This is a genomic window from Cereibacter ovatus, assembly GCF_900207575.1.
Lineage (GTDB): Bacteria > Pseudomonadota > Alphaproteobacteria > Rhodobacterales > Rhodobacteraceae > Cereibacter_A > Cereibacter_A ovatus.
The window spans coordinates 56,104-111,494 of the sequence record NZ_OAOQ01000002.1 but is presented as its reverse complement, the minus strand read 5'-3'; the positions used below and the strand labels follow the sequence as shown (position 1 = coordinate 111,494).

Annotated in this window: 57 protein-coding genes and 1 tRNA gene (2 of these 58 only partly in view); 23 read left to right on the top strand and 35 right to left on the bottom strand. The window is 66.0% G+C overall.

All coding sequences use genetic code 11. The annotated features are described in order from the left end of the window. Positions 1-303, bottom strand: the 5' end (the start) of a protein-coding gene (locus tag CRO07_RS02695; protein WP_097029152.1) for a DNA topoisomerase IV subunit A. Its footprint begins 2,001 nt before the window's first position; only the first 303 of its 2,304 coding nucleotides appear in the window; its start codon is at positions 301-303; its stop codon lies beyond the left edge, outside the window. Between the two features lie 115 nt (positions 304-418). Here CRO07_RS02695 and CRO07_RS02690 point away from each other — a divergent pair, with 115 nt between their 5' ends. From CRO07_RS02690 to CRO07_RS02670, 5 genes are all read left to right on the top strand, one after another. Further along, entirely contained in the window at positions 419-1,237 is an 819-nt protein-coding gene (locus CRO07_RS02690) for an SDR family NAD(P)-dependent oxidoreductase (protein ID WP_097029151.1), read from the top strand. A gap of 63 nt (positions 1,238-1,300) precedes the next feature. Then, positions 1,301-1,507 carry a twin transmembrane helix small protein gene (locus tag CRO07_RS02685; RefSeq protein ID WP_407919617.1) on the top strand — a complete coding sequence of 69 codons (207 nt, stop codon included), beginning with the start codon at positions 1,301-1,303 and terminating at the stop codon, positions 1,505-1,507. Further along, the gene (locus tag CRO07_RS02680) at positions 1,508-2,086 is read left to right on the top strand and encodes a cob(I)yrinic acid a,c-diamide adenosyltransferase (RefSeq protein WP_097029149.1); all 579 of its coding nucleotides are present in this window, start codon (positions 1,508-1,510) and stop codon (positions 2,084-2,086) included. It abuts the gene before it with no gap. Positions 2,087-2,215: 129 nt separating this feature from the next. Next, positions 2,216-2,977 carry an electron transfer flavoprotein subunit beta/FixA family protein gene (locus tag CRO07_RS02675; protein ID WP_097029148.1) on the top strand — a complete coding sequence of 254 codons (762 nt, stop codon included), beginning with the start codon at positions 2,216-2,218 and terminating at the stop codon, positions 2,975-2,977. Then, positions 2,977-3,903, top strand: a complete 927-nt coding sequence (locus tag CRO07_RS02670; RefSeq protein ID WP_097029147.1) for an electron transfer flavoprotein subunit alpha/FixB family protein — start codon at positions 2,977-2,979, stop codon at positions 3,901-3,903. Before CRO07_RS02675 ends, CRO07_RS02670 begins: the two co-directional genes overlap by 1 nt. 316 nt (positions 3,904-4,219) lie before the next feature. Here CRO07_RS02670 and CRO07_RS02665 read toward each other — a convergent pair whose 3' ends face one another. Further along, a complete protein-coding gene (locus CRO07_RS02665) occupies positions 4,220-5,044 on the bottom strand; it encodes a DUF6473 family protein (RefSeq protein WP_097029146.1) in 825 nt (274 codons plus the stop codon). 172 nt (positions 5,045-5,216) lie between these two features. Between CRO07_RS02665 and CRO07_RS02660 the strand changes: the two genes are divergently transcribed. Then, positions 5,217-6,092, top strand: coding sequence for a 3-hydroxybutyryl-CoA dehydrogenase (locus CRO07_RS02660; protein ID WP_097029145.1), 876 nt, complete (start codon positions 5,217-5,219; stop codon positions 6,090-6,092). Positions 6,093-6,117: 25 nt separating this feature from the next. Here CRO07_RS02660 and CRO07_RS02655 read toward each other — a convergent pair whose 3' ends face one another. The 6 genes from CRO07_RS02655 to CRO07_RS02630 are packed head-to-tail and all read right to left on the bottom strand — an operon-like array spanning position 6,118 to position 10,555. Continuing rightward, positions 6,118-6,387, bottom strand: coding sequence for an HPr family phosphocarrier protein (locus tag CRO07_RS02655; RefSeq protein WP_097029144.1), 270 nt, complete (start codon positions 6,385-6,387; stop codon positions 6,118-6,120). Further along, on the bottom strand, positions 6,387-6,782 hold the full coding sequence (locus CRO07_RS02650; protein WP_097029143.1) for a PTS sugar transporter subunit IIA: 396 nt from the start codon (positions 6,780-6,782) through the stop codon (positions 6,387-6,389). Before CRO07_RS02650 ends, CRO07_RS02655 begins: the two co-directional genes overlap by 1 nt. Beyond that, entirely contained in the window at positions 6,779-7,687 is a 909-nt protein-coding gene (rapZ, locus tag CRO07_RS02645) for an RNase adapter RapZ (RefSeq protein ID WP_097029469.1), read from the bottom strand. The genes CRO07_RS02650 and rapZ overlap by 4 nt, the downstream gene beginning before the upstream one ends. 23 nt (positions 7,688-7,710) lie before the next feature. Beyond that, positions 7,711-8,139: an HPr kinase/phosphorylase gene (locus CRO07_RS02640; RefSeq protein WP_097029142.1), complete on the bottom strand. Its 429-nt coding sequence runs from the start codon at positions 8,137-8,139 to the stop codon at positions 7,711-7,713. After that, on the bottom strand, positions 8,136-9,845 hold the full coding sequence (locus CRO07_RS02635; RefSeq protein WP_097029468.1) for a sensor histidine kinase: 1,710 nt from the start codon (positions 9,843-9,845) through the stop codon (positions 8,136-8,138). Before CRO07_RS02635 ends, CRO07_RS02640 begins: the two co-directional genes overlap by 4 nt. Positions 9,846-9,853: 8 nt before the next feature. Beyond that, entirely contained in the window at positions 9,854-10,555 is a 702-nt protein-coding gene (locus CRO07_RS02630) for a response regulator transcription factor (protein WP_097029141.1), read from the bottom strand. Positions 10,556-10,896: 341 nt separating this feature from the next. Here CRO07_RS02630 and CRO07_RS02625 point away from each other — a divergent pair, with 341 nt between their 5' ends. Further along, positions 10,897-12,495: a phosphoenolpyruvate carboxykinase gene (locus CRO07_RS02625; protein WP_097029140.1), complete on the top strand. Its 1,599-nt coding sequence runs from the start codon at positions 10,897-10,899 to the stop codon at positions 12,493-12,495. Between the two features lie 223 nt (positions 12,496-12,718). Beyond that, complete coding sequence (locus tag CRO07_RS02620; RefSeq protein ID WP_097029139.1) at positions 12,719-14,386, top strand: acyl-CoA dehydrogenase family protein; 1,668 nt, start codon at positions 12,719-12,721, stop codon at positions 14,384-14,386. A gap of 65 nt (positions 14,387-14,451) precedes the next feature. On the opposite strand, the gene recO is transcribed toward CRO07_RS02620, so the two are convergent. The 11 genes from recO to folK all read right to left on the bottom strand — a co-directional run bounded on the left by recO (position 14,452) and on the right by folK (position 23,068). After that, complete coding sequence (gene recO / locus CRO07_RS02615) at positions 14,452-15,192, bottom strand: DNA repair protein RecO (RefSeq protein ID WP_097029138.1); 741 nt, start codon at positions 15,190-15,192, stop codon at positions 14,452-14,454. A gap of 33 nt (positions 15,193-15,225) precedes the next feature. Continuing rightward, positions 15,226-15,561 carry a DUF1491 family protein gene (locus CRO07_RS02610; RefSeq protein WP_097029137.1) on the bottom strand — a complete coding sequence of 112 codons (336 nt, stop codon included), beginning with the start codon at positions 15,559-15,561 and terminating at the stop codon, positions 15,226-15,228. Positions 15,562-15,591: 30 nt separating this feature from the next. After that, positions 15,592-16,506 carry a GTPase Era gene (gene era / locus CRO07_RS02605; RefSeq protein ID WP_097029136.1) on the bottom strand — a complete coding sequence of 305 codons (915 nt, stop codon included), beginning with the start codon at positions 16,504-16,506 and terminating at the stop codon, positions 15,592-15,594. Beyond that, positions 16,499-17,188, bottom strand: coding sequence for a ribonuclease III (gene rnc, locus CRO07_RS02600; protein ID WP_097029135.1), 690 nt, complete (start codon positions 17,186-17,188; stop codon positions 16,499-16,501). The genes era and rnc overlap by 8 nt, the downstream gene beginning before the upstream one ends. After that, positions 17,185-17,973, bottom strand: coding sequence for a signal peptidase I (lepB, locus tag CRO07_RS02595; protein WP_097029134.1), 789 nt, complete (start codon positions 17,971-17,973; stop codon positions 17,185-17,187). Before lepB ends, rnc begins: the two co-directional genes overlap by 4 nt. 76 nt (positions 17,974-18,049) lie before the next feature. Then, positions 18,050-18,463 (bottom strand): holo-ACP synthase, encoded by a 414-nt coding sequence (gene acpS, locus CRO07_RS02590; protein ID WP_097029467.1) that lies wholly within the window; start codon positions 18,461-18,463, stop codon positions 18,050-18,052. A gap of 1 nt (position 18,464) precedes the next feature. After that, positions 18,465-19,223, bottom strand: coding sequence for a pyridoxine 5'-phosphate synthase (locus CRO07_RS02585; RefSeq protein WP_097029133.1), 759 nt, complete (start codon positions 19,221-19,223; stop codon positions 18,465-18,467). Between the two features lie 36 nt (positions 19,224-19,259). Beyond that, positions 19,260-19,916, bottom strand: coding sequence for a DUF2062 domain-containing protein (locus tag CRO07_RS02580; RefSeq protein ID WP_097029132.1), 657 nt, complete (start codon positions 19,914-19,916; stop codon positions 19,260-19,262). Between the two features lie 19 nt (positions 19,917-19,935). Beyond that, positions 19,936-22,053 carry a RelA/SpoT family protein gene (locus tag CRO07_RS02575; protein ID WP_097029131.1) on the bottom strand — a complete coding sequence of 706 codons (2,118 nt, stop codon included), beginning with the start codon at positions 22,051-22,053 and terminating at the stop codon, positions 19,936-19,938. 28 nt (positions 22,054-22,081) lie between these two features. After that, positions 22,082-22,435, bottom strand: a complete 354-nt coding sequence (rpoZ, locus tag CRO07_RS02570) for a DNA-directed RNA polymerase subunit omega (RefSeq protein ID WP_097029130.1) — start codon at positions 22,433-22,435, stop codon at positions 22,082-22,084. Between the two features lie 36 nt (positions 22,436-22,471). Beyond that, positions 22,472-23,068 carry a 2-amino-4-hydroxy-6-hydroxymethyldihydropteridine diphosphokinase gene (gene folK / locus CRO07_RS02565; RefSeq protein ID WP_097029129.1) on the bottom strand — a complete coding sequence of 199 codons (597 nt, stop codon included), beginning with the start codon at positions 23,066-23,068 and terminating at the stop codon, positions 22,472-22,474. Between the two features lie 176 nt (positions 23,069-23,244). Between folK and CRO07_RS02560 the strand changes: the two genes are divergently transcribed. After that, on the top strand, positions 23,245-23,817 hold the full coding sequence (locus CRO07_RS02560; RefSeq protein WP_097029128.1) for a LabA-like NYN domain-containing protein: 573 nt from the start codon (positions 23,245-23,247) through the stop codon (positions 23,815-23,817). Positions 23,818-23,948: 131 nt separating this feature from the next. After that, complete coding sequence (ispH, locus tag CRO07_RS02555; protein WP_097029127.1) at positions 23,949-24,899, top strand: 4-hydroxy-3-methylbut-2-enyl diphosphate reductase; 951 nt, start codon at positions 23,949-23,951, stop codon at positions 24,897-24,899. A 111-nt stretch (positions 24,900-25,010) separates the two neighbouring features. On the opposite strand, the gene CRO07_RS02550 is transcribed toward ispH, so the two are convergent. Beyond that, complete coding sequence (locus CRO07_RS02550) at positions 25,011-26,048, bottom strand: LacI family DNA-binding transcriptional regulator (protein WP_097029126.1); 1,038 nt, start codon at positions 26,046-26,048, stop codon at positions 25,011-25,013. A 283-nt stretch (positions 26,049-26,331) separates the two neighbouring features. Between CRO07_RS02550 and CRO07_RS02545 the strand changes: the two genes are divergently transcribed. Together CRO07_RS02545 and CRO07_RS02540 are read left to right on the top strand one after the other, a co-directional pair. Further along, positions 26,332-26,407 (top strand) — tRNA-Arg (locus CRO07_RS02545). A gap of 151 nt (positions 26,408-26,558) precedes the next feature. Continuing rightward, positions 26,559-27,719, top strand: a complete 1,161-nt coding sequence (locus CRO07_RS02540; RefSeq protein ID WP_097029125.1) for a TIGR03862 family flavoprotein — start codon at positions 26,559-26,561, stop codon at positions 27,717-27,719. Here CRO07_RS02540 and CRO07_RS02535 read toward each other — a convergent pair. The 5 genes from CRO07_RS02535 to CRO07_RS02515 form a co-directional block, all read right to left on the bottom strand. Further along, the gene (locus CRO07_RS02535) at positions 27,716-28,417 is read right to left on the bottom strand and encodes a hypothetical protein (RefSeq protein ID WP_097029124.1); all 702 of its coding nucleotides are present in this window, start codon (positions 28,415-28,417) and stop codon (positions 27,716-27,718) included. The two genes, CRO07_RS02540 and CRO07_RS02535, sit on opposite strands and share 4 nt — an antisense overlap. 76 nt (positions 28,418-28,493) lie before the next feature. Next, positions 28,494-29,486: a DNA polymerase III subunit delta gene (gene holA, locus CRO07_RS02530; protein WP_097029123.1), complete on the bottom strand. Its 993-nt coding sequence runs from the start codon at positions 29,484-29,486 to the stop codon at positions 28,494-28,496. Beyond that, positions 29,483-29,971 (bottom strand): LPS assembly lipoprotein LptE, encoded by a 489-nt coding sequence (gene lptE / locus CRO07_RS02525; protein ID WP_097029122.1) that lies wholly within the window; start codon positions 29,969-29,971, stop codon positions 29,483-29,485. Before lptE ends, holA begins: the two co-directional genes overlap by 4 nt. After that, the gene (gene leuS, locus CRO07_RS02520) at positions 29,958-32,501 is read right to left on the bottom strand and encodes a leucine--tRNA ligase (RefSeq protein WP_097029121.1); all 2,544 of its coding nucleotides are present in this window, start codon (positions 32,499-32,501) and stop codon (positions 29,958-29,960) included. The genes lptE and leuS overlap by 14 nt, the downstream gene beginning before the upstream one ends. 69 nt (positions 32,502-32,570) lie before the next feature. After that, entirely contained in the window at positions 32,571-33,110 is a 540-nt protein-coding gene (locus CRO07_RS02515) for a DUF3576 domain-containing protein (protein ID WP_097029120.1), read from the bottom strand. Between the two features lie 282 nt (positions 33,111-33,392). Here CRO07_RS02515 and CRO07_RS02510 point away from each other — a divergent pair, with 282 nt between their 5' ends. The 3 genes from CRO07_RS02510 to CRO07_RS02500 all read left to right on the top strand — a co-directional run bounded on the left by CRO07_RS02510 (position 33,393) and on the right by CRO07_RS02500 (position 37,160). Further along, positions 33,393-34,397, top strand: coding sequence for a porin (locus CRO07_RS02510; RefSeq protein ID WP_097029119.1), 1,005 nt, complete (start codon positions 33,393-33,395; stop codon positions 34,395-34,397). A 125-nt stretch (positions 34,398-34,522) separates the two neighbouring features. Then, on the top strand, positions 34,523-36,508 hold the full coding sequence (locus CRO07_RS02505; RefSeq protein ID WP_097029118.1) for a tetratricopeptide repeat-containing sulfotransferase family protein: 1,986 nt from the start codon (positions 34,523-34,525) through the stop codon (positions 36,506-36,508). Then, positions 36,501-37,160: a YggS family pyridoxal phosphate-dependent enzyme gene (locus CRO07_RS02500; protein WP_097029117.1), complete on the top strand. Its 660-nt coding sequence runs from the start codon at positions 36,501-36,503 to the stop codon at positions 37,158-37,160. Before CRO07_RS02505 ends, CRO07_RS02500 begins: the two co-directional genes overlap by 8 nt. Positions 37,161-37,164: 4 nt before the next feature. Here CRO07_RS02500 and CRO07_RS02495 read toward each other — a convergent pair whose 3' ends face one another. Next, on the bottom strand, positions 37,165-37,659 hold the full coding sequence (locus tag CRO07_RS02495) for a L,D-transpeptidase family protein (protein WP_097029116.1): 495 nt from the start codon (positions 37,657-37,659) through the stop codon (positions 37,165-37,167). Next, on the bottom strand, positions 37,656-38,744 hold the full coding sequence (gene ribA, locus CRO07_RS02490) for a GTP cyclohydrolase II (protein WP_097029115.1): 1,089 nt from the start codon (positions 38,742-38,744) through the stop codon (positions 37,656-37,658). Before ribA ends, CRO07_RS02495 begins: the two co-directional genes overlap by 4 nt. Before the next feature lie 151 nt (positions 38,745-38,895). On the opposite strand from ribA, the gene CRO07_RS02485 reads away from it, so the two are divergent. The 3 genes from CRO07_RS02485 (at position 38,896) to CRO07_RS02475 (ending at position 41,414) form a co-directional block, all read left to right on the top strand. Continuing rightward, complete coding sequence (locus CRO07_RS02485) at positions 38,896-39,582, top strand: response regulator transcription factor (protein ID WP_097029114.1); 687 nt, start codon at positions 38,896-38,898, stop codon at positions 39,580-39,582. Positions 39,583-39,842: 260 nt separating this feature from the next. Beyond that, the gene (locus CRO07_RS02480) at positions 39,843-40,631 is read left to right on the top strand and encodes an exodeoxyribonuclease III (protein WP_097029113.1); all 789 of its coding nucleotides are present in this window, start codon (positions 39,843-39,845) and stop codon (positions 40,629-40,631) included. Between the two features lie 69 nt (positions 40,632-40,700). Further along, positions 40,701-41,414 (top strand): NYN domain-containing protein, encoded by a 714-nt coding sequence (locus tag CRO07_RS02475; protein WP_176504472.1) that lies wholly within the window; start codon positions 40,701-40,703, stop codon positions 41,412-41,414. Here the strand turns inward: CRO07_RS02475 and CRO07_RS02470 are convergent. Further along, the gene (locus tag CRO07_RS02470; protein WP_097029111.1) at positions 41,411-42,034 is read right to left on the bottom strand and encodes a TetR/AcrR family transcriptional regulator; all 624 of its coding nucleotides are present in this window, start codon (positions 42,032-42,034) and stop codon (positions 41,411-41,413) included. The genes CRO07_RS02475 and CRO07_RS02470 overlap by 4 nt on opposite strands. Positions 42,035-42,094: 60 nt before the next feature. After that, positions 42,095-42,235 carry a hypothetical protein gene (locus CRO07_RS18600; RefSeq protein WP_097029466.1) on the bottom strand — a complete coding sequence of 47 codons (141 nt, stop codon included), beginning with the start codon at positions 42,233-42,235 and terminating at the stop codon, positions 42,095-42,097. Positions 42,236-42,400: 165 nt separating this feature from the next. Here CRO07_RS18600 and mbfA point away from each other — a divergent pair, with 165 nt between their 5' ends. The 5 genes from mbfA (at position 42,401) to CRO07_RS02440 (ending at position 46,736) form a co-directional block, all read left to right on the top strand. Continuing rightward, complete coding sequence (mbfA, locus tag CRO07_RS02460) at positions 42,401-43,378, top strand: iron exporter MbfA (RefSeq protein ID WP_097029110.1); 978 nt, start codon at positions 42,401-42,403, stop codon at positions 43,376-43,378. Between the two features lie 205 nt (positions 43,379-43,583). Beyond that, positions 43,584-44,513, top strand: a complete 930-nt coding sequence (locus CRO07_RS02455) for an AEC family transporter (RefSeq protein WP_097029109.1) — start codon at positions 43,584-43,586, stop codon at positions 44,511-44,513. Between the two features lie 15 nt (positions 44,514-44,528). After that, entirely contained in the window at positions 44,529-45,362 is an 834-nt protein-coding gene (gene fghA, locus CRO07_RS02450; protein WP_097029108.1) for an S-formylglutathione hydrolase, read from the top strand. Beyond that, entirely contained in the window at positions 45,355-45,828 is a 474-nt protein-coding gene (locus CRO07_RS02445) for a YaiI/YqxD family protein (RefSeq protein WP_097029107.1), read from the top strand. Before fghA ends, CRO07_RS02445 begins: the two co-directional genes overlap by 8 nt. Next, positions 45,825-46,736, top strand: coding sequence for an ornithine cyclodeaminase family protein (locus tag CRO07_RS02440; RefSeq protein ID WP_097029106.1), 912 nt, complete (start codon positions 45,825-45,827; stop codon positions 46,734-46,736). Before CRO07_RS02445 ends, CRO07_RS02440 begins: the two co-directional genes overlap by 4 nt. On the opposite strand, the gene CRO07_RS02435 is transcribed toward CRO07_RS02440, so the two are convergent. The 6 genes from CRO07_RS02435 to CRO07_RS02410 all read right to left on the bottom strand — a co-directional run. Further along, a complete protein-coding gene (locus CRO07_RS02435) occupies positions 46,737-47,612 on the bottom strand; it encodes a transglutaminase family protein (protein ID WP_097029105.1) in 876 nt (291 codons plus the stop codon). It abuts the gene before it with no gap. After that, complete coding sequence (locus tag CRO07_RS02430) at positions 47,612-49,972, bottom strand: circularly permuted type 2 ATP-grasp protein (RefSeq protein WP_097029104.1); 2,361 nt, start codon at positions 49,970-49,972, stop codon at positions 47,612-47,614. The genes CRO07_RS02435 and CRO07_RS02430 overlap by 1 nt, the downstream gene beginning before the upstream one ends. Further along, entirely contained in the window at positions 49,972-53,280 is a 3,309-nt protein-coding gene (locus CRO07_RS02425; protein WP_097029103.1) for a transglutaminase family protein, read from the bottom strand. The genes CRO07_RS02430 and CRO07_RS02425 overlap by 1 nt, the downstream gene beginning before the upstream one ends. Positions 53,281-53,413: 133 nt before the next feature. Next, the gene (locus CRO07_RS02420; RefSeq protein ID WP_176504471.1) at positions 53,414-54,322 is read right to left on the bottom strand and encodes a response regulator; all 909 of its coding nucleotides are present in this window, start codon (positions 54,320-54,322) and stop codon (positions 53,414-53,416) included. A 148-nt stretch (positions 54,323-54,470) separates the two neighbouring features. Beyond that, the gene (locus CRO07_RS02415; protein ID WP_097029101.1) at positions 54,471-54,926 is read right to left on the bottom strand and encodes a response regulator; all 456 of its coding nucleotides are present in this window, start codon (positions 54,924-54,926) and stop codon (positions 54,471-54,473) included. 55 nt (positions 54,927-54,981) lie between these two features. Further along, on the bottom strand, positions 54,982-55,391 hold the 3' end of the coding sequence (locus CRO07_RS02410; protein ID WP_097029100.1) for a bifunctional metallophosphatase/5'-nucleotidase. It continues 1,159 nt past the right edge of the window; only the last 410 of its 1,569 coding nucleotides appear in the window; the start codon falls outside the window, past its right edge — the gene reads right to left on this strand; it ends in the stop codon at positions 54,982-54,984.

Below are 55,391 nucleotides of genomic sequence, written 5' to 3'. Positions count from 1 at the left end.
ATCCTGCGCAAGCCGCGCCATCGCGTCATAGATCGCGGCGTCGCCATGCGGGTGATAGTTCCCCATCACGTCGCCGGCGATCTTGGCCGACTTGCGGAACCCCCCCGTGGGCGTCAGCCGCAATTCGCGCATCGCGTAAAGGATGCGGCGATGCACGGGCTTCAGCCCGTCGCGTGCATCGGGCAGGGCGCGGTGCATGATGGTTGACAGCGCATAGGTCAGATACCGCTCGCCAATGGCGCGGCGCAGCGGCTCGGACGTTGTCATCGGCTCGTTGGCGGGATCGTCGGGCGTGTCGGTCATGGCCCGTGTCTAGTCGCGGGCGCGGCATCGGTCCAGACGGAAAGGGCGCGGTCCGTTCGCTGGCCTTTGCCGCCGATCTCGCCTAACAGCAAACCGATTGCGGGCGGAGAGACGGATGAGAAGCGTTCTGATTACCGGCAGTTCCTCGGGCATCGGGCTGGATGCGGCGCGCACCCTGAAGGCGCGCGGCTGGCGCGTCTTTGCAACCTGCCGGCAACAGGCCGATTGCGAACGCCTGCGCGCCGAAGGGCTGGAAAGCTTCCGGCTGGATTACGACGACCCCGACAGCCTTGCCGCCGCCGTGGCCGAGGCCACCGCCCGCACCGGCGGCACGCTGGACGCGCTTTACAACAACGGCGCCTTCGCCTGCCCCGGCGCGGTCGAGGATCTGCCGCGCGAGGCCCTGCGCGCCGTGTTCGAAACCAACCTGTTCGGCGTCCATGACCTGACCCGCCGCGTCATCCCGATCATGCGCCGGCAGGGGCATGGGCGGATCGTCAACTGCTCGTCCGTGCTGGGATTTGTCGGCTACCGCTGGCGCGGCGCCTATGTCGCGACCAAATTCGCGATGGAGGGGCTGACCGATGTCCTGCGGCTGGAAATGGCCGACACGCCCATTCGCATCGTGCTGCTGGAACCCGGCCCCATCGCCTCGAAGATCCGGGAAAACTCGATCCCGCATTTCGAACGCTGGATCGACTGGCGGGCCTCGGCACGGGCCGATCAATATGCCGGCCTTCTGACCCGGCTTTACGAAGGCGGCCATGACCGCTGGCAACTGCCGGCCTCGGCGGTGACGGAAAAGCTGGTGCAGGCGCTGGAAAGCCCCGACCCGCGGGCGCGCTACCGCATCACCGTACCCAGCCGGACCGCGTGGCTGCTGCGCCGCCTGCTGCCGACGCGCACGCTGGATCGTGTGCTGTCGCGCGGCTGAACAGGGGTCGCTTTTTTCGCCCGGCACGCTACATGACGACGACAAACCGAAGGGATCGCCCTGATGCCGGAGCCGCTTGTCATCGTCGCCGCCCTTGCCGTCCTTGGCGTGCTGGTGATCCTGATGATCGGGATCGGCGGCTTTGCCCGTGACGGCGAGTTCAACCGCCGCCACGGCAACCGGCTTATGCGTTGGCGCATCATCGCGCAGGCGGGGGCGGTGGCGCTGATCCTTCTTTTCGTCGCGGCACGCCAGCATGGAGCCTTCTGAATGGTTGTCCTCTCGAAGATCTACACCCGGACCGGCGATGCCGGGGAAACCGCACTGGGCAATGGCGCCCGTGTGGCCAAGCACTCGGCGCGGGTGAATGCCTATGGCACCGTGGACGAAACCAACGCCACCGTGGGCCTTGCCCGTCAGCACGCCGAAGGCGAGATGGAACTGGCGCTGGCGCGGATCTCGAATGACCTGTTCGACCTTGGCGCCGACCTGTGCCGCCCCGACATGGAGCGCGACCACGAGGCCGGCTACACCCCCCTGCGCATCCTGCCCGCGCAGATCGAACGGCTGGAGCGCGAGATCGACGCGATGAACGCCCGGCTTCAGCCGCTGCGCAGCTTCATTCTGCCGGGCGGTTCGGCGCTGGCGGCGCAGCTGCACCTGTGCCGCACCGTCTGCCGTCGGGCCGAACGCCTGACGGTCGAAATAGCCACAATGGAATCGGTCAACCCCGAGGCCGTTCGCTATCTGAACCGCCTGTCGGACTGGTTCTTTGTCGCCGGCCGCATCGCCAATGACGAAGGCCGCGCCGATGTGCTGTGGGTGCCCGGCCTGACGCGTGAGGCATAAGGACGCAGACGGACGCGGCGTCCCACGCCCTTTCCCTGTCGGTTTTGATCTGTTGTCGCTGGGCCGTTACGGCTAACAACGGCGCGGAGAGTTTGCCCGCCGGGCGGATGAGAAGGGAGATTGCCACTGATGAAGGTTCTTGTGCCTGTCAAGCGCGTGATCGACTACAACGTGAAGGTTCGCGTGAAGGCGGACGGCACGGGTGTCGATCTGGCCAACGTGAAGATGTCGATGAACCCGTTCGACGAAATCGCCGTCGAAGCGGCGATCCGTCTGCGCGAGGCCGGCACCGCGACCGAAGTCGTCGTGGTCTCGATCGGCGTGAAACAGGCGCAGGAAACGCTGCGCACCGCGCTGGCGATGGGCGCAGACCGGGCGATTCTGATCGAGGCCGCGTCGGACGTGCATCAGGACATCGAACCGCTGGCGGTGGCGAAACTGCTGAAGGGCGTCGTCGATGCCGAAGCCCCGGGTCTGGTGATCTGCGGCAAGCAGGCGATCGACAACGACATGAACGCCACCGGCCAGATGCTGTCCGCGCTGCTGGGCTGGAGTCAGGCCACCTTCGCCTCGGATCTGGCGATCGAGGGCGATCAGGCGGTGGTGACGCGCGAAGTCGATGGCGGGATGCAGACCATCAAGGTGAAGATGCCGACCATCGTCACCGTCGACCTGCGCATGAACGAGCCGCGCTATGCCAGCCTTCCCAACATCATGAAGGCCAAGAAGAAGCCGCTGGAAGAAAAGACCCCGGCGGATTACGGCGTCGATGTCGCGCCGCGGCTGACGGTGGTGAAGACCGCCGAGCCGGCGGGCCGCAAAGCCGGCGTCAAGGTGGGCTCGGTCGACGAGCTGATCGCGAAACTGAAAGACGAAGCGGGGGTGATCTGATGGCCGTTCTTCTGATTGCCGAAGTGACCGGCGCCACGCTGGGCGCGGATTCGACGGCGAAGGCGCTGACCGCCGCCAAGGCGCTGGGTGACGTGACGGTTCTGGTCGCCGGCGCCGGCGTCGATGGTGCCGCCGCCGAAGCCGCGCAGTTTGCCGGCGTGTCGAAGGTGCTGGCCGCCGACGATGCCGCCTATGGCAACGGGCTGGCCGAACCGCTGGCCGATCTGATCGTCGGCCTTGCGCCGGGCTACAGCCACATCCTGGCCCCGGCGACCTCGGCCGCCAAGAACGTGATGCCGCGCGTGGCGGCACTGCTGGACGTGATGGTGATCTCGGAGATCACGGCCGTTGTCGACGCCGACACGTTCGAACGTCCGATCTATGCCGGCAACGCGGTGCAGACGGTGAAATCCGCGGACGCGACCAAGGTCGCCACCGTGCGCACCGCCACCTTCGAGGCTGCGGCCAAGGGCGGCAGCGCCCCAGTCGAGAAGATCGGCGCGGCCGGCGACAAGGGCCTGTCGGCCTGGGTCGAAGACAAGGTTGCGGCCTCGGACCGACCGGAACTGACCTCGGCGAAGATCGTGGTCTCGGGCGGTCGCGGCGTCGGTTCCGAAGAGAACTTCGCCATGATCGAGAAGCTGGCCGACAAGCTGGGCGCCGCCGTGGGCGCCAGCCGTGCGGCAGTCGATTCGGGCTATGCGCCGAACGACTGGCAGGTGGGCCAGACCGGCAAGGTCGTGGCGCCGCAGCTTTACATCGCGGTCGGCATCTCGGGCGCGATCCAGCATCTTGCCGGGATGAAGGATTCGAAGGTCATCGTCGCGATCAACAAGGATGAAGAGGCACCGATTTTCCAGGTCGCCGACTATGGCCTTGTGGGCGATCTGTTCGCGGTCCTGCCGGAACTGACCGAAAAGCTCTGATCCGGGGGCCAGCCCCCCGAACGGAAGGGCGCCCCGGTGGGCCAGCCCCTGACGGTAAGTGTTGAAGCTCGCGGCCTCAGGCTGCGAGCTTCTTGCTTGCAGCCTTGCCGACACGGCCGAACACCGCAGGCCAGTCTCCGTTCCAGTGGCGCAGCCATTGTTCCCAAAGATATTTCCGAAACGCTCGGCACCGGTCTTCTCCATTTGGAAGTCGGTCGAACGTTGTCTCAAAGGGCAGATTGGCCGCATTGCGGCCAATCAAAGCAGGCTTTTCAGCATTGCCCGTCAGGGGCGGGCCCCGTGGGGGCGCCCTTTGTCATATCAGGCGCATCAGCGCGGGCCCCAGCGCCGCCGCGATCTCGGCGTGGATCGCCGGGCCCGGAACCTGTGCCGCCACCGGCGCATCCAGCGGCGGAAAGGTCATGCCCTCGGTCCCGCGGCTTTTCGCATCCTCGGAAATCACCACTTCCAGATACTGCGCGGCCTGGGGCCGGATTGCGGCGATCATCTCGGAATCGACCATCAGCGGATCCTGCACCGGCCCAAGTCCCCGGGCAGGCGGCGGCGGCCGGTCAGCCACCCACAACAGCAAAGTCGGCGCCACGATCCGCCCCAGAAGCGTGCGCATCCTTGCCACCCAGGCGGCCCGAAGCTCGATCGCGACCTGTTCGAACTTTTCGGGCGAGACCGCGTAAAGCGTCTGGATCATGTGGCGCGTAAAGGTGAAATCGGCAAAATCCACCTCGCGATACAGCGCCCGCAGCACCGGCGAGGCACTGACAAAGCGGTCGTTCCGCCGCGGATGGACGGAATACAGCCGGTTGGTCAGATTCGCCGCCCCGACCACCTGCACCACCACCGCCTGCGCCTTGGCGGCGATTTCCAACACGGTTGGATCGCTCATATAGACATCGACCCCGGCATTCATGCAGCCAAGGTTGACCATCCGAACCCCGGTCGCAGCCTCGACCAGATCCGGGAACGGCTGCGGCACGAACTTGCCATAAGCCTCGGTTCCGCCCAGCACGGCACAGAAGGCCGTGTCGAGACTGCGCCGCGGCCCGCGAAACAGAAGTTTCGAGCTGCCGTATCGGCATGGATAATAGTCCAGGGCCCCGTCGCCCTGATATGCGAAAGCCATCACACCCACCGTAGTCCAGTACACCCAAGGCCGACAGTGGAACCCAGTCCTTGCCAAATGGCTAAAGTCGGCATTCAAGCCGAAGTTTAGCCACTCGCCGCCGCCGGGCCGCCCTTGCGCCCGCCGCCGAGGCCCGCCATTCTCCGCCCTGGGGACAGCAGGAGAATGGACGATGGAGATCCGCAAGGTCGGCGTGGTGGGCGCGGGGCAGATGGGCAGCGGGATCGCCCATGTCTTTTCGCTTGCCGGCTATGACGTGCTGCTGAACGACATCAGCGCCGACGGGCTGAGCCGGGCGCTGTCGATCATCGATCGCAACATGGAACGGCAGGTCAGTCGCGGCAAGATCAGCGCCGAGACCAAGGCCGCGGCGCTGGCGCGCATCCACACCACGCTGACGCTGACCGATATTGCGAAAACGGATCTGGTGATCGAGGCAGCCACCGAACGCGAAACGGTGAAGCAGGCAATTTTCGAGGATCTGGTGCCGCATCTGTTGCCGCATACGATCCTGACCTCGAACACCTCGTCGATCTCGATCACGCGGCTGGCCTCGCGCACCGATCGGCCAGAGCGGTTCATGGGTTTCCACTTCATGAATCCGGTGCCGGTGATGCAACTGGTGGAGCTGATCCGTGGCATCGCCACCGACGAGCCGACCTACCGCACCCTTCTGGGCGTCGTGGAACGGCTGGGCAAGACCGCGGCATCGGCCGAGGATTTCCCCGCCTTCATCGTGAACCGCATCCTCGTTCCGATGATCAACGAGGCGGTCTATACGCTTTACGAAGGCGTGGGATCGGTGAAATCGATCGACGAGTCGCTGAAACTGGGCGCGAACCATCCGATGGGGCCGCTGGAACTGGCCGACTTCATCGGGCTGGATACCTGCCTTGCGATCATGAACGTGCTGCACGACGGGCTGGCCGACACCAAGTATCGGCCCTGCCCGCTGCTGGTGAAATATGTCGAAGCCGGTTGGCTGGGGCGCAAGACCGACCGCGGCTTCTATGACTATCGCGGCGAGGTGCCGGTGCCCACGCGGTAGGCCCGCCGCTTACGAAGCGCGAATTTCAGTAATCTTCGCCGAAGCGCGCGGCCACCAGACCGGCCAGCGCCTCGGCCAGCACCTCGGCCTCGGCGCCCATGGTTTTCACATGGATCGATGTCCCGCGCGAGGCCGCCAGCATCAGCAGCCCCATGATCGAATCGCCCGAGACCACCATCCCGTCCTTGGACACTTCGGCCTGGGCGTCGTGACGCTCGACCAGTTCGACAAACTTCGCCGAGGCGCGGGCATGAAGCCCCTTCTCGTTCACGATCAGCAACTCGCGCTCGACCATCACTCCCCGCCACCCAGATCCAGACTGTTGATATATTTGCGCCCCGCATCCAGCGCCAGCGCCACCGCCTCGGGCACGGCCAGTTCGCGCGACTTGGTCAGTTTGATCAGCATCGGCAGGTTCGCGCCGTAGATGATGCGCCGGTCACGGCCCGCGCAGGCCGGCAGAGACAGGTTCGAGGGCGAGCCGCCGAACATGTCGGTCACCACCACCACCCCCGCGCCACGATCCACCGCACTGGCCGCGGCAGTGATCTCGGCCTGTTTCGCGGCGCGGTCGTGATCGTCCTCGATGGAAATGGCGGCCATCGCCTCTTGTTTGCCCACGACATGCTCGACCGCAAGAAGATACTCTCGCGCCAGTCCGCCGTGGGCCACGATGACAATGCCGATCACGCCGTTTCACCCTGCTGCGCGGGCGGCAATGCGGCGGCCCTGCGCTCAAGCTCTCGGTGTCGTTTTGACACCGGCCAGCCGGCCTCTGCAAGAAGGTTGCCAAGACACTCGGCCACCGCGACCGAGCGGTGCTGCCCGCCGGTGCAGCCAAAACCGATGGACAGATGCGCCTTGCCCTCGGCCAGTTGCGCCGGCAACAGGAACAGCACCAGATCGCCAAGCTTCTCGAAGAAGGGTGCGAACCGCGGGTCGGTGCGGATGTAATCGGCCACCGCCGCGTCGCGCCCGTCCAGCGCCCGCAGACTTTTCTCCCAATAAGGATTCTTCAGGAATCGGCAGTCGAAGATCATGTCCACCCCACGCGGAACCCCACGTTTGTAAGAGAAGGACTGGACGGACACCGCAAGACGTGTCGCCGCACCCCGGTCGAACCAACGCGACAATTCCGCCTTCAGATCATGCGGAGACATTTCCGAGGTATCGATCAGATGGTCGGCACGCGCGCGGACCGGGGCCAACAGGTCGATTTCACGTTCGACCCCTTCGGCCGGGGTTTCGGCGGGGGCCAGCGGATGGCGGCGGCGGGTCTGATTGTAGCGGCGGATCAACTCCGAGGCGGCGCAGTCGACATAAAGCACCTCAAGCGAGATGCGCAGATCCTGCGTCAGCCGGTCGATCAACTCGACCAGCGCCCGCGCGTTGAAATCGCGGTTGCGCACGTCCAACCCCAGCGCGATCGGGCGCCCGATCGGCGGCCCCTCGACCAGCCGCGGCACAAGGGACAGCGGCAGGTTGTCGATCACCTCATAACCCATGTCTTCCAGCGCGTTGATCGCGGTCGATCGACCGGCACCGGACGGCCCGGTGACCAGCACAAGCCGGTATTCCTGCGCGGATTCTACCATCAGTTCCAAGGTTCTCATCGCGTTCAGGCGACGCGCCCCGATGTCAGACGGAGCAACAGCGCATAGGAAAAATGGCCGCCTTCCTGACCGAACACAAGGTCGACCGGCCGTCCGAGCACCTGAATGTTACGCCTTTGTGGCAAACGATCGGTTTCGCGCTGCCCCAGATCGACGGCCAGTTCCACTCGCGCTTCGTGAATCGCAGGGGCGCGCAGAATGCCAAGGCCACGCGCCTCGATCAGGCCGGCAAGGGCGGGCGGGCAGCGGGCGACAAGGGTCGCGCCCTCGCGCAGGATTTCGGTCCGGTCATCGGCGACAAGATCCGCGCCCAGCGCCATCAGCGCCAGCGCCAGCGACGACTTGCCCGCCCCCGACGGCCCAAGGATCAGCAGCGCACGCCCCCCGACCGCAACGCAACTGGCGTGAAGCAGAACCCGGTTACCCCCTGTCACACCGGCAGGCCCACGACGAAGCGTGCGCCCAGCGGTTCCGAGGTGATATCGGCACTGGAGGGGCGGATGTTTTCGGCCCAGATCACCCCGCCATGGGCCTCGACGATCTGTTTCGAAATCGCCAGACCCAGACCCGAGTGATTGCCGAACTGCCCCGCGGGCCGTTCCGAATAGAATCGCTTGAAGATCTTGCCCAGCGCCTGATCGGGAATACCGGGGCCGGTATCCTCGACCACGACCAGCACACGATTCTCGCGCCGCCGCGCCCAGATCCGCACCGCGTCGCCCTGTTCGCAGAACGAGACCGCGTTGGTGATGAGGTTCACGAACACCTGTGCCAGCCGCGCCTCGAGCCCGCGGATACGGATCGGGTCGGATGGCAGATCGGTGATGAAATCCACCCCCCGCTCGGCAGCCTGCTTTCCGAGATATTCGGTCAGGTTGCCGATGGTGCGCAGCAGGTCGAACTCTTCCTCTTCCTCTTTGACCAACTCACTGTCGAGCCGCGAGGCGTTGGAAATGTCGCTGACCAGCCGGTCAAGCCGGCGCACATCATGTTCGATCACATCCAGCAGCCTTTCGCGCTGATCCTCGCGCTTGGCCAGTCGCATGGTGCCCACGGCCGAGCGCAGCGATGCCAGCGGGTTCTTGATCTCATGCGCCACGTCAGAGGCAAACTGTTCATTGGCCTCGATCCGGTCGTAAAGTGCCGCCACCATGCCCCGGATGGCGATGGAAAGCCGTCCGATCTCGTCCGGTCGCGCGGTCAGATCCGGGATTCGCACCCGTCCCGGCGCCATATTTCGCGCGTCGCGGTCGCGCCCCAGTTCCGCCGCCGCGGCCAGATCGGCGAGCGGATTGGCGATGGTCGAGGCCAGAACAAGGCTGAGTCCGATCGACACGAACAGCGCCACCACGAACATTTGCAGGATCTGTTCGCGTTCGTGCCGCACAAGGCGGTCGATCTCGCCCGCGGCCGAGGTGATCGCCACGACACCGACGACCGCCCCATCCAGCCGGATCGGCGTCGCGACGGAAAACAGCGCCGCGCCATCGACATCGACGCCGGTATGAACCGACATCCGCCCATTCAGCGCGTCGGCATAGACCTTGCGGGCCAGATCCTCGGCATCGATTTCGGGCGGGCGTTCGTCACCGTAGGACAGCACCAGAGATACGGTGTTCCAGACCGCGTTGAGAAAATCGGTGATGAAGGTGGAACGGGTCTCATCGACGGGCTGAACCGAGGGCGCCCCCTGCGCGCTGGCCAGCACCGTGCCGCCGGTATCGAACACGAACAGCTCGACCCCCGGATCCGCCGCCAGCGCCGACAGGGTTGCCGCCACATCGACACCACCGGCACCCGGCCCGACCGCAAACCGGGCCTCGAACACATTGGCGACAAGATGAGCCTGCGAGACCAGCGCCTTCTCGCGCTGAAGCACCAGATTCTCGCGGAACGGGTTGGTGAACAGGATACCCGAGACCTGAATCACAAGCGCCAGAAGGTTGAAGAGGATGATCTTGCGCGCCAGCGGCGACCGGTTCAGCGAGAAGAAGCCCCGACGACCGCGGGTCTTTTGCAGGATCGCATCACCCTGTTCGTTCGGCGCAATCCAGTCCTCGCCCAGCAGAACATCGCCCGTGCGGGATGCGACCGGGGAAGATTCGACATCGACGCGTCCGAACTGCGGGGCGGCGGTCATCGCGCCGGTCACTCCTCGTTATAGCGGTATCCGATACCGTATAGCGTCTCGATTGCGGCGAAATCAGGGTCGGCGGTGCGCATCTTCTTGCGCAACCGCTTGATGTGGCTGTCGATGGTCCGGTCGTCGACATAGACCTGATCGTCATAGGCCACGTCCATCAGCTGATCGCGGCTTTTCACGAAGCCGGGCCGCTGGGCAAGCGCCTGAAGCAGAAGGAATTCCGTCACCGTCAGCGAGACGTCGTTGCCCTTCCAGGTCACCGCATGGCGCAGCGGGTCCATGCGAAGCTGGCCGCGTTCCAGAATACGGTTTTCTTCCTGCGCCACGACCTCGCCGCCGGCCAGCGCCTCTTGCCGGCGCAACAGCGCGCGGATCCGTTCAACCAGAAGCCGCTGCGAGAACGGCTTTTTCACATAATCGTCCGCGCCCATGCGCAGGCCCAGAACCTCGTCGATCTCGTCATCCTTCGAGGTCAGGAAAATCACCGGCATCGACGTCTTCTGCCGAAGGCGCTGAAGCAGATCCATCCCGTCCATCCGGGGCATCTTGATATCGAGAACCGCCATGTCCGGCAGCCGCTTGTTGAAGGCATCAAGCGCGGATTGGCCGTCGTTGTAGGTCTCGACCTCGAATCCCTCGGCCTCAAGTGTCATGGCCACCGATGTCAGGATGTTCCTGTCATCGTCCACGAGGGCGATCCTCGACATTCCCTAATCCCCAATTGCAGTAACTGACCAAATGCTTCGGGATGATCCGCCATCCGCCGAAGGAATCAATAGCCTTCTGCGAATCGGACGCATCCGATGAGACACCGTGACCTTCAAGGTACAAAGGAATGCCTAATTTGTCACAAGGTTCGGCACACAATTGCGCCAACCTGTCGCTGGTTGCGCTAACGCGGGCCTGTCACTCTGTTGTTGCCTGCGCCGCTCATGATATAGCATTGCGCGTCGGCACCCGTCTCCGGGTCCGGCCGGTATCCTATTGGCCCGGGATGCCGTTGGAAGACCGGACAACAGCCGCTCGGTCGGCATCGGGAGCTTGCAGTATGAATTTCGGACGCGTGAACCCAGCCCAGACGCTGGACGCACAAGGCATCACCGGACTCGGAGAGGTTCACTACAACCTGATCGAACCCGCCCTCGTCGAAGCCGCCGTGAAACGCGGCGAAGGACGGCTGGGCCGCGGCGGCGCGTTCCTCTGCTCGACCGGCGCGTTCACCGGCCGCTCGCCCAAGGACAAATTCGTGGTCCGCACGGCATCCGTCGAGGACACGATCTGGTGGGAAAACAACGCCCCCATGGCGGCCGAGGCGTTCGACCTGCTGCACGCCGACATGCTGGAGCATATGAAGGGCCGCACCTACTTTGTGCAGGATCTGTATGCCGGCGCCGACCCCGCGCTGCGCCTTGACGTGCGCATGGTGACCGAACTGGCCTGGCATGGCCTGTTCATCCGGCACATGCTGCGCCGCCCCGAGCGCGCCGAACTGGACACGTTCACGCCCGACTGGACCGTGATCAACTGCCCGTCGTTCAAGGCCGATCCGGCGCGCCACGGCTGCCGCACTGACACGGTGATCGTGCTGAACTTCGACAAGAAACTGATCCTGATCGCCAACACCGAATACGCCGGCGAGAACAAGAAATCGGTCTTCACGCTCTTGAACTACATCCTGCCCGGCAAGGGTGTGATGGCGATGCACTGCTCGGCCAACCATGCCATCGGCAACACCGACGATACCGCAGTGTTCTTCGGCCTGTCGGGCACCGGCAAGACCACGCTGTCGGCCGACCCCTCGCGCACGCTGATCGGCGATGACGAGCACGGCTGGTCGGACAAGGGCACCTTCAACTTCGAAGGTGGCTGCTATGCCAAGACCATCAACCTGAGCGCCGAAGCCGAGCCCGAGATCTACGCCACCACCTCGAAGTTCGCGACCGTGGTCGAAAACATGGTCTATGACGAGGAAACGCTGGAGCTTGACTTCAACGATGACAGCCTGACGGCGAACACCCGCTGCGCCTATCCGCTGGAATACATTTCCAACGCGTCGGACAACGGGCTGGGCGGCCATCCGAAAAACGTGATCATGCTGACCTGCGACGCCTTCGGCGTGCTGCCGCCGATCGCGCGACTGACCCCGGCGCAGGCGATGTATCACTTTCTGTCGGGCTTCACCTCGAAGGTGGCCGGCACCGAACGCGGCGTGACCGAGCCGCAGCCGACCTTCTCGACCTGCTTCGGCGCACCGTTCATGCCGCGCCGGCCCGAAGTCTATGGCAAGCTGCTGCAAGAGAAGATCGCCAAGCAGGGCGCCACCTGCTGGCTGGTCAACACCGGCTGGACCGGCGGCGCCTATGGCACCGGCAAGCGGATGCCGATCAAGGCGACCCGCGCGCTGCTGACCGCGGCGCTGGACGGCTCTTTGGCGAACGCCACCTTCCGTCGCGATCCGAACTTCGGCTTCGAGGTTCCGACCGAACTGAAGGGCGTGGATGCGACGCTGCTTGATCCGCGCTCGACCTGGGCCGATCCGGCGGCCTATGACGCGCAGGCGAAGAAGCTGGTCGAGATGTTTGCCAACAACTTCGCGCAATATGTGCCGTTCATCGATGCCGACGTGAAGGCGGCTGCGATCGGCTGACCGCCGTCGGGTGGAACGCGCCGGGGGGCTGTCTGCCCCCCGGTCCCCCCGAGGATATTTTGGCCAGAATGAAGGAAGGGGCGCTTTTGCGCCCCTTTTGCTTTTGTGGCGGCTGATTTGCAGGGTCATATTCATGCGCAGCATGTGTATCCCGTGAATTTTTGTTGCGCTGCGGGTGCGAAGTGATTAGGAGATCGCAGTCGCAGAACAGTGGAGCCACGCCATGCCGAAGGACGGATCGACCATGACCGAACAGCCGCTTCTTGCCGATCTTCTGTCGTTGACGGCCGAGGCCCTGCCCGAGGTCGAGGCACTGCTGGATTCGGCCCGTGCGACCTTGAAAGAGCGGGTCACCGTGGGCGGCAAGGTGTCCTCGGCCGCGCTGGAGCAGGACCAGTTCGCGGCGCATGCGCTGTCGTGGTTGGCCACCTATGTCGAATCGTTGCGTCAGATGCGGGCCTGGGCCGGCCGGCTTGAGGTCGAGGGCCAACTGGGCGAGATGGAGGCGCTGATCCTTCAGATCGCGTTCGGCGAATATCTGGCGCAGATCCGCGGCGGCATCCCGATGAGCCAGAACGAAATGGCGCGGGTGCAGGATATCGGGGTGGACCTGGGCCATCCGGGCGAGGCCGCCCGCACGCTGATCCGTCTGGGCAACACGGGTGCGGCCCGTTCCCGGCTGGTGGCGCTGATGCGCGACAACCATGGGCGCGCCACCTTCGGCGCGTCCGGGCTGGACGAAGAGCTGGAGATGATCCGCGACCAGTTCCGCCGTTTCGCCGATGAGCGGGTGGCGCCCCATGCCCATGGCTGGCACATGCGCGACGAGCTGATCCCGATGGAGATCATCGATTCGCTGGCAGAAATGGGCGTGTTTGGCCTGACGATCCCGGAAGAGTTCGGCGGTTTCGGCCTGTCGAAGGCGTCGATGGTGGTGGTGTCGGAAGAGTTGTCGCGCGGCTATATCGGTGTCGGCTCACTGGGCACCCGGTCAGAGATCGCGGCAGAGCTGATCCTGTGCGGCGGCACGCCCGAGCAGAAGGCGGAATGGCTGCCGAAGCTGGCCAGCGGCGAGATCCTGCCGACGGCCGTCTTTACCGAGCCCAACACAGGCTCGGATCTGGGCAGTCTGCGCACGCGGGCGGTGAAGGACGGCGACGACTGGGTGGTAAACGGCAACAAGACCTGGATCACCCATGCCGCGCGCACCCATGTGATGACGCTGCTGGCGCGCACCGATCCCGAAACGACCGATTACCGCGGCCTGTCGATGTTCCTGGCCGAAAAGATCCCGGGCACCGACGAAACTCCGTTCCCGACGCCGGGCATGACCGGCGGCGAGATCGAGGTTCTGGGCTATCGCGGCATGAAGGAATACGAGATCGGCTTTGACGGCTTCCGCGTGAAGGGCGGAAACCTTCTGGGCGGGGTCGAGGGGCAGGGCTTCAAGCAGCTGATGCAGACTTTTGAAAGCGCCCGCATCCAGACCGCGGCCCGCGCCATCGGCGTGGCCCAGAACGCGCTGGAAGTGGGGATGCAATATGCCGAGGACCGCAAGCAGTTCGGCAAGCCCTTGATCGAATTCCCGCGCGTGGCGGGCAAACTGGCGATGATGGCGGTCGAGATCATGGTGGCGCGGCAGCTGACCTATTTCTCGGCCTGGGAAAAGGATCACGGCCAGCGTTGCGATCTGGAAGCAGGGATGGCAAAGCTGCTGGGCGCCCGCGTGGCCTGGGCCTCGGCCGACAATGCGTTGCAGATCCATGGTGGCAACGGCTTTGCGCTGGAATATCAGATCAGCCGCATCCTGTGCGATGCGCGCATCCTGAACATCTTCGAGGGCGCAGCCGAGATTCAGGCGCAGGTGATTGCGCGGCGGCTGCTGGACTGATCCCGGTCAGGACCGGGCAAGGGGGCGGGCCGGCGGCCTGCCCTTTTGCATGTCCGGAACCCGTGTCATTCGCGCTTCGTGAATGACACGGGCTGCAACAGCATCTCTTGCAGCCGGGTCCGCGCCTCTGGCAGCGGTCGCCCGCCCAGCATCAGCGCCAGTTCGCGCGACAGGAAATGGCCGGTGATGGCAAGACCCCGCGCCAGATCCTCGGCGCTGGTCGGTCCCTGCCCCAGAAGCGCCAGCGGCAGCGGGAACAGGCGCCCCACCCAGTCGCCGGCGGCGGCACGGCTGACGGCGCGGCCGGTTTTCGGGCTGACATAGGCCAGATCCTCGCGCGAGCCGGTCACGGCACAGCGGGTCAGGTCCAGGCCGAAACCGATTTCTTCCAGCAGGCGCATCTCCCATCGCAGATAGGCTGCGGGCCAGTCCGGGCCTGACAGGGCATCGAAAAGCGCAATGCTGACCTGCCAGAACCCCGGATGCGGTTCACGTTCCGGCAACGCGACATGCAACAGGGCGCAGACGGCATTCAGGCCGGCAAGCCCCAGCCGGTCGCCCAGAAGCCCGGTGCGCGACCGGATCGGCTCGACCGTGAAGGCGCCCATATGGCCATCGAGCCGCGCCCTCCATGTCAGGTCCAGTTGCGCCCCCGGTTGCAGAACCGGCGCCAGCTTTCGCGAGGCGCCACCGCGGACCACGCCCATGTGACGGCCATGGGCGGCGGTGAACACCTCGATGATCGCGGCGCTTTCGCCGTGCCTGCGCACCGACAGCAGCACCCCTTCGTCGCGCCATTCCATCATCGGATTATTCCGCGCCGGGGGCTGGCCGTCCAGTCACTCGGACAGGCCCGGCTCGTCCAGCAGGGTGCGACCCTGCCGATCCTCGATCTCGATCACCCAGAGGTCGGGATCGAAGCGGCGCTGCCGACTGATCGCGGCATCCACCTCGGATTCGGGGCCGTCTGCCAGAACCACCCAGGCGCGTGCGCCCGTCATCAGGTCGAAGGACCGCTGAAAGCAGCGCGCCTGCCCGTCAAGCGTGGCGCATTTCACCAGCAGCGCGCCGGCCGTGGCGTCGCCCTTGGCGGTGACATAGGCGGGAATGTCGGCCAGCCGCAACCGCACCAGATAGGCGCGCACCCAGAAATCGGCGGACAGGCGGGCGGTCATGCCGCCGCGAGACCGGCGGGGGCCATGGCCTTAGTCGCCGTCCTTGAAATCAAGGCCCATCTCGGAATACCGCTCGGGTTCTTCCAGCCAGTTCGGGCGCACCTTCACTTGCAGGAACAGATGCACGGGCCGCTCAAGGAAGGCCGCGATCTCGGCACGCGAGGCCTGGCCGATCTGCTTGATCGTCTCGCCCTTGTTGCCCAGCACGATGCCCTTGTGGCCGTCGCGCGCGACATAGACCACCTGATCGATGCGGGTCGAGCCGTCGGGGCGATCCTCCCAGGCCTCGGTCTCGACCGTCAGCTGGTAGGGCAGTTCCTCGTGCAGGCGCAGGGTCAGCTTTTCGCGGGTGATCTCGGCCGCGATGGCGCGCATCGGCACGTCGGCAATCTGGTCTTCGGGGTAGAACCACGGGCCTTCGGGCAGAACACCCGCCAGCCACTGACGCAGCTTGTCGACGCCATAGCCCTTCTCGGCCGAGATCATGAAAGTCTCGGCAAAGGGGAAGGCGGCGTTCAACTCTTGCGCAAGGCCCAGAAGAACCTCGGCTTTCACCCGGTCGATCTTGTTGATGGCCAGCGCGACCTTCTGGCCCTGCGGGATGCGGTCGCGCATGGCGTCGATGATGGCCTTGGTGCCTTCGGTCAGGCCGCGATGCGCCTCGACCAGAAGCACGATCACATCGGCGTCGGCCGCCCCGCCCCAGGCGGCGGCGACCATCGCCCGGTCCAGCCGGCGGCGGGGCCGGAACAGGCCGGGCGTGTCGACAAAGACGATCTGGGTGGCGCCCTCCATCGCCACGCCGCGGATGCGGGCGCGGGTGGTCTGGACCTTGTGGGTGACGATCGAGACCTTGGCCCCGACCATCCGGTTGAGAAGAGTGGATTTTCCGGCGTTCGGCTCGCCGATCAGCGCCACGAAACCCGCGCGGGTGGTGTCAGTCATGTCGTGCCTCCATCCGCGCGAGAAGCGCCCGCGCCGCCGCCTGTTCCGCCACGCGCTTGGTGCCTGCCGCGGCGCGTTCGGTCTCGCCATTCTCCAGCCGGACCTCGACGGTGAACACCGGCGCATGGTCGGGGCCGGTGCGGTCCACTGCCTGATAGGCCGGCGGCGGCAGTCCGCGCGCCTGCGCCCATTCCTGAAGCGCGGTCTTGGCGTCGCGGGCATCCGCATCGACCTTGGCGATCCGGTCGCCCCACAGCCGCAAGACCACCCGCCGGGCGGATTCGAATCCCCCATCCAGATAGACCGCGGCGATCACCGCTTCCAGTGCGTCGCCCAGAAGCGCCTCTTTCCGCCGCCCGCCCGACATCATCTCGGACCGGCCCAGTTTCAGAACCTCGCCCAGCCCCAGATCGCGGGCGACATCGGCGCAGGTTTCCTTGCGCACCAAGGCATTGAAGCGGGGGGCCAACTGCCCCTCGCTGGCCTTCAGGTCGGCCCCCAGAAGCGCCTCGGCCATCACAAGACCCAGCACGCGGTCGCCCAGAAATTCCAGTCGCTGGTTGTCGGGCCGTGTGGTCGACGACAGCGAGGAATGGGTCACCGCACGCAGCAACAGCTCGGGGTCGCGAAAGTCGTGCCCGATGCGGCCCGCAAAGGCCCGGAGGTCAGCCGACAGTTTCAATCGATCGCCTTGAAGAAGCGGTCGGCGCGCCATGTCCAGAAATACAGCATCGAACGCCCGGCAGACGAGAACATGATCCGGTCGGCGCGACCGATCAGGTTTTCGGCCGGCACGAAGCCCACGCCGCCCACGGCCTGACCATAGCGGCTGTCCTGACTGTTGTCGCGGTTGTCGCCCATGAAGAAGTAATGTCCCGCCGGCACGGTGAACACATCGGTGTTGTCGCCAAAGCCGTTGGTGTCGATGTTCAGCACGTCATGGCTGCGCTCGCCCGGAAGCGTTTCGGTATAGCGGCTTTTCGCGCAGGTGCCGCCTTCCCCCACGGGGCCGTTCTCGCAGCGGGGCAGGTTGCCCATCGGGCCTTGCTGTTCGTAGATCTCTTCGAACACGCCGGCGGGTTGCTGCGCGATTTCCTCGCCGTTCAGGAACAGCACGCCGTTCTTCATCTGGATACGGTCGCCCGGCAGGCCGATCAGCCGCTTGATGAAATCCGATCCGTTCACCGGATGGCGGAACACCACCACATCGCCGCGCTCGGGTTCAGAGAAGAACAGCCGGCCGGTAAAGGGGCACATCGAGAACGGGCAGGAATATTGCGAATAGCCATAGGCCATCTTGTTGACGAACAGGAAATCCCCGATCAGCAGCGTGTCCTTCATCGACCCCGAAGGAATCCAGAACGGTTGGAAGAACAGGGTGCGGAACACGCCCGCGATCAGCAGCGCGTAGACGATGGTCTTGATCGTCTCCAGAATGCCGCCTTCGGATTTCGCCTTGCTCGCCATGAACTCTGCCTTATCTGTTTCCGGCCTTGCGCCTGGTCCCGGGTCGGGCGCTTCATGCGCGCCGAGGGGGGCCAAGTCAAGCTGACTGCGCCGCGCGGGGGCGGGCTTCGATCACCACGAAGGCCTGTGCCCAAGGGTGATCGTCGGTCAGGCTGACATGCACCACCGCCTCGTGGCCCGGGGGCGTCATCGCGGCCAGCCGCTCGGCGGCCCAGCCGGTCAGATGCATCACCGGCTGGCCCGAGCCAAGGTTGGCCACGCTCATGTCCTTCCACGAGATGCCCATCCGCAACCCGGTGCCCAGCGCCTTGGAGCAGGCCTCTTTCGCGGCCCAGCGTTTGGCATAGGTGCCGGCCACATCGGCGCGACGATCCGCCTTGGCCTGTTCCAGATCGGTGAACACCCGGTCGCGGAACCGCGCGCCGAAACGGGCGAGGGTCTGCTCGATCCGCTCGATATTGGCCAGATCGGTGCCGACACCCAGGATCATGTCAGCCGCGGGCCTCGCGCGCGGCATCCATGCGGCTGCGCATCCCTTCGATCGCGCTGCCAAGGCCGCGGAAGATCGCCTCACCGATCAGGAAATGGCCGATGTTCAGCTCCATCACCTGGGGGAAGGCGGCGATTTCGGCCACGGTGTCATAGCTGATGCCATGGCCGGCGTGAACTTCCAGACCCAGCGAATGGGCCAGCGCCGCGCCTTCGCGCAGGGCTTCCAACTCGCGTGCGGCCTCATCCCGGCGGCCTTCGGCCACAAGGTCGCAGTAATGGCCGGTATGCAGTTCCACCACCGCGGCGCCAATCTCGGCCGAGGCTTCGATCTGGCGCACGTCATGGCCGATGAACATCGAGACCCGGCAGCCTGCCTCGCGCAGTGGCGCGATATAGTCGCGCAGGCGGGGGATGTCGCCCGCCACCTCGATGCCGCCTTCGGTCGTGCGTTCCTCGCGCCGTTCGGGGACAAGGCAGACCGCGTGCGGCTTGTGGCGCAACGCGATGGCCTGCATCTCGGGCGTGGTTGCCATCTCGAAGTTCAGCGGCACGCCAAGGCCCGCCATCAGCGCCGAGATATCCTCATCCCGGATATGGCGGCGATCCTCGCGCAGATGGGCGGTGATGCCGTCCGCCCCCGCCGCCTCGGCAAGAAGGCCGGCGCGCAGCGGGTCGGGGTAGGTGGTTCCGCGCGCGTTGCGCACCGTCGCCACATGATCGATGTTCACACCCAGCCGCAGCCGACCCAAAGGTTTCATCGCCGGTTCATCCCTGCAAAGGTTTTCCGCATCACCCTAAAGGCTTCTGCGGTCCGCGTCATCCGTCTCGGCCAGCCCGCGACGGCGACGCCGCGCGCGGCGGGCCTCGGCCTTCAGCGCGCGGATCTTCTGATAGGCGCCGATGATCGGGATGGTCAGGTAATAGCAGATCATCCCCACCGCGATGCCCGGCAGGATGCCGCCGACCAGATAGGGCAGGAAAATGATCTGGAAGAAATGTGCCAGGCTGGACCAGCGCGTGGGATCGGCGGTGAAGATCGCAAGGATATTGGACCAGATCTCGGTCCCGGCGCTGGTGAAAGCGTCGAAGATCGTCAGAACGGTCAGCTTTTCCTCGATCCCCAGCATCCAATGGCCGAACTCGACCGACGAGATGGCAATCAGCGGCGTGGTGATCGGGTTGCCGATGAAGGTCGCCAGCAGCGCGGCAAGGATGTTGCCGCGCAGGATCAAGGCCAGAAATGCGGCGCCAAGGAAATGAAAGCCGAACAGCGGCGTGAACGAGATGAACACACCGGCGAACACACCGCGCGCGATGCGGTGCGGCTCGTCCGGCAGTCGGGTCAGGCGGTGCTTGACATATTGCGCCGCGCGCTTCCAGCCGCCACGGGGCCAGACGCTTTCGGTGGCGAGTTGGCGCCACGTCCTGGGAACACGCCGTTTGAAAACCAAATCGACCCTCGTGGCCCCGTCAGGGCCTTCTGCTGAGATCGCGGAACCGGGTGATCTGGGCCACATCCGTCTCCGCCTCAAGGGCGGTCATCAGGGTGTGCAGATGCTCGGCATCGCGCAGGTCCACATCCACCAGAAGGCGGTAGAAATCCGGCTTTCGGTCAGTGAACCTCAGATCCGAGATATTGGCCTTCTGCTCTCCGATCAAGGTGCATATCCGCCCGAGCACGCCGGCATCATTCGAAATGGTCAGATCCAGCGTCACCGTATGCACCGGCGCATGGCGACCGGCGTGCCAGTGCAGATCGATCCAGCGCGAGGGCTGTTCCTCGAATTCCTCCAGCGCGGGGCAGTCGATGGCGTGGATCACCACGCCCTGCCCGCGGTAGGTGATGCCCACGATCCGCTCGCCCGGAACGGGCTGGCAGCAGGGGGCGCGGCGGAACTGCTGATCTTCGGACAGGCCGACGAAGGGGCGTTTGATGTCCACTTCGGGCCCGCTGGTGCGGATCAGTTCAGGGTAAAGCGTCTCGACCACCTTGCGCGCGGTCAGCTCGGCACTGCCGAGTTGCGCCAGAAGCTCGGTCTCGTCGGGCAGACCCAGCATCTTGGCGGCAGTGCGCAGCGCCTTGTCGGTGGCTTTCTTGCCGACATGATCGAAGGCCGCCCGCACAAGTTCCTGCCCCAGCTTGACGAACCGGCCGCGGTCTTCCTCGCGCAAGCTGCGCCGGATCGCGGCCTTGGCGCGGCCGGTGGTCACGATGTCGATCCAGGAGGCCTGCGGGCGCTGACCTTCGGCGGTGATGATCTCGACCGACTGGCCGTTCTTCAGCCGCGTCCAAAGCGGCACGCGGATGCCGTCGATCTTGGCCGAAACGCAGGAATGGCCGATGCGGGTATGGATCGCATAGGCGAAATCCAAGGGCGTCGCCCCGCGCGGAAGCTGGATGACATCGCCCTTGGGCGTGAAGCAGAATACCTGATCGGTATACATTTCCAGCTTCACGTTTTCCATGAACTCGTCATGGTCGTCTTCGTCCAGCCGCTCGGTCAGGCTGGCGATCCACTTCGCCGGATCGACGGCGAAGGGGTTATGGACGCGAACACCTTCCCGATAGCTCCAGTGCGCGGCAACACCGGCCTCGGCGACCTCGTGCATCTGGCGGGTGCGGATCTGCACCTCGACCCGCTTGCCGTCGCGCCCCGAAACCGTGGTGTGGATCGAGCGGTAGCCGTTCGACTTCGGCTGGCTGATGTAGTCCTTGAACCGGCCCGGCACCGCGCGCCACCGCTGATGGATCACGCCAAGGATGCGGTAGCAATCGGCCACATCCTTGCAGATCACGCGAAAGCCGTAGATGTCCGACAGGCGGGAAAAGGCCAGATCCTTTTCCTGCATCTTGCGCCAGATCGAATAGGGCTTCTTGGCGCGGCCGTAGACGTCGGCCTCGATCTGGGCCTTTTCCAGTTCCAGACGGATGTCGGCGGTGATCTTGTGGACCACATCGCCGGTTTCGCGCTGAAGCGTGATGAAGCGGCGGATGATCGAGTTGCGCGCCTCGGGGTTCAGGACGCGGAAGGCAAGGTCTTCCAGCTCTTCGCGCATCCACTGCATGCCCATACGGCCGGCAAGGGGGGCAAAGATCTCCATCGTCTCGCGGGCCTTCTGGGCCTGCTTTTCCGGGCGCATCGACTTGATCGTGCGCATGTTGTGCAGACGGTCGGCCAGTTTGACCAGAATCACCCGCAAGTCCTTGGACATCGCCATGAACAGCTTGCGGAAGTTCTCGGCCTGCTTCGACTGCGCCGAGGACAGCTCCAGATTGGTCAGCTTGGTAACACCGTTCACCAGTTCGGCGATATCGTCACCGAACAGGCGCGCAACCTCGGTATAGGTGGATTTGGTATCCTCGATCGTGTCGTGCAGCAGCGCGGTCACGATGGTCGCATCGTCCAGCCGCTGTTCGGTCAGGATGGCGGCGACGGCAACGGGATGGGTGAAGTAGGGCTCGCCCGAATGGCGGAACTGCCCCTCATGCATCTGACGGCCGTAAGCATAGGCCCGGCGGATCAGATCGGCATTCGTGCGCGGATTATAGTTGCGAACGAGGGCGATCAGGTCTTCGACGTCGATCATGGCCCCCGCCGCGTCAATTCGAGTGCAATCAGTGCTGGCCCTGCGCTTCCATCAGCGCACGCAGCAGCTTTTCTTCCGACATGTCGTCCTGCACCGGGCGATCGATCTCGCCGCCCATCAGCAGCGCCATCTGGTCGTCTTCCGGCTCGTCCACCTCGATCTGGGTCTGGTGGCTTTCGATCATGCGTTCGCGCAGAACTTCGGCGCCCTGGGTCTCGTCTGCGATCTCGCGCAGGGCGACGACAGGGTTCTTGTCGTTGTCGCGGTCGATGGTCAGCGGCGAACCCGAAGCGATCTCGCGTGCCCGGTGGGCAGCCAGCATCACCAGTTCGAACCGGTTCGGGACCTTGTCAACGCAATCTTCAACCGTCACGCGGGCCATGGAAGTCTCCGTTTCGAACAGGGGGCATGGAGCGGCCTATGTAGACCGCGACTCGCCCCTTGACAAGCCCGGAGTCCCCGTTCCGCGATCAGGCAGGCGAACCACGGCGGCGCGATCCGCTTCGGGCAGCGCGGCCAGCATCTCGGCCACGGTCCGGCCAAGCAGCGGATGGCGCCAATCGGGCGCGATCTCGGCCAGCGGAACCAGCACGAAGGCGCGGTCCTGCATCCGGGGATGGGGCACCACCGGCACGTCCGGCGCAAGGCGGGCCTGATCCGCGGGCGGCAGCAGGCGCCATCGGGTCTGCGTCTCGGCGTCGGGGGAAACCGAATCACCCAGCGCGATCAGATCAAGGTCAAGCGTCCGGCTGCCCCAGCGTGTCAGGCGGCGTCGGCCAAAATCCGCTTCGATCCGATGCAGTTCCGCAAGGATGGACACAACATCCCGACCCGCGGGCAGATGCAGGCTGACGGCCGCATTGACGAAGTCCGGACCCGATCCGGCAGGAAAACAAGGAGTCAGATACAGGCCACTGGCACGAAAATCCCCGCAAGACACCTTTGCAAGCGCAGAAACCGCCTGCGTCACCGTGTCCGCAGATGACCCACCCTGCCCCGGCAGGTTCGCCCCCAATGCAACCAGAGCGTGCTTTCCTGTTCGCCTGTCCAATGGTATAAGTTTCTGACCACGCGCGCTTGCCGCTAGATGTATTACACTGATATCCGACCCCGTGTCGATTTTTCCTTATCGGATCCGATTTTCGAACAAGGCAGATTGGCAGGGCAAGGGTTCTCGAGGAGACAAGGATAATGTTCTACAAGGACGAACGGCTCGCGCTGTTCATAGACGGGTCAAACCTCTACGCGGCAGCGAAGGCCCTGGGGTTCGACATCGACTACAAGCTGCTGCGGCAAGAGTTCATGCGCCGCGGCAAGCTTTTGCGCGCCTTCTACTACACCGCCCTGCTGGAGAACGACGACTATTCGCCGATCCGCCCGCTGGTGGACTGGCTGCACTACAACGGCTTTTCGATGGTGACGAAGCCGGCCAAGGAATACACCGACAGCCAGGGCCGCCGGAAGGTCAAGGGCAACATGGACATCGAACTGACGGTCGACGCCATGGAACTGGCGCCGCGCGTCGATCACATCGTGCTGTTTTCGGGCGATGGCGACTTCCGGCCGCTGGTGGAAAGCCTGCAACGGCAGGGCGTGCGCGTGTCGGTCGTGTCCACGATCCGCAGCCAGCCGCCGATGATCGCAGACGAGCTTCGCCGTCAGGCCGACAATTTCATCGAACTGGACGAGTTGCGCGAAGTGATCGGCCGCCCCCCGCGCGAGCCGCGGGTGGAACGCGAGGAAATCGCCGTCGAGGCGAAATGACCCTGGCCGGCGCGTCCTTGCGGGCGCGCCGGCCAAGGATGCGGCATCCTGTGGCGGGTGCCCTGCCGGGTCTGGACCTGTACCCGCTTTGAGAATACCTCTGGGGCTGCACAGGACAGAAGAGCCGGCCGATGACAAAGCCCCACCTCACCCTTTACCTTGCCGCCCCGCGCGGCTTCTGCGCCGGCGTCGACCGCGCGATCCGGATCGTCGAAATGGCGCTGGAGAAATGGGGCGCCCCGGTCTACGTCCGGCATGAGATCGTTCACAACAAGTTCGTGGTGGACCGGCTGGCCGCGATGGGCGCCGTCTTCGTCGAGGATCTGGACGATGCGCCCGACGACCGTCCGGTGATCTTTTCGGCGCATGGCGTGCCGAAATCGGTCCCGGCCGAGGCCGAACGGCGCAACATGATCCATGTCGATGCCACCTGCCCGCTGGTCGCGCGCATTCACATGGCCGCCGAACGATTCAACGAGGCCGGCCGCCAGTTGGTGATGATCGGCCACAAGGGCCACCCCGAAACCATCGGCACCATGGGCCAGTTGCCCGAGGGCGAGGTTCTGCTGGTCGAGACGGTCGAGGATATCGCCGGCCTTGAGGTGCGCGACCCGGAAAAGCTGGCGCTGATCACCCAGACCACGCTGTCGATCGACGATACAGCCGAGGTGATTGCCGCTCTGCGTGAGAAGTTTCCCTCGATCGAGGTGCCCGCGAAGGAAGACATCTGCTACGCCACCACCAACCGGCAGGGCGCGGTCAAGGCGCTGTCGCAAAAGGTCGAGGCGCTGCTGGTGATCGGGGCGCCGAACTCGTCGAACTCGCGCCGGCTGGTCGAGGTGGGCGCCGCCTCGGGCTGCAAGGTGGCGCAACTGGTGCAGCGCGCGACCGACATCGACTGGGATGCGCTGGACGGCGCGACCGCTGTCGGCCTTGCCGCAGGGGCCTCGGCGCCCGAAGTGCTGGTGGATGAGGTGATCGCCGCCTTCCGCGAGCGGTTCAACCTGACGGTCGAGACGGTCGAGACAGTTCAGGAACGCGTCGAGTTCAAGGTTCCACGCATCCTGCGCGAGCCCGTCTGACCCCCGGAACGCCGGGGGGCAGCCCCCGGTGTGACCGGCTTCAGGCACCCCACCGCATCACCGACCGGCCGCCGAGATCCCGAACCGGCATGACAGACACGGCCATGGCGCCTAAATGCGCCGAATCGTGTCGCCGGGTTCCAGCTTCGGCTCCAGCTCGATCACCACCCCCGAGGTCGCCCCATCCGGCCGCTTGCCCGCGACGATCTCGGCCGCCCTGCGCCCGATTTCCAGCCGGCAGGCGTCCATCGTGGCCAAACGACAGGGCAGGCCCTGCACCAGTTCCACCCCGTTGAAGCCGGCAAGGCCGACCTTTCCCGGCACGTCGATCCCGTGGTTCAGGCACCACAACAGCCCGCCCGCACCGATCATGTCATTGGAGTGATACAGAAAATCCAGATCCGGGCTACGGGTCATGATGGCTTCCGTCATCTCGCGCCCCTTCAGCAGCGCCGATCCGCCGGAATAGAATTCCCGATCCTCGACCTGCAAGCCCTGCGCGGCCAGTGCGGCTTCGAACCCTTCCAGACGCTTCCGGGCGCGGTGGTCATGGGGCATCATCGTGCCCAGAAAACCGATCCGGCGATAGCCCGCCTGAACGATCGCCTCGGCCATTTTCCGCCCGGCACGGCGATGCGAGATCCCCACCGCGCTGTCCACCGGGGTGCCATCGACATCCATGATCTCGACGATCGGAATGCCGGCATTTTCCAGCATCGCCCGCGCCGCCGGGCTACGCTCCAACCCGGCGATGATGATGCCCGAAGGGCGCCACGAAAGCATCTCATACAGCACCTTCTCTTCGCGTTCGGGCGAATAGTTGGTGACGCCGACCACCGGCTGAAGGCCGGTATCTTCCAGAACTTCCGAAACGCCGGTCAGCACCTCGGGGAAGACCATGTTCGACAGCGACGGAATGATGACCGCGACAAGGTTCACCCGCTGGCTGGCCAGCGCCCCCGCGATCCGGTTCGGCACATAGCCCAGCGCCCGCGCCGCGGCCAGCACCCGTTCACGCGTGGGCCCCGAGACATCGCCACGGTTGCGCAGCACCCTGCTGACCGTCATCTCGGACACGCCCGAGGCATCGGAGACGTCGCGCAGGGTCAGCGTGCGCCGCTGAAGGGCGGGGGCCGGGTCTTTCGCCACGGAAACATCTCTCTCGCAGTGAAGTTACATTTTGTTGTTAGCGCCAAAGGGGGGGCTTGTCCAAGTCCCCTCGCCATGGCATGTTAGCGGTAACGGCCGGGAACGGCCAACAGGATCCTAAGCGTCGTGCAAGCTCTCCAAATCGGACGCGATGGACCAATGGGGGGGTGGTGGGCCAAGAGTCACTCCCCCAACTCTCCTTTCCCGACAGCACGATCGGCGCGGACGCGGCTTGCAAGCCGCGCTTTTTGCCCCCATTAAGGGGCAGGCCTCAGTGGCCACCGGCCCCGTAGCTCAACGGATAGAGCGATCCCCTCCTAAGGGATAGGTTGCAGGTTCAAGTCCTGCCGGGGTCACCATGAAATCAACAGCTTGGTGTCTTTCACAGGATCGCGTGAAGTAAAGCCACATGCCAGATCCCCGCGGAAGCCCGGAACCTGCGTGGTTCCTGCGGCCATTTCCTTCGCAATAGCCATGGCTTAGGGTGCGATCGGCAAGGGAGCGGGGCGGATGACGGATGCGCTGGTGATCGGGGGCGGCCCGGCGGGCCTGATGGCGGCCGGGGAACTGGCGCGGGCCGGCCGGAAAGTGCTTCTGTGCGACGCCCGGCCCAGTGTCGGGCGCAAGTTTCTGATGGCCGGCAAATCGGGCCTGAACCTGACCAAGGACGAGCCGCCAGACCAGTTCCTGCGCCACTATGACGAGGCCGCGGACTGGTTGGCCCCGATGCTGCGCGCCTTCGGCCCGGCCGAGGTGCAGGACTGGGCGCGCGGCCTTGGCCAGCCGGTCTTTACCGGCTCGTCCGGGCGGGTGTTTCCGGTGGCGATGAAAGCCTCGCCGCTGTTGCGGGCCTGGCTGGGGCAGCTTTCGGGCCTTGGGGTCGAGATCCGCACCCGTTGGCGCTGGGAGGGCTTTGGCACGGGGCTGCGCTTTCGCACGCCGACAGGCGTCACCGACCTGCGGCCCGCGGTGACCGTGCTGGCGCTGGGGGGCGCAAGCTGGTCAAGGCTGGGATCTGACGGCGCATGGGCCCCATGGCTGGCCGCGAAAGGGGTCGACATCGCACCGTTCCGGCCCGCCAACATGGGTTTTCGGGTCGAATGGTCGGCCCACATGGCCCGCCATTTCGGGGCGCCGGTGAAGGGCGCGGCGCTGTGCGTGGCCGACAGGCGCGAGCGGGGCGAGTTCGTGGTCTCGGCCCGCGGAATCGAGGGCGGCGGGATCTATGCCGTCTCGCGGTTGCTGCGCGAGGGGGCGGCGCTGACGCTGGACCTGCTGCCGGATCTGACGCCGGCGCAGATTCTGGCACGGTTTGCGAACCTGCGGCCGGGCGAAAGCCTGCCGAACCGGCTGCGCAAGCTGGGATTGTCGCCGGTGGCGGTGGCGCTGGTGCAGGAATTCGCCCGGCCGCTGCCGCAGGGCGAGGCGTTGGCGCAGCGACTGAAGGCGCTGCCGGTGCCGCTGGCCGGGCCGCGGCCGCTGGACGAGGCGATCTCGACCGCGGGGGGCATCACCCGCGCGGCACTGACCGACGGGCTGGAGCTGCGGGCGCTGCCCGGCATCTTCGCCTGCGGCGAGATGCTGGATTGGGAAGCGCCCACCGGGGGATATCTGCTGACCGCCTGCCTTGCGACCGGACGCCATGCCGGCCGCGCGGCGGCGGGGCGTTAAAGCCCCGGCGCCACCCCAAGGATGCTGCGGCGGCTGAAGCTGGTGCCGCGGTTCATGCCAAAGTCGAACCGCGCGCCGATGCCGATGTAGGGCTCGGTTCCGTCAAGGCCCAGATCGTCGGAATTGACCGCGCCCAGTTCGGCCGTCAGCGCGAATCCGTTCGGCAGGCTGTAATCGCCGGTCACGCCGAAGCGGGTGGCGTCGATCCCTTCCATGTCGACATGCTGGACCTTGCCGCCGACGCCAAAGCTGCCCATCGTCTGAAGCCGCCCCTCGACGCCCATCATCGAGCCGGTCAGGCCGGAGCTTTCGGTGCGCCCGACATAGGCCTCGACCTCGAAGGTATCGGACCGCTGGCCGACCTCGAAGCCGTAGAAATCGACATTGTCGCCATCCAGATCGTCCACGCCGTAAAACACCCCCAGCGCGGTTTGCTGGTTGACGTAGAAAAGCCCGTGCAGGGCGAAGGCGGTGGCGGTGTCGTCAATCTCGCGCAGCTTCGCCAGTCCCAGATCGCCCTGCACACCGATCATCGGGCTGAAGGCAAACTCGGCCGAGCCGCCCAGAGATGTCTTGGCGATGCCGCTGTCCTCGGTGAAGAAGGAATGGCCGAAATCGAGCGACGCGCCGGTCATCTCGGCCAATGCCGGGGTCGCCGCCAGCGCCGCGACGAACGCGAGCACGGAAAGCCTGTTCATGGTCTGCTCCAAGTTTCTTGTTCTGCCTGAACGCTGGATTAGCACGTTCCATCGGGCGAATCACCCCCCGTCGCGCCTATCGGGCGGTGGACAGGCGGATCAAGGCGCGTTCCATCACGGCCATCCCCGGAGCGCGGCTGCTGGATCGCAGCGTCAGGTCGGTCTCGATCAGCAGGGACAGCGCGTCTTCCAGTCTCCGCATGCCCCACTTTTGCGCCTGCCGCTGCATCTTTTCGCGCCTGCGGTTAAAGCCCGCAGGCGCCGAATCGGCGCCCGAGGCCATGCGGTGCAGGCTGCGGAAATGCCGTGTGGCCCCGATGCAAAGCGTGACAGGGTTCACGCCCTGCGCCTCAAGCCGGCGCAGCAGCGGCGCCACATCGGTCCGCCGCCCTTCGGCCACGGCATCAAGCACATCGTCCAACTCGGCCTCGACCGAGGCCGGGGCCAGCGCCGCCAGTTCCGCAACCGTCAGCGGCCCGGCATCGCGGAACTTGTAAAGACCCAGCTTTTCGATCAGTTGCCGCAGATCGCCGGGATCAAGATCGCGGGACAGCGCCAGAAGCCCTTCCATCGCCGCAGGATCGACCGCGGCAAGCCCGCTGCTGCGCAACATGCCCTGAATCTCGTCCCGGGTCGGCGGATCGTCATAAAGCCCGATCGAAACCGCGTTGGGATGGGCGTCAAAAATCTTTTTTAGCGCGGATTTGCCTGTCAGCCCGCCCGCCGTCACCACCAGTTGCGCATCGCCCGGCCGCCAGTCCTTCAGCGCGCCGGTCAGAAGCTGCGTCAGCCCATCTGTCGCATCTTCGACCAAGACCACACGCGGGCCGGGGAAAAAGCTTTTCGCCATCAGCGCATCCGCCAGCGCGGCCGGATCGCGCCGCAGATCCGAGGCCGCAAGCCGGGCAAGCCGCATCTCGGCCGGCCCCTCCGGGCCGATCAGGGCGGCCACCGCTTCCTGACGCTTCAGGGCAACGCGCATCGCATCCTGCCCGAAGATCAGCAGACCCGCGCGGGCCGGATCGGGCTTCGCAAGATAGCGCGACGCCTCGGCCCCTTTCAGGATCATTTCAGCCAGCGCCCAGAGGTGGCAAGCAGATGGGTCACGATCTCGTCGGCCAGTATCCGCATCAACCGGCTTGAGGCGTCCTCTTCCGCGCTCAGCGTTGCCACGGTCGAGCCGGTCGCCGACCACGAGGTGAAGCTTCTGGCGCGGCCGCTGGTGACGACCTGCCCGGAGGCGTGGTCCTTCAGTGAAAAATCCACCCGCCCGTTCAGATTGTAGCGGGTGATCGAGTTTTCGCCGGTGATGCCCACGCTGTCGATGTCGGTGGCGATCCGATAGGTCAGATCGAAGCGCGCCGCCGCGGGGCGGCCGAGTCGTTCTTCCAGCCTCTCGACCAGTTCGAAGCCCTGCCGATCCGACGGATCGTCGGCACGAACCGCGCCCCACAGCCGCTCGGCCGGGCCGCCCGGTGCATAGGCCGGACTGAACCCGCAACCGGCAAGCGCCAGTGTGGACAGAAGAAAGGTGCGGCGGTCAGACGACGACATTGACGATGCGCCCCGGCACGACGATCAGCTTTTTCGGGGCGTTGCCCGACAGCGCCTTCTGCACAGCTTCGTCCGCCAGCACCAGCTTTTCAACCTCGGATGCGGGCATGTCCTTCGACACGGTGATTTCCGCCCGACGCTTGCCGTTGATCTGGATCGGCAGCGTCACCGTATCGTCGATCAGCAGCGCCGGATCGGCCTTGGGCCAGGGCGCCTGCGCAACCAGACCCTCGCCGCCCAGCATGTGCCAGACCTCTTCGGCCAGATGCGGCACCATCGGCGACATCAGCTGTGCCATGGTCCGCATCGCCTGCCGCTTTGCCCCTGCCCCCGCGGCCGAGCGCGACAGCGTGTTGGTGAATTCGTAAAGCTTGGCGATGGCCTTGTTGAAGGCAAAGCCCTCGATGCCCTGCGTCACCTCGGCGATGGCGCGGGCGGTCGCCTTGTCCAGCGCCGCATCCTCGGCATTGGCGGCACTGTCGGCGCGGCTGATCTCATCGGCCAGACGCCAGACGCGGCCCAGATGCTTGAACGCCGCCTCGGCGCCCGAGGCCGTCCATTCCACATCCCGCTCGGGCGGGCTGTCCGACATCACGAACCAGCGCGCGGTATCGGCGCCGAACTGGGCGATGATGTTCATCGGATCGACGACGTTTTTCTTCGACTTCGACATCTTGGCCGAGGGGATGATCTCGACCGGGGTGCCGTCCGCCAGCCGCCCGTCGGTCACATCCTCGGGCAGGTGATAGACCGGCCGGCCCGCGGCGTCGCGGGTCATGTAGATCTCGTGCGTGACCATCCCTTGGGTGAACAGCGCGTTGAACGGCTCGATCGCCTTCGCGGGCAGGTGGCCGGTCTTCTGCATCGCCCGCGCGAAGAAGCGCGAATACAGCAGATGCAGAATCGCATGCTCGATGCCGCCGATATACTGATCGACGTTCATCCAGTAATCGGCTTCCGCCGGATCGGTGGGCGTCGCCGCCCGCGGCGCGGTAAAGCGGGCGTAATACCACGAGGAATCCACGAACGTATCCATCGTGTCGGTCTCGCGTCGGGCCTTGGCACCGCATTTCGGGCAGGTGCAGTCGCGCCACGTCGGATGGCGGTCCAGCGGGTTGCCCGGCACGTCGAAGGTCACATCGTCGGGCAGGCGGACCGGCAGATTCGCCTTGGCCTCGGGCACCACACCGCAGGTCTCGCAATGGATCACCGGGATCGGGCAGCCCCAGTAGCGTTGCCGGCTGATCCCCCAGTCGCGCAGGCGGTAGTTGGTGACACCATGCCCCACGCCTTGCGATTCGCAAAAGTCGATGGCGGCGGCGACACCATCTTCGCCGGTCTGCACCTGCGAGCCGGCAAAGCCGCGGACGTAAACCACCCGCTCGGATTTCATCGGCACGAAGGCTTCGGTCAGCGGCGCTTCCTCGGTGCCTTCGGCCACGAACACCGGCGGGATCGGCAGCCCGTATTTCGTCGCGAACTCGAAGTCGCGCGGGTCATGCGCCGGGCAGCCGAAAATCGCCCCCGTGCCGTAATCCATCAGGATGAAGTTCGCGATATAGACCGGCAATTCCCACGCGGTATCAAACGGATGCCGAACCCGGACCCCGGTCTTGAAACCTTTTTTCTCGGCCTTTTCCAACGCCTCTTCCGAGGTGCCGACACGACGGCATTCGGCCACGAATTCGGCCACGCCGGCGTCATGCCGCTCCAGATGTTTCGCCAGCGGATGATCGGGCGAGATCGCGGCGAACGACGCCCCCATCAGCGTGTCGGGCCGGGTGGTGTAAACCTCCAGCCGGTCGAACCCTTCGGGCGCATCCACCGTCGAAAACGCGAACTGCAACCCGCGCGACTGGCCGATCCAGTTGGCCTGCATCAGCCGCACCTTTTCGGGCCAGTCCTTCAGCGTATCCAACGCCTCAAGCAACTCTCCGGCATAGTCCGAGATCCGGAAGAACCACTGCGTCAGCTCGCGCCGCTCGACCGCCGCACCGGACCGCCAGCCCTTGCCGTCGATCACCTGCTCGTTCGCCAGAACCGTCATGTCGACCGGATCCCAGTTCACCACCGCGTTCTTGCGGTAGATCAGCCCGGCTTCCATCATGTCGATGAACATGGCCTGTTGCTGACCGTAATACTCGGGATCGCAGGTCGCGAACTCGCGGCTCCAGTCGATCGACAGGCCGAGCGGCTTCATCTGCGCCCGCATATCGGCGATGTTGCCGTAGGTCCAGTCCTTGGGATGGCCGCCGCGCTCCATCGCGGCGTTTTCGGCCGGCATCCCGAAGGCGTCCCAACCCATCGGATGCAGCACCGAATAGCCGGCCGCGGCCTTCTGCCGCGCCACCACATCACCCATGGTATAGTTGCGCACATGGCCCATGTGGATGCGCCCCGAGGGATAGGGGAACATCTCAAGCACATAGTATTTCGGCCGCGCGGGGTCGTGCCGCGCCTTGAACACGGCCGCCTCGTCCCAGGCGGCCTGCCAACGGCTTTCGGTTGCAGCGGGATCGTAACGCGACATGGCGGCCTCTTTGGAAAGGATCGCCCGCAGTTACACCCACGCGCGCCCCAAGGTCCAGAGCCGCGCCTTTTACAGCTTCGCGTCGCGCAGTCGCAATTGCCGCGCCCGGTTCAGGATCGCATCCTCGACCGCGCGCTGCGTCTCGGCCGAGACGGTCCCGCCGCCCTGCGTCTGCAACGACACCTTCAACGACCGCGCATCCAGCGCCGGGTCCTGCACATAGACCGTCGCGCGATAGGCCCGCCCGCCGCCCGGCGGCACGCCATAGCCGGTTGCGAACACCCCGGTGAACGGATCGACCGACTGCACCGGCAGGAAGTTCAGCACCTCAAGCGCGGCGTTCCAGATATACTTGTTCACCTCGACGGTGGTGTTCGGATCGTCCTTGGTGCGGAACAGATCCCACATGGACGAGCTTTCGCCACGCGCGCCCACGTTGCGCTCGGCCCATTCGGCATCGCGCTGCGCCTGCCCCGCGGCCACCTGCCGGTCGGTCGCGGCCCTGCGCGCATCGGCGTCGCCCCTGCCGAACAGGCCGCCACCACAGGCGGCAAGCGAAAGCACAAGTCCGCCAAGGATGGCTGTGCGCGCAAGGCGATGGAAGGTCATGCGGTCCCCCGTTCCGACGTTGGCTGCTGTCTAGCTTAGGCCATGGGGCGTGCCAAGGTTTTTCCCGCGCCCAACGCGCCCGCGGCGGAAACGGGGCCTTATCCGCGCCTTGCACCGCCCGCGGGGCGGCGGAAACGACTGTGGCAAGACTGCACCATCGCCGGCGTTCTTCCCCCGGATCTGGCCGTTCCAATTGCAATCGCGGGCCTCAAGAGGGAAACAGACTTCAGGCCCACTCGGATTCCCCTGAGGGGGGCGCAGACGAGATAAACGAGGGAAACTATGAAACAGATTCTTCTTGCGACCACCGCCCTGGTCATGACCGCTGGCGTCGCCGCGGCCGAAATCACCTTCAGCGGCTCGGCCGAAATGGGCGTTGTTGGCGGTGGCGATAATGCGACCGAACGCGGCGGCCACACCGGCGGCAACACCGAGTTCCACAACGACTTCATGCTGAAAGTCGCCGCCACCGGCGAAACCGACACCGGCCTGTCGTTCGGCGTCAGCGTCGAGATCCAGAAAGACGAAGGCAACTCGAACGGCAACTTCGCTGCCGACAACGAAGCTTTCTTCATCTCGGGCGCCTACGGCACCCTGACGATGGGCGAAATCGACGGCGCCATGGACTGGGCGATGACCGAGAACGTCGGCAACCCGGGTTCGATCGCTGACGACGAAACCGAGCACGCCGGCTACTTCGGTGCGTTCGGCGACGGCGCCTACGACAACCAGATCGCCCGCTACGACTACAGCTTCGGCGACTTCGGTGTGGCGATCTCGGCCGAACTCGACGACACCGACACCGTCAGCAACGGCTATGCCATCGGTCTGAAATACGCGGCCGACCTCGGCGGCATCGGCATGGGCTTCGGCCTCGGCTACCAGTCGCTGGAGACCGATGGATTCTGGAACCTCGGCAACCTCGAAGACTTCACCGGCACCGTGATCCCGGCCGGTGAGGATATTGACATGCTCGGCGCCTCGATCACCGCTGACTTCAACAACGGCTTCGTGGCGGGCCTCGCCTACACCGACATCGACTTCGAAGGCGATGCCGATGCGGACCACATCGGCGTTTCGGCTGGCTACACCACCGGCGCGTTCGAAATCGGCGCCAACTACGGCGTGTTCGACTTCGAAGGCGGCGAAGCCAAAGGCTGGGGCATTGCTGCTGCTTATGACCTCGGCGGCGGTCTGAAAGTCCACGGCGGCTACGGCGACTCGGACATCGACGGCCTCGACGGCGACTACGAAACCTACTCGGTCGGCGTCTCGATGGCGTTCTGATCGGATTTCCGATCCTGAACGGAAAGAGCGGGCTTCGGCCCGCTCTTTTCATTTGCGCCAAGCCGTTCGACAGCGCCCCCCGGCCCGTGCTACGTCGCGGCAAAGCCCCTGCGGAAGGCCCGATCATGCTGCCCCTGAACCCCGCCCACCTGCCGAAACTGATGGCCGAGGCCCAGCAGCTTCTTGCCAAGGGCCGCCTGTCCGAAGCCGAAGGCCGCTATCGCGCCATCCTGGCCGTTGCGCCCGATCATGCCGCAGCCCGGTTGCAGCTTGGCCGCCTGCTGGCCGCCCGCAAACCGCCCGAACAGCCCACCGCCGGCAAGCCACCAAAACCCGTGGCGCACCCCCGGATCGGCCGCGCCGCCCCGGTCGAGGTCAAGGCCCTGCTGGCCGATTATAACGCCGGCCGGATGCCCGCCGCCGAAAAGCGCGCCGCCGCCCTGCTGCGCGCGGCGCCCGATTCGGCGCTGGTGGCCGATGTGCTGGGCAGCGCCCGGATGGCCCTGGGCCAACCCGAAGCCGCGCTTGACGCCTTTCGCCGCGCCACCGAACTGGAACCCGGCTGGTCTGATGGCCACCTGCATCTGGCGCAGGCGCTGGTGCGGCTGAACCGCCCGGCCGAGGCGTTGGAACCCGCCTCTCGCGCGGCCATGCTGACGCCGAAACCGGCGCGGGCGCTGTGCCTTCTGGCGCTGGCCCATGTGCGGCTTGGGCGGCCGGCGCAGGGTCTGGCGGCCCTGAAAGCCGCCACCGCCGCCGAGCCTGCGAACGCCGACGCCCAGTTCCAGCTGGGCGTGCTGCACAGCGACCTGCGCCATCTGACCGAAGCCGAAGCAGCCTTCCGCGCGGCCGAGGCTGCGGGAAACCACAGCGCGCTGTTGCAGATGCGGCTGGGGCAGGTGCTGGTGCAACAGGGCGACGAGGCCGGCGCCGCCGTCTGCTATGACAAGGGGCTGACGGCCGAACCCGACCACGCCCTGCTGATCTCGCGCAAGGCGCTGCTGTTGCAGAACCGCGGCGCGTTCACCGAGGCCGAGGCGCTGTTCCGCCGCGCCATCGCGCTGTCGCCCGCCACGGGCGAATTCTACCGCCTGCTGTCCGCCAGTCTGAAAATGGCCGAAGACGACCCCCTTCTGGCGGAAATGCAGCGCCGGTTCGACGATCCCGCCACCCCCGACGCCGACCGGATGCAGTTCGGCTTTGCGCTGGCCAAAGCGATGGAGGATCTGAAGCGCCACGACCGCGTGTTCACCTATCTGCGCCCCGCCAACCAGTTGATGCGCAAGGCCCATCCCTACGACATCGCCACCCGCCGCGCCGAGGTGGATGCCATCCTGCGCGCCTTCTCCGATTTCGCGCCGATCACCGTCAGCGGCCGGTCCGACGCTGCCCCCGTGTTCGTGACCGGGATGCCGCGGTCCGGCACCACGCTGGTGGAGCAGATCATCGCCAGCCACAGCCGCATGACCGGCGGCGGCGAAATCGGCATTGCCGCCCGCGAGGCGCAGAAGGTGGTGGTGGACGCACGCGGCAACTGGCGCCCGTGGGCCAGCCTTGCCCCCGACGAGATCGCCGGCATGGGCCATCGCTATGTCGACCAGATCCGCCGCCGTTTCCCCGAGGCGGTTCAGGTCACCGACAAGTCGATCCAGACCCACGCATGGATGGGCCTGATCGCGCAGGCGCTGCCGCAGGCGCGCTTTGTCGTGGTGCGTCGCGATCCGCGCGACACGGCGCTGTCGATCTATCGCAACGTCTTTGCCGAGGGCACGCATCTTTACGCCTACGACCTGCATGACCTTGGCCGCTATTTCCGTATGTTCGACGAGTTGATCGACTTCTGGCGCGGCAAGATGCCCGGCGGCTTCCATGAGGTGCAGTATGAAGACCTTGTGGCCAACCCCGAGGATGAATCGCGCCGTCTGATCGCCGCCTGTGGGCTGGATTGGGAAGACGCCTGCCTGAACTTCCACGAAAACACCCGTCGCGTGCAGACACTCAGCCTGTTTCAGGTGCGCCAGCCGATCTATCGCAGCTCGACCCACGCATGGGAGCGTCACCGGGACGATCTGAAAGAGTTGCTCGACGCGCTGGAGGCCCCCGATGCTTGAGACGATCCGCGCCCGCATCGCCCGCGCCTGCGCCGCCGCGGGGCGTGCGCCGGATGCCATCCGGCTGATCGCAGTGTCCAAGGTGCAGCCGCTTGACCGCGTGGTGGCGGTGCTGGAACAGGGCCACCGGGTCTTCGGCGAGAATTATGTGCAGGAAGCGGCCGGCAAGTGGCCCGGATTGCGCGACCGCTTCGGCCCGGTCGAGGTGCATATGATCGGCCCGCTTCAGACCAACAAGGCGAAGGTGGCGGTGGGGCTGTTCGATGCGATCCACACACTGGACCGGCCCTCGCTGGCGGAACGGCTGGCGCGGCTGGCACAGGATCGAGGCGCCTGCCCCGATCTGTTCGTGCAGGTGAACACCGGCGCCGAGCCGCAGAAGGCCGGCGTCCTGCCGTCCGAGGCCGATGCCTTCATCGGCCTGTGCCGCGGGATGGATCTGCCGGTGCGCGGCCTGATGTGCATCCCGCCCGAAGATCAGGACAGCACCCCGCATTTCGCCGCACTGGCCGGGATCGCGGCGCGGAACGGGCTTGCCGGCCTGTCGATGGGGATGAGCAGCGATTTCGAGGCCGCCATTGCCGCAGGGGCCACCCATGTCCGCATAGGCTCGGCCATCTTTGGCGAGCGAAGCTATCCGCCGCGCGGCTGACGGCTCAGGTCACCACCAGTCGGGTTTGCGGATCGATCCGGTTCACGATCCACACCAGATCCGCGCGCGAAAAGGCGACACAGCCCGCCGTGGGCCAGCGCGGCCGGCGCCATGTGTGGATGAAGATGGCCGAGCCGCGCCCCGGCACGGCCTCGGGCCAGTTCCAGTCGGTCGTCAGGATCACGTCATACAGCGGATCGGGACGGCTGAGCCGTTCGTGACCAAAGCGATGCGGCGCCCGGACCATCAGGTTGTAATCGGGGTCGCGCGGATCGTCGGACCACAGATCCGACGGCGAGACAGGCACCGCCCAATCCGGCAGCGCCGATGCCGCCACCCGGTCGGGGCGATACAGCAGCCCCGCGATGCGATGGACGCCGCGCGGGGTCGCGCCGTCGCCTTCGCGTTTGGCATCGGTGATGCCACCGCGCCCGATCGAACAGGGAAACCGCCGCCCCATGAACCGCGCGCCCCAGCGGTTCACCACCAGATCCGTCATGCCAGATGCCCCGATTTGGCGGCCTTGGTCGCCAGATACCCTTCGTTGATCGCATTCCGGCCGACATGCAGCGGCACACGTTCAGCGACGCGGATGCCGTTCGCCTCCATCATGCGGATCTTGGCCGGATTGTTGGTCAGCAGCCGCACCGCCGAAAACCCCATCTGCCGCAGGATGCCGGCACCGATGCGGAAATCGCGCTCGTCATCTTCAAAGCCAAGGCGATGGTTGGCCTCGACCGTGTCAAATCCCTGATCCTGCAAGGAATAGGCCCGCATCTTGTTCGCCAGCCCGATCCCCCGCCCTTCCTGATTCAGGTAAAGCAGCACACCCGCGCCCTCTTCGCCCATCCGCGCCAGCGCGGCCCGCAACTGTGGCCCGCAATCGCATTTCAGGCTGCCCAGCACGTCGCCGGTGAAGCAGGCCGAATGAAGCCGCGCCAGCACCGGCTGTGCGCGGTCGGGGCGGCCGATCTCGATGGCGTAGTGTTCCTCGCCGCCGTCCTCGGGGCGGAACACATGCACCCGCCCCGCCTGCGAGGCGACCATGGGCACCCGCGCCGACACCACCGGATGCAGGGGCGATCCGCGCAACAGTTCCGGCGCGACCTCGGCCAGCGGCAGCAGCGTCAGCGCGTGTTCCGCCGCAAGGCGCAACGGATCGGCCACCGGAACCACCAGTGCCGCGGGCAGCAGATGCGCCGACTTGGCCAGCGTCAGCGCCGCGCGATGCAGCGCCGCCCCCCCGCCACGCAGCGACCGCAGCGGCCCCTTCATCGGCAGCCGCAGGTCATCGGCCGGGTCGGCCACCGCCTTCAGCCAGTCGACACCCGCCGCTTCGGGCACCTCGATCCGCGCCAGATCGCCGTCATAGGCCCGGGCCTTCAGCGTCTCGGCCCGGCGCGCGGTGATCGCCAGTTCGGCCACCCCCAGCCCGCGCAGGTCAGCCAGTCGCGCGGGGTCCAGCGCCTCGACCGCCACCGCCAGAACGCCCCGCCCGGCATCGGTCAGCACCACCGGCACCCCCATCCGCAGGTCGCCCCGCGCGCGGTTCAGGCGTTCGACGATGGTGGGGGCAAGCGGCATGGGGGCATCCTTTCCCGTCCTTCCTAGCCGCGCCTGAAGGAAATTGAAACAATCCCGGCGATTGCGACACGACCGCGTGAGAGTCTGGCCACAAATCTTGCCTCACCGCGCGACCACGCACATGTGATCGTCAAAGCGAAGGAGAAAACCGATGGCCGCGCTGAAAAAGATCCTTCTGGTGGACGACGACGACGACCTGCGCGAGGCGCTGAGCGAACAGTTGGTAATGACCGAGGATTTCGACGTGTTCGAGGCCGCCTCGGGCGCCGAGGGCATAGAGAAGGCCAAGGCCGCGCTTTACGATCTGGTCATCCTCGATGTGGGCCTGCCAGACACCGACGGACGAGAGCTGTGCCGCCTGATGCGCAAGGCCGGGGTGAAGTGTCCGGTGCTGATGCTGACCGGACATGATTCGGACAGCGACACGATCCTGGGCCTTGATGCGGGCGCGAACGACTATGTGACCAAGCCTTTCAAGTTTCCGGTGTTGCTTGCGCGCATCAGGGCGCAACTTCGTGCGCATGAACAATCAGAGGATGCGGTGTTTCAACTTGGGCCCTACAGCTTCCGCCCGGCGCAGAAGATGCTGGTGGACGAGAAGGACAGGAAGATCCGCCTGACCGAGAAAGAAACCAACATATTGAAGTTTCTTTATCGCGCATCACAGGATGTTGTGGCTCGGGATGTGCTCCTCCACGAAGTCTGGGGCTACAATGCAGGTGTCACAACCCACACGCTAGAGACCCACATCTACAGGTTGCGCCAGAAAATCGAGCCCGATCCGTCCAATGCGCGACTTCTGGTCACGGAATCCGGCGGATACAGGCTTGTTGCGTGAGATCAAGTTAATGCCCAGAGTGTATGTTATAGATGATTTCAGGCGGATCGTTTTCCCGCCACACGCGATCCCTTCCGTGTCGGGGGAATGACACGGACCCTCCCTGTTGGATCTGGCCGGGCCTTGTGCCCGGCCTTTTTTTTCGCGCTTCGTGAATGGCAGGGCAAAGACCCGACGTCTGCCGCGACAGCACAAGCGTCGCCAATGGTGGACCGCAGCAGGGCAAGGGGCTAATCAGGGCCGGCAGTCCGGAGCGCGCCATGACCTTTACCCTTGCCACCTGGAACATCAACTCGGTCCGCCTGCGCGAGGCGCTGGTCTCGCGGCTGCTGACACAAGAGATGCCCGATATCCTGTGCCTTCAGGAATGCAAAAGCCCGGTCGAAAAGATCCCGCTTCAGACGTTTCAGGCACTGGGATATGGCTGGTGCGTCGCGCGGGGGCAAAAGGGCTATAACGGGGTGGCGATCCTGTCGAAACGGCCGCTGGAGGATGCGGGGGGGCATGATTTCGCCGATCTGGGCCATGCCCGCCATGTCTCGGCGCGGCTGGAAAACGGCGTGACGATCCACAATTGCTATGTGCCCGCCGGCGGTGACATCCCCGACCGAGAGCTGAACGTGAAATTCGGCCAGAAGCTGGATTACCTGACCCGGATGCGCGACTGGTGCCGGGCCGAGACGCCGCAGAAGGCGATCCTGGTGGGCGATCTGAACATCGCCCCGCGCGAGGATGACGTCTGGAACCACAAGGCGCTGCTGAAGATCGTCAGCCACACCCCGATCGAGGTCGATCATCTGAACGCGCTGATGGACGCGGGCGGCTGGGTCGACATCACCCGCAAGGACATCCCCGCAGGGCAGCTTTATTCGTGGTGGTCCTATCGCTCGCCCGACTGGGATGCCGCCGACAAGGGCCGCCGGCTGGATCACATCTGGGCCACGCCCGACATCGCGACCGCCGCCCATTCCAGCCGTATCCTGCGCATGGTCCGCGGCTGGGACCAACCGTCGGACCACGCCCCGGTTTTCGCGACCTTCGATCTATAGGCCCTGCGCCCCCTTTCCTGGGCCGCTTTTGGCTGTAATCTGAACCGTGCATTTGCAGGTGATGGTTCAGTGTATTCAAGTGGATTTGGAACGAAACGGCCCACGGATCTTGGTGCGGTTGCCGTGCTGGCCGATGGCGAGAACGTGACCCCGACCGCTGCCGAAGCCCTGATGCCACGCATCGCGGAACTGGGCGCGGCAACCATCCTGCGGGCCTATTGCGACCGCAGCAACCCCAACGGCTGGGACAAGGATCCGCGGTTCCAGATCACCTATCTGGATCGGCTCTCGGGGAAGAATTCGGCCGATATCCGTCTGGTGATCGACGCGATGGATATCGCCCATGCCGCTGTGGTCAATGCGATCGTCATCCTGTCCACCGACCGCGACTTCGCGCCGCTTGCCCACAGACTGCGTGCGGTCGGCCTTTGGGTTCTGGGGGCTGGGCGGGCCGAAACCTCGGCCCATTTCCGGCTGGCGTGTTCGGAATTTCATGTTCTGCCCTCGGCCGAGCCGAAAGACACCCCCCGTCCGATCCCGATCGCCAAGGCCCCACAGCTTGGCCAGATCGACGATGCGATCCATCGCGTCTGCCGCAAGCATGGCGGCACCAGGGCCCGGATCACGCTGATGACGCTTGGCATCGTCATGCCTCGCGAGGAAGGGATCTATCGCAAGGCCACCAGCGCGCCGACGTGGCGAAGCTATCTGAAGGCCCGCCCCGATCTTTACCGGATCGAGGGCGAGGGGCAGGGCAGCACCGTCACCTTGCTGCGCCCCTAGCGATCTGGCGCATACCGGGCAAGGAACATTTCGACCGCGCCCAAGGCCACCTTGCTTTGCGCCTCGGGGCCCGAAGGGCCGCCGACGCCAAATACCATCCGGTTGAAGATGTCGGCCTTGCACAGTTCCGCGAACTGGTCGGCGGCAAGGCCCAGATCGTCAATGACAAGATCGCCGCGTGCCACAGCCTCGGCCAGATAGTCGACGATCCGCCGCCGGACCAGCGCCGGGCCACTGTCATAGAACTCGCGGCCCAGTTCGGGAAAGCGGTCGGCCTCGGCCACGCAGATCCGCCATGTGCGGATGCCGAAGTCGGACAGGGCAAAGCCCACGATCCGCGCGGCCGCCATGGTCAGCACCTCGCGCACGGTCAGGTCGTGGGTGATCAGGGCCAGGGTCTCGTCGGCCTGCCGGCCGCATTCGGCCTTGGCCACTTCCAGAAACAACAGCCGCTTGTCGGGGAAGTAGCTGTAAAGCGTGGCTTTCGAGACCCCGGCCTCGCGGGCGATGTCATCGACACTGGCGCCTTCGAACCCGTCGCGCAGAAAGACGCGCCGGGCGCCGTCAAGCACCTGGTCGAACTTGCGTCCCTTGCGGATCCCTGGCTGCACGGCGTCCATCGCCCCCCCTGGGGCCGACCATAGACGGCGGCCGGAACGGGGGGCAAGGGCGCTGCCGCCCTAACGCGGGCAACTTGTGCCAGCCGTGCAATCCTGGCCCGTGGGCCAGGTCAGGTGGGGAATATCGAACGGATAGCTGAACGCCGGCGCCGCCAGCCCAAGCGCCAGAACCGTCGCGACCGTCAAGGTCAACCGCATCATCCTTGCCTCCATCATCCGGGCCATCCGGGCCGCGCGCCAATCTGAACCGAGTCGTTTATCTGGGCAAGTCATATATAAACCGAACCGTTCAGTTTGGGCAAATTTGTCGCCTTGGCAGCAGGGGGCGGGGCGCTATCCTGGAATCGTTCCAAAAAAGGTGACCGCATGATTCCCGGTTTCCCGTCGCGCCGACGCTTCAAGGATCTGACCGAGGCCGAGATCCTTGCGCTGGCGATCTCGTCCGAAGAGGACGACGCCCGGATCTATCGCAGCTATGCTGATCGGCTGCGGGCGGCCTACCCCGGCTCGGCCGCGCTGTTCGAGGCGATGGGCGCCGAAGAGGATGGCCACCGTCAACGCCTGATCGACATCTTTCGCCACCGCTTTGGCGAGACGATCCCTTTGATCCGGCGCGAACATGTCGAGGGCTATCGGCCGCGCAAGCCGGTCTGGCTGCTGGAAACCCTGCCGATCGAGCGTATCCGCGCCGAAGCCTGGGAGATGGAGAACGCAGCCCGCAGCTTCTACGAGAAGGCGGCGAAACAGGTCGGAGATGCCGCGACCCGCAAGCTGCTGGGCGATCTGGCCGCGGCCGAGGCCGGGCATGAGAACCGGACAAAGACCCTTGCAGGCGAACATCTGGGCGCCGAAACCCGCAGCGAAGAGGATCAGACCGAACGGCGCCAGTTCATCCTGACCTGGGTGCAGCCGGGGCTGGCGGGGCTGATGGATGGGTCGGTCTCGACACTGGCGCCGATCTTTGCCACCGCCTTCGCCACGCAAGATCCCTGGACGACGTTCCAGGTCGGGCTGGCGGCATCGGTCGGCGCCGGGATCTCGATGGGCTTTACCGAGGCCGCGCATGATGACGGGGTCATGTCAGGCCGGGGATCGCCGTGGAAGCGCGGGATCGCCTCGGGGGTGATGACGACGGCCGGGGGGATGGGCCATGCCCTGCCCTATCTGATCCCGAGCTTCGGCATCGCCACGGCCATCGCCATTGCCGTGGTGTTCGTGGAACTGTGGGCCATCGCCTGGATCCAGAACCGCTTCATGGAGACGCCCTTCCTGCGCGCGGCACTTCAGGTCGTTCTGGGCGGCGGGCTGGTGCTGGCGGCTGGGATCCTGATCGGGTTCGGCTGAGAGTCGGGGACGGGCGGCCGTGTCGCCTTCCTCCGGGGTGGCGGGATCCGGGGCCGTCGCCGGGGGCCTTCTGCCCCCGGACCCCCGAGGATATTTGGGCCAGAATGAAATGGGGGCTACCGGAACCGGGCTTCGACGTTTTGCCGAGCTTGCATCCGTGGCGGGGGCGTGAAAGCTTGGCCATGAGCCAAGCCGAAAGCCTGTGATGCTGCCTGTCCTACTGAAGACCCTGCCCTTCTTCGCGCTGATCGGCACGGGATATCTGGCCGGGCGGACACGTTTTTTCACGCCCGAGGCGACGGCATGGCTGACGAAGTTCGTGTTTTACTTTGCGCTGTCGGCCATGCTGTTCCGGTTTGCGGCAAACCTGTCGGTAGGCGAAATCTGGTCGACGCCGTTCGTGCTGGCCTATCTGGCGGGCTCGACCACGGTTTACGGGCTGGCGAGCCTTGTCGCGCGGTGGCGCGGGGTCAGCACCGAGGAAGCGGCTGTCGAGGCGCAGTGTTCGGTGATTGGCAATACCGGGTTTCTGGGCGTGCCGATGCTGGTTCTGCTGTTGGGGCCACAGGCGGCGGGGCCGGTTCTGATGGTGCTGGCGATCGACCTGATCGTGTTTTCGTCGTTGATCACGCTGATCATCACCGGGGTGCGCGAGGGGCAGATGCGTCTTGGCATCGTGAAGGTGCTGGGGCAGGGATTGCTGAAGAACCCGATGATCGTCTCGATGGGTGCGGGGCTGGCCTGGTCGGCGAGTGCGATGCCGGTGCCGGCGCCGGTCAACGACTTTCTGGCGCTGCTGGGCGGGGCCGCGACGCCGGGGGCGCTGTTTGCCATCGGCGCGTCGCTGGCGACGAAATCGGCCGAGCGGCTGGAGGTGGCGGGCTGGCTGGCGTTCTGCAAGCTGGTGTTGCATCCGGCGGCGGTCGCGGTCGCGGCGCTGTGGGTCTTTCCGGTCGAGCCGCACGCGGCGGGCGTGATGATCGCGGCGGCCGCGCTTCCCGTTGCCGGGAACGTCTATATCCTTGCCCAGCATTACGGGGTGGCGCCGCAGCGTGTGTCGGCCTCGATCCTGATTTCCACCGCGGTCAGCATCCTGACCATCACCGGCGTGATCGCCTGGGTCACGACCTTCTGAGGAGAGGAGATCCCTATGAAGACCATTTCGGAAAGCCGCTGCTACGGGGGCACCCAAGGCGTCTATTGCCACAGTTCCGCGGCGACGGGATGCGACATGACCTTCGGCCTTTACCTGCCGCCCGAGGCCGAAAACGAGGCGGTGCCGCTGGTCTGGTATCTTTCCGGGCTGACCTGCACCCATGAGAACGCGATGGTGAAGGCCGGGGCGCAGAAATGGGCGGCACAGGAAGGTGTGGCGCTGGTGTTTCCCGACACCTCGCCGCGCGGCGAAGGCGTGCCGGACGATCCGTCGAACTATGCGTTGGGTCAGGGGGCGGGCTTTTACGTCAATGCCACGGAAGATCCCTGGGCCGCGAACTTCCGCATGTGGGATTACATCACCGAGGATTTGCCGCGGGTTCTGTTCTCGGCCTTTCCGCTGGACGAAGGGCGGCAGTCCATCATGGGGCATTCAATGGGCGGCCATGGCGCGCTGACCATCGCGATGAGCTTTCCGGGCCGGTTCCGGTCGGTTTCGGCCTTTGCGCCGATCACCCATCCGACCGCGTCGGACTGGGGGCGAAAGCAGCTTCTGGCCTATCTGGGTCCGGACGAGGCAAAATGGGCGCCCCACGATTCCGTCCTGCTGATGCGGAAGCGGGGCTTTGACGGGCCGATGCTGATCGATCAGGGGGCCTCGGACCAGTTTCTGGAGGCGCTGAAACCCGAGGCTTTGGCCGAGGCGATGATGGCGCGGCGCCAGCAGGGCATCTTCCGGATGCAGCAAGGCTATGACCACAGCTATTTCTTCGTCTCGACCTTCATGGAGGAACACATGGCCTTCCATGCCAATGCGCTCTATGCCTAGCCGGCTTTACATCGACGCCGACGCCTGCCCGGTGAAGGCCGAGGCCGAGCGGGTCGCCGTGCGGCACGGGATCGGCATGGTTCTGGTGTCGAACGGCGGCATCCGGCCCTCGGCGCATCCGCTGGTGGAAAGCGTGTTCGTACCCGAAGGCCCGGATGCGGCCGACATGTGGATCGCGGACCGCGCGGGGCCGGGCGACATTGTGGTGACTTCGGACATTCCGCTGGCGGCGAAGGCGGTGGCGGCCGGGGCGCTGGTGGTGAAGCCGAATGGCGAGGAACTGAATGGCGCCAATATCGGCAACGCTTTGGCCACGCGCGATCTGATGGCGGATCTGCGCGCGGCCGATCCGTTCCGGCAGGGCGGCGGGCGGCCGTATTCGAAGGCCGACCGCTCGCGCTTTCTTGAGGCGCTGGAACGTGCGATGCGGAAGGCGAAGGCCACCGCGGGAAAGGCAGGAACATGACCATCGACATCATCGGCCCCGAAGCCGAGGCGCTGCTAAGCTGGGACGGGCTGACCACCGCGATCGAGGCAGGCCACCGCCTGCCGCGCGCCGAGATTGCGGATATCTTCCTGTATCGCGGCAAAGACACGCTGTTGTCGCGCGCGGCCTGGATCGACGGGCTGGGCCAACTGGTCAAGACCTGCACGATCTTTCCCGGCAATGCCGAGGCGGGCCTGCCCACGATCAACGGCACTGTTACGCTTTACGCCGACCAGGGCGGCCTGCCCGAGGCGCTGATCGACTTTCACCTTGTCACCAAATGGAAAACCGCGGGCGACAGCCTGCTGGCGGCAAAGCGGCTGGCGCGGAGGGACAGCCGCGAAATCGTGATCGTGGGGGCGGGCAATGTCTCGCGCGCGATGATCGCGGCCTATTCCAGCCTGTTCCACGACGCCCGCTTCACCGTCTGGAACCGTTCACCCGACAAGGCGCGCGCGATGGAAGGGCCGCGGGTGCAGGCGACCGAGGATCTGGAAGCCGCCGTTCGCAAGGCCGACATCGTCTGCACCGCCACCATGAGCCATGATCCGGTGGTGAAGGGCGCGTGGCTGAAACCCGGCACCCACCTTGATCTGATCGGCGCCTTTCGCCCCGACATGCGCGAAGTGGATGACGAGGCGCTGCGCCGGGCCACCATCTTCGTCGACAGCCGCGCCACCACCATCGGCCATATCGGCGAGATCCGCGACCCGATCGCCCGGGGCGTGATCTCGGAGGCCGATATCCGCGCCGATTACTACGACATCCGCTCGGGGGCGCATGTCCGCAGCTCGGACGACGAGATCACGATCTCGAAGAATGGCGGCGGGGCGCATCTGGATCTGATGACGGCGGCCTATGTCGCGGCGATGTGGCGGATGCGCTGACTAAAGCGGGATGACATCGACGGCGTGGCTGGTTTCCTGCCCGCCCGCCGTGCGCAGGATGCCCGCGACCGGCGCCACGTCGCCGTAATCGCGGCCCAGCGCGGCGGTGATGTGGTCAGAGCCGGCGAAGCAGCCGTTGGTCGGGTCGAACTCGATCCAGCCTTCGGCGCGGCCGCACCACACCCGGACCCAGGCGTGCATCGCATCCGATCCCTCCAGACGGGGCAGGCCCGGCGGCGGAACCGTGCGCAAAAAGCCCGAGACATAGCCCGCCGGCACGCCGCAACCGCGCAGGCCGGCAATCATGATCTGGGCGAAGTCCTGACAAACGCCGTGGCGGTGGGCGAAAGCCTCGGCCGGGGGGGTGTCGACCTCGGTCGCGCCGGCATCAAAGCGCATGTCGCGGTGCAGGGCCCGGCCCAGCGCCTCGAGGCCCGCGCGGGTGCTGGCGGCACCCGCCATCGCCGCCCGCGTATAGGCGGTGATCGCATCCACCGGATGCAGCCGCGGAGAGGCGCCCAGAAAATGGTGCGGCGCGTCCGGGGCCAGCGTCCGACAGGCGGCGATTTCCGCCGGCAGCTCTGCCAGCGGCACCGAACGGTCCGCGTCCGGGCCCGCGAACAGCCGGGAAACCTTTGCCGTTGCGGTAAAGACGATCTCGGAATGGTCCGATGTCAGCGCCAGCTCGGCCGTGGGATTGCCGAAGAAATCCGTGAAATCATCGCGATGCGAGGGGCGGGGGCTGATCGCGATCCGGGCGTCGGTCACGTCCTGCACGCCGGGAAGGGGCCGCGGCAACAGCCGCAGCAGGTGGCGCCCGCCCGAGGCCGGGCGGGCATAGCGGTAACTGACGGACAGGCGCACTTGATACAGCATCAGCTTAGGTAAGTCTCGGTGATCAGGTCTGAAATCTCCCAGACCGCGCCGCGCAGACGCCAGAGCGCGTCGGTGTCCAGCGTCTCGGCCCGGTCGGTGGCAAGGTTGGTGCGGGTGCGCAGCACAAGGCGCATCAGGTCGGGCATCGGGCTGGCCGTGGCGCCGGGCAGGAAGCCCACCTGTTCATGGATGCCATCCAGTTGAAACAGGATCGAGCGCGGGTTCATCGCGTCCAGCGCCAGCAGGTCCACCACCGTCTCGCGCGAGGTGGTGACGGCAAAGCGGCGGCGGTGGGTCATCACCGAATCGCCCACCTCGACCGCCAGATCCAGCCCGCCATCGGGCGCCCACGGATCGGCCAGCGTCGCCAGCACCGCCGCCATTCCGGCCGCGCGCTCGATATGGCGGCCTAGTTCCAGAAACCGCCAGCCGGTGACGCGATACATGTTTTCATGCACGAGGCCGGAAAAGCCGGTGATCTTGCGCAACAGCGCCGACAGCGCGCGGGCGGCATCGTCACCCGGCTCGACCCGTTCGGCCATCCGCCGCATGGTCTTTTCCAGATCGGCCAGCGCCTGCCAGCCATCGGGCGAGAACCTGTCGCGCACCTGCCCGGCACTGGCAACGGCGGAACCCAGCGTCTGGATCAACCCACGGGGGATGCCCTCGTCGGGGTTCACCCCATGGCCGCGAAACAGCGGCGCCAGCGCGGCCAGCAGCGGCGCACGGGGGTCATCGGTTTCGGCGAGGCGGATGTTATGGGCACGCAACAGGCGCATGATGCCCTCGGTCCGTTCGACATAGCGGCCAAGCCAGAACAGGTTGTCGGCGGCGCGCGACGGCAGCGCGCCTTCGCGCGCTTGCAGGTCGCGGCCATGGATCAGGCTGGCCGGCTCGACCGGATGGGTGCTGACGATCCAGACATCGGCCGCGGCACCGCCCTGCTGCATGGCGATGGCATGGGCGTCGGTGGTCCGGCCGATGCGGGCAAAGCCGCCCGGCATCGCCTGCCAGCCCTGCGGCGTGCGGGCCAGAAACACCCGCAAACTCATCGGGCGCGGCACCAGCCTGCCGTCGATATGGGCAGGCGTGGTGGACAGCGTGACCGATTCCTGCCCGACCAGCGCCGTGCCTTCGCGGTCCAGCCAGTCGGCCAGCGGGCCGGGGGGCGCGGGCAGGCCGTCCTCGATCGGCTGGCGGGTGGACAGGGCCGGCGACAGGATCATCCGCCCGGCATGGGCGGCGACATGGGCGCGTTCGGCCGCTTGCCCGCACCACCATGTGGCGATGTTGGGCAGGATCAGATCCTGACCCAGCAACGCGCGGGCAATGCGCGGCATGAAGGCCAGCAGCGCCCGTGTCTCCAGCACCCCCGAGCCCAGCGTGTTCACCAGAGTGACCGAGCCGTTGCGCAGCGCCGAGACCAGCCCCGGCGTCCCGATCTGCGAGCGTCCGTCCAGTTCCAGCGGATCGGCATAGGCACCATCCAGCCTGCGCCACAGCACGCTGACCGGGCGCGGCCCGGCCACGGTGCGCACCATCAACTGCCCGCCGATGACGGTCAGATCCTCGCCCTGCAACAGCAGAAAACCCAGATAGCGCGCGATCCATGCGTGTTCGTAATAGGTCTCGTTCAGCGGCCCCGGGGTCAGGATGCCGACCCTTCCCTGCGGATCAGGCTGCAATTCCTGAAGCGCATTGCGGAAGGTGCGGAAAAAGCCGGCCAGACGATGCACATTCGCCTCGGCATAGAAATCCGAGAACACCCGCGCCGTCGCCACCCGGTTTTCCAGCGCGAACCCCGCCCCCGATGGCGCCTGCGCCCGGTCGCCCAGCACCCACCAGCAGCCATCCGGGCCGCGGCCGACCTCGAACGCCAGAAAATGCAGGTGATGCCCGCCGCGCGGCGCGATGCCCACCATCGGGCGCAGCCATTCCGGGTTTTCGGCAACCAGCGCGGGCGGCAGCACACCGTCCGCCACCAGCCGGTTCGGGCCGTAAAGATCGGCCATCAGGGCTTCCAGCACCTCGGCGCGCTGAATCAGGCCGGCGGTCAGCGTGGCCCATTCCCCTTCGTCGATCAGCACCGGGATATGGCTGAGCGGCCATGCCCTTTCGGCGGACCCTTCGGCGGAATACTGGCGGAAGAACACGCCCGCATCGCGCAGATACTGATCGCCCCGGCCAAAGCGGCGGTGCAGCTCGTCGGGCGAGAGCCCGGCAAGATGGCGGATGAAGCCCTGCCAGACCGGGCGGATCTGGCCGGTCGCGTCCATCATCTCGTCCGGCGTGCCGGGATCGGGGCGATAGTCCGCGGTCAGGCCGTCAAGGCCCGGCGCAGGGCGCAAGCGGCGGTCCATCACAGCCCCGCGGGCCGGCGAAGGTCCAGCGTCATCGGAAAGTCCGGGTGCGGGGTTTCGGGATGCAGCGGCCAGTGCCCGGCGCTGTGGCCATGCGGCTGGAAGCGGGCAAGGCGGCGGGCCTCGGCCTCGTTGCCGTTCACGGGGAAGGTGTCGTAGTTGCGCCCGCCGGGGTGGGCGACGTGATAGACGCAGCCGCCCAGCGCCCGGCCCGACCATGTGTCGTACAGATCGAAGGTCAGCGGCGCATCGACGGCAAGGCCCGGATGCAGCGCCGCAGCGGGTTGCCACGCCTTGTAGCGCACCCCCGCCACCGCCACACCAGTGCCCGCAGGCACCAGCGGCACCGGCCGCCCGTTGCAGGCGACACGGTAGCGCGCGGGATCGGCCCCGCTCAGCTTGACCTGAAGCCGTTCGGTCGAACTATCGGTATAGCGCACGGTGCCGCCGATCGCGCCGGTTTCGCCCAGCACATGCCACGGCTCCAACGCCTGCCGGAGTTCAAGCCGGGCGCCTTCGTAGTCGACCTCGCCGCAGAAGGGGAAGCGGAACTCGGCCTGCGCCTTGAACCAGTCGGGATCCAGATCGAAGCCATGCGCCCGCAGATCGGCCAGCACATCCAGAAAATCCTGCCAGACATGGTGCTGCAACATGAAGCGATCGTGCAGCATTGTGCCCCAGCGGGTCAGCGGGCCGGTCACCGGGCTTTGCCACATCCGCGCGATCAGCGCCCGGATCAGCAGTTGCTGGGCAAGGCTCATCCGCGGATCGGGCGGCATCTCGAAGCCGCGAAACTCGACCAGACCCAGCCGGCCGGTGGGGCCATCGGGCGAGAACATCTTGTCGATGCAGATTTCGGCCCGGTGGGTGTTGCCGGTGACATCGGTCAGGATGTTGCGCAGCAGCCGATCCGGCAGCCATAGCGGCCCGCGTGCATCCTGCGGCCCCGGGATCTGGGACAGGGCGATTTCCAGCTCATACAGGCTGTCGTGGCGGGCCTCGTCGATGCGGGGCGCCTGACTGGTCGGGCCGATGAACAGCCCCGAAAACAGATAGGACAGCGACGGGTGCCGGTTCCAGTGCAGGATCAGGCTGCGCAGCAGATCGGGCCGGCGCAGAAACGGCGAATCCATCGGCGTGCGCCCGCCCACCACGACATGGTTGCCGCCGCCGGTGCCGCAATGCTTGCCGTCGATCATGAACTTGTCGGCGCCAAGGCGGGTCTGGCGCGCCTCGTCATAGACGGCCGTGGTGATCGCCACGCAATCGGCCCAGGTGTGCGCGGGATGGATGTTCACCTCGATCACGCCCGGATCGGGGGCGACGCGGATCACGTTCAGCCGCGGGTCGTGCGGCGGGGCATAGCCTTCGATATGAACCGGCAGGCCCAGCTTCCGCGCCGCCGCCTCGGCCGCCGCGACCAGTTCAAGGTAGTCCTCGACCGCCTCGACCGGGGGCATGAACACGCACAGCCGCCCGTCGCGCATCTCGGCCGCCAGCGCGGTGCGCACCGCGCTTTCGTCGCCCAGGATCTGCTCGACCACCTGCTGGCCGGGGGTCGATGCGGTAAAGCTCGCCACCGCCTGATCGGGGGTCTGCAACGGCACGGCAGGCAGCGGCGGGCGATCCACCGTCGGATCGGTCGGGTTGATATAGGGATAGCGCGAGGGCGGCACATAAGGCAGCGCCCCCAGCGGCAGGCGATAGCCCACCGGGCTGTCGCCGGGCACAAGGAACAGATGGCCGCGGCGCAGCTTCCACCGTTCCGACCGCCAGCGCGGCCGGTTCGCCACCTGCGACTGCCAGCGTTGCACCGGCAGCACGAAGCCCGAAGCTTCGGTCAACCCGCGTTCGAACACGCGAGCCATGCGGTGACGTTCCTCGGGGTCTTTCAGCCGCGAGTTTTCGGGGGTCACGTTCTCGGGCAGGTTGCCCTCTTTCAGCAGCCATTCACCGGGGTCTTCGAATGCTGGAACCACAAGATCGGCCCCCAGCCCCAGTTCGGCGGCAATCCCCTGCATCAGTCGCTGCGCATCACCGGCGTCGGCGCCGGTGGCGTCATCCTCGCCCGCGACAAGGGCGGGATCGCGCCAGATCGGCTGGCCATCCTCGCGCCAGTAAAGCGAAAAGGTCCAGCGGGGCAGGGTCTCGCCCGGATACCACTTGCCCTGGCCGTAATGCAGGAACCCGCCGGGGGCGAAACGGTCGCGCAGGCGCCGGATCAGCCGGTCGGCCAGCACGCGCTTTGTCGGCCCCACGGCATCGGTGTTCCATTCCCCGGCTTCGAAATCGTCGATCGAGACGAAGGTGGGTTCGCCCCCCATCGTCAGCCGCACGTCGCCCGCCGCCAGCGCCTTGTCCACCTGCGCGCCCAGCGCATCCAGCCGCTGCCATGCCTCGTCCGAGAACGGCTTGGTGATGCGCGGATGTTCGGCCACCCGCGCCACCTTCATGTCAAAGCCGAAATCGACCTCGGCATAGCTGGCGACGCCCGCGATGGGGGCGGCGTTGCGGTAATGCGGGGTGGCGGCCAGCGGGATGTGGCTTTCGCCGGTCAGAAGCCCCGATGTGGCATCCAGCCCGATCCAGCCCGCGCCGGGCAGATAGACCTCGGCCCAGGCGTGCAGGTCGGTGAAGTCGTGGTCGGTGCCCGACGGCCCGTCCAGCGATTGCAGATCCGGCTTCAACTGGATCAGATAGCCCGACACGAAGCGCGCGGCAAAACCCAGATGCCGCAGCACCTGCACCTGCAACCATGCGCTGTCGCGGCACGATCCGCGCCGGTGCGACAGGGTTTCCTCGGGCGAATAGACGCCCGGCTCCATCCGGATGACATAGGCGATCTCTTGCGACAGCCGCGCGTTCAGCGCCACCACCATGTCCACGGTGCGCTGCCGATCGCGCGGCAAGGTGGCCAGAAACTGCTGAAGCAACGGGCCGGCGGGTTCGGGCTGGCGATAGATCGACAGGTCGGCAAGGATCTCGTCGGGGTAGTCGAAGGGCCAGACCTCGGCTTCGGTTTCCACAAAGAAATCGAACGGGTTGTAGATGGTCATGTCGGCGACCAGATCGACCTCGATCCGCAGTTCGGTCACCGGCTCGGGAAAGACGATGCGGGTCAACCAGTTGCCATAGGGGTCTTGCTGGTGGTTCTCGAAATGCCCCCCCGGCGAGACCTTCAGCGAATGCGAGATCACCCGCGTCCGCGAATGGGGCGCAGGCCGCAGCCGGATCACCTGCGGGCCAAGCGTCACCGGACGGTCATAGCGGTAATGGGTCAGGTGGTGGATGCTGGCCTTGATCGACATATGCTTCTTCCGTAGTCGCGATTGCCCCGACGGTTTCACGGAACCGCAAGGACTGCCAATGACCTATCAGGATACCCCGGCGAGAAAGCCGGCGCCGCGGCGGAAAATGCCCGCGAATTGGGCAGATCGCCGGTCAGAGAGCGACCGCCGGCACCGGGGCCGGGCGGCGCAGCGTTTCGCGGGCGCGGGTCAGCAGACGTTCCGGCGTGCCGCGCACAAAGAAGCCGCGGCGCATCGGCTTGCCGACCTGAAGCACCGGCATCGGCACGCCAAGCCGGTCGTAGATCCGGGCACGGTCGGCCAGAAGTGCGGCCAGTTCCCCGGCCAGCCGATGGGGGCATTCGGGCGGCGGGTCGGGCAGCAGGCCCACAAACTCGCCATGGCCGGCATGGGCCAGCAACAGGCCCTGCGGCCCAAGACGGTGCAGGATCACCGAGGCGACATGAAACAGCATGTCCTGATATTGCTGCGGCGTCGCTTCGGCCGCGATGGCGCCGGCATTGCCGATGCGGAAGGCAATGGCGGTGCGGTCGCGCAGCCCCAGCCGCAACTGATCGCGAAAGCCGTCCAGATCCAGCATTCCCGGCACGCCCAGAACCGGCTGCGGATCGGAAAAGCCGGCGGCGGCAAGGCCGCGCAGGCGGCGGTCCAGCTCGGCGCTGCGGCGGCGTTCGTCGGCGATCCGCGCCGCCATCCCCAGCCGAGCCCGCAATTCCACCGGATCAAGCATGCGCGAGATGTAATCCGACGCGCCTGCCGCCAGCGCCTCGGACAGTTCGGGCGCGCCTTCGTGGCCGACGGTCAACAGGATCGGCGTCGCGGCATGTTCAGGCAAAAGCCGGATACGCCGGCAGAGCGCGGCCGCGCCCCCATGCAGCGCAAGGTCAAGGATGATGCAATCGAACCGCTCACCCCGGCCCAGAAGGCGCAACGCCTCGCGCGCGGTGGCAGTGCAATCGGGATCGGAAAACCCCATCAGATCAAGCACATGGCGCAGCGCCAGAACATAGCCCGGGTCGCCGTCGATCAGCAGAAGCCGCATCTTCGTCATCTTGCTTCGCCCCGGATTGCCGACCTGACGTCAACCGTAACGCGAATCGCTCTAAAAAGAGCGTAATTTTGACGTATTGGTATGAGAATTATCAAAAGATTGGCGGATTATTGCCTATTCGCCTTTCAGGCAAGTTTACTCAACTGTGGATCAGGCTTCCGATCGTCTGAAGCAACTTCTCACGCTGGACAGGCTTGGCGATAAGGGCGGCGAACCCGGCCCGAAGGGCGGCGGCCACCTCATCCGGGGCGCTTTCGGCGGTGACGGCCACCGCGGGCACCGTGGGCCGACCACCGGCACGGATATGGGCCAGCGCGCCGGCGCCATCCAGTTCAGGCATCGACAGATCAAGAAGCAGCAGATCGAACCGATGCGCCGCGGCGGCCTCGACCGCCTGCCGGCCATCGGCAACCAGAACCAGATCGGCCCCGGTCGGCGCCAGATACTCGCGCAGCAGAAAGCGCATCGCGGCACTGTCGTCGGCCAGCAGGAACCGACGGCGCGAAAAACATCCGGGACGGCGGGGCCACCGCAGCCCCAAAAGATGGTCCAGAAAACTCAGCGCAACATTCCCCGACGATACAGGACCGATCATCCGCGCCAGCCCCCGGCACTGCAAGCGCGGCCGGCGCGGTGATGCGACGCAGGCACTATCGGCGCGTGATGTGGCCCTTGATCACCGGGCTGTAGGGCGTGCGGGCGGCCAGATACTCGGCGGTGACCTCGGCCAGATCCGGGCCGAAATCATAGGCATCGGCGGCCTGCACCAGCATGGCATAGCCATCGCCGCCCTGCCGGACATAGTTGTTCGACACCACCCCGTAGGTCGCGGCGGGATCAAGCGGCTGCCAGCCGCCATCCACCATCACCTGCACATCCGACACCCGCGCCCCCGCCGGGGCGGCCGGATCGAAGGCATATGTCAACCCGGCCACCTGCGGAAACCGGCCGGCACCCTCTTCGACCTGACTGACGCCATTTTCCAGCGCCGCCAGCACGGTCTGGCCGCTGATGCGGAAGGTCGACAGCGTGTTCTGGAACGGCAGCACCGTCAGAACCT

Excerpts from the sequence above, each read along its gene's own strand:
- CRO07_RS02430 (WP_097029104.1), bottom strand. The coding sequence starts at position 49,972 with ATGGACCGCCGCTTGCGCCCTGCGCCGGGCCTTGACGGCCTGACCGCG.
- CRO07_RS02485 (WP_097029114.1), top strand. The coding sequence starts at position 38,896 with ATGGCCGCGCTGAAAAAGATCCTTCTGGTGGACGACGACGACGACCTG.
- CRO07_RS02670 (WP_097029147.1), top strand. The coding sequence starts at position 2,977 with ATGGCCGTTCTTCTGATTGCCGAAGTGACCGGCGCCACGCTGGGCGCG.
- CRO07_RS02585 (WP_097029133.1), bottom strand. The coding sequence starts at position 19,223 with ATGAAACCTTTGGGTCGGCTGCGGCTGGGTGTGAACATCGATCATGTG.
- CRO07_RS02685 (WP_407919617.1), top strand. The coding sequence starts at position 1,301 with ATGCCGGAGCCGCTTGTCATCGTCGCCGCCCTTGCCGTCCTTGGCGTG.
- CRO07_RS18600 (WP_097029466.1), bottom strand. The coding sequence starts at position 42,235 with ATGATGCGGTTGACCTTGACGGTCGCGACGGTTCTGGCGCTTGGGCTG.
- CRO07_RS02415 (WP_097029101.1), bottom strand. The coding sequence starts at position 54,926 with ATGATCGGTCCTGTATCGTCGGGGAATGTTGCGCTGAGTTTTCTGGAC.
- CRO07_RS02620 (WP_097029139.1), top strand. The coding sequence starts at position 12,719 with ATGCCGAAGGACGGATCGACCATGACCGAACAGCCGCTTCTTGCCGAT.
- fghA (WP_097029108.1), top strand. The coding sequence starts at position 44,529 with ATGAAGACCATTTCGGAAAGCCGCTGCTACGGGGGCACCCAAGGCGTC.
- CRO07_RS02655 (WP_097029144.1), bottom strand. The coding sequence starts at position 6,387 with ATGGTCGAGCGCGAGTTGCTGATCGTGAACGAGAAGGGGCTTCATGCC.
- rapZ (WP_097029469.1), bottom strand. The coding sequence starts at position 7,687 with ATGGTAGAATCCGCGCAGGAATACCGGCTTGTGCTGGTCACCGGGCCG.
- CRO07_RS02625 (WP_097029140.1), top strand. The coding sequence starts at position 10,897 with ATGAATTTCGGACGCGTGAACCCAGCCCAGACGCTGGACGCACAAGGC.
- CRO07_RS02420 (WP_176504471.1), bottom strand. The coding sequence starts at position 54,322 with ATGCGGCTTCTGCTGATCGACGGCGACCCGGGCTATGTTCTGGCGCTG.
- acpS (WP_097029467.1), bottom strand. The coding sequence starts at position 18,463 with ATGATCCTGGGTGTCGGCACCGATCTGGCCAATATCGAGCGGATCGAG.
- CRO07_RS02575 (WP_097029131.1), bottom strand. The coding sequence starts at position 22,053 with ATGATCGACGTCGAAGACCTGATCGCCCTCGTTCGCAACTATAATCCG.
- lepB (WP_097029134.1), bottom strand. The coding sequence starts at position 17,973 with ATGGCGAGCAAGGCGAAATCCGAAGGCGGCATTCTGGAGACGATCAAG.
- CRO07_RS02635 (WP_097029468.1), bottom strand. The coding sequence starts at position 9,845 with ATGACCGCCGCCCCGCAGTTCGGACGCGTCGATGTCGAATCTTCCCCG.
- mbfA (WP_097029110.1), top strand. The coding sequence starts at position 42,401 with ATGATTCCCGGTTTCCCGTCGCGCCGACGCTTCAAGGATCTGACCGAG.
- era (WP_097029136.1), bottom strand. The coding sequence starts at position 16,506 with ATGACTGACACCACCCGCGCGGGTTTCGTGGCGCTGATCGGCGAGCCG.
- CRO07_RS02660 (WP_097029145.1), top strand. The coding sequence starts at position 5,217 with ATGGAGATCCGCAAGGTCGGCGTGGTGGGCGCGGGGCAGATGGGCAGC.
- CRO07_RS02515 (WP_097029120.1), bottom strand. The coding sequence starts at position 33,110 with ATGACCTTCCATCGCCTTGCGCGCACAGCCATCCTTGGCGGACTTGTG.
- CRO07_RS02470 (WP_097029111.1), bottom strand. The coding sequence starts at position 42,034 with ATGGACGCCGTGCAGCCAGGGATCCGCAAGGGACGCAAGTTCGACCAG.
- CRO07_RS02440 (WP_097029106.1), top strand. The coding sequence starts at position 45,825 with ATGACCATCGACATCATCGGCCCCGAAGCCGAGGCGCTGCTAAGCTGG.
- CRO07_RS02455 (WP_097029109.1), top strand. The coding sequence starts at position 43,584 with ATGCTGCCTGTCCTACTGAAGACCCTGCCCTTCTTCGCGCTGATCGGC.
- CRO07_RS02495 (WP_097029116.1), bottom strand. The coding sequence starts at position 37,659 with ATGACGGATCTGGTGGTGAACCGCTGGGGCGCGCGGTTCATGGGGCGG.
- ribA (WP_097029115.1), bottom strand. The coding sequence starts at position 38,744 with ATGCCGCTTGCCCCCACCATCGTCGAACGCCTGAACCGCGCGCGGGGC.
- holA (WP_097029123.1), bottom strand. The coding sequence starts at position 29,486 with ATGATCCTGAAAGGGGCCGAGGCGTCGCGCTATCTTGCGAAGCCCGAT.
- CRO07_RS02535 (WP_097029124.1), bottom strand. The coding sequence starts at position 28,417 with ATGAACAGGCTTTCCGTGCTCGCGTTCGTCGCGGCGCTGGCGGCGACC.
- CRO07_RS02500 (WP_097029117.1), top strand. The coding sequence starts at position 36,501 with ATGCTTGAGACGATCCGCGCCCGCATCGCCCGCGCCTGCGCCGCCGCG.
- CRO07_RS02435 (WP_097029105.1), bottom strand. The coding sequence starts at position 47,612 with ATGCTGTATCAAGTGCGCCTGTCCGTCAGTTACCGCTATGCCCGCCCG.
- CRO07_RS02665 (WP_097029146.1), bottom strand. The coding sequence starts at position 5,044 with ATGGCTTTCGCATATCAGGGCGACGGGGCCCTGGACTATTATCCATGC.
- leuS (WP_097029121.1), bottom strand. The coding sequence starts at position 32,501 with ATGTCGCGTTACGATCCCGCTGCAACCGAAAGCCGTTGGCAGGCCGCC.
- CRO07_RS02540 (WP_097029125.1), top strand. The coding sequence starts at position 26,559 with ATGACGGATGCGCTGGTGATCGGGGGCGGCCCGGCGGGCCTGATGGCG.
- CRO07_RS02680 (WP_097029149.1), top strand. The coding sequence starts at position 1,508 with ATGGTTGTCCTCTCGAAGATCTACACCCGGACCGGCGATGCCGGGGAA.
- CRO07_RS02690 (WP_097029151.1), top strand. The coding sequence starts at position 419 with ATGAGAAGCGTTCTGATTACCGGCAGTTCCTCGGGCATCGGGCTGGAT.
- CRO07_RS02560 (WP_097029128.1), top strand. The coding sequence starts at position 23,245 with ATGTTCTACAAGGACGAACGGCTCGCGCTGTTCATAGACGGGTCAAAC.
- rpoZ (WP_097029130.1), bottom strand. The coding sequence starts at position 22,435 with ATGGCCCGCGTGACGGTTGAAGATTGCGTTGACAAGGTCCCGAACCGG.
- recO (WP_097029138.1), bottom strand. The coding sequence starts at position 15,192 with ATGATGGAATGGCGCGACGAAGGGGTGCTGCTGTCGGTGCGCAGGCAC.
- CRO07_RS02505 (WP_097029118.1), top strand. The coding sequence starts at position 34,523 with ATGCTGCCCCTGAACCCCGCCCACCTGCCGAAACTGATGGCCGAGGCC.
- ispH (WP_097029127.1), top strand. The coding sequence starts at position 23,949 with ATGACAAAGCCCCACCTCACCCTTTACCTTGCCGCCCCGCGCGGCTTC.
- CRO07_RS02425 (WP_097029103.1), bottom strand. The coding sequence starts at position 53,280 with ATGTCGATCAAGGCCAGCATCCACCACCTGACCCATTACCGCTATGAC.
- CRO07_RS02675 (WP_097029148.1), top strand. The coding sequence starts at position 2,216 with ATGAAGGTTCTTGTGCCTGTCAAGCGCGTGATCGACTACAACGTGAAG.
- CRO07_RS02445 (WP_097029107.1), top strand. The coding sequence starts at position 45,355 with ATGCCTAGCCGGCTTTACATCGACGCCGACGCCTGCCCGGTGAAGGCC.
- CRO07_RS02510 (WP_097029119.1), top strand. The coding sequence starts at position 33,393 with ATGAAACAGATTCTTCTTGCGACCACCGCCCTGGTCATGACCGCTGGC.
- CRO07_RS02630 (WP_097029141.1), bottom strand. The coding sequence starts at position 10,555 with ATGTCGAGGATCGCCCTCGTGGACGATGACAGGAACATCCTGACATCG.
- CRO07_RS02480 (WP_097029113.1), top strand. The coding sequence starts at position 39,843 with ATGACCTTTACCCTTGCCACCTGGAACATCAACTCGGTCCGCCTGCGC.
- CRO07_RS02610 (WP_097029137.1), bottom strand. The coding sequence starts at position 15,561 with ATGACCGCCCGCCTGTCCGCCGATTTCTGGGTGCGCGCCTATCTGGTG.
- lptE (WP_097029122.1), bottom strand. The coding sequence starts at position 29,971 with ATGTCGTCGTCTGACCGCCGCACCTTTCTTCTGTCCACACTGGCGCTT.